A 57,108-nucleotide genomic window follows, 5' to 3' on the forward strand; every position below is an offset into this window, starting at 1 on the left:
TTACAGGGAGGCGCCACTACCGTGCCGGTCACCGAGTGCATGAACACTCAATACCGGTCGGTAAAGGTGGGGGCTGCTCGGGAGGAAATGCTCAAGATCTTCGACCTCAGCTACAACGCAATCCCAGTGGTGGATGCCCAGGGGTTGCTGGTGGACGTGGTCACTCCGGCGTTGCTGGCCGCCAACCAGGAAGTGCCGGTGCTGGCCAGGGCGCGAGCCCCGGTGCGTATGAGCTTCAGTGGTGGCGGCTCGGACCTCACTTACTACTTTGTGGAAAACCCGGCGGCGGTGCTCAGCTGTACGGTGGGTCTTTACTCCCACGCTACCCTGATTCCGCGTACGGATGAGGTCATCCGGATTTTCTCCGAAGATCTGGGTACCGAAGAACAATACGAGTCGGTGGACGCGTTGCAGGCCCATGCCGGCAAGGGGTTGCTGGCAACCATCGTGTCGGTAATCAAGCCCAGTTATGGCTTGGACTTGCATGTGCGTTCCGACTTTCCAGTGGGCTCGGGTCTGGGGGGGTCTTCGGCAGTGGCGACGGCAGTGATCGCTGCCTTCAACGAGCTGCGCCGCGATCGCTGGAGCACCTATGAAGTTGCCGAACTGGCCTTCCAGTCCGAGCGCCTGTGCTTTGGGATCGCCGGTGGCTGGCAGGATCAGTACGCCTCTGCCTTTGGCGGTTTCAACCTGATCGAGTTCAAGGAGGGGCGTAACCTGGTGCACCCGATTCGCCTTGACGATTCGATCTGCAACGAGCTTGAAGAGTGCCTGGTGCTCTGTGATACGCGGATTTCCCACGACTCCGGCAAGCTGCATGTACAGCAGCGTGAAGAAATGGAAAGCAAGCAGGCACAAGCGGAGTTGCTGACCGAGAGCGTATCACTGTGCCGGCAAATGCATCACCACCTGATCCGCGGGGAGTTGCTGGAGTTCGGCCGCAGCCTGCACCAGGGCTGGATGCTCAAGCGACAATTTTCCCGGGCCGTCAGTGATGGCGTCCTGGATCAGATCTATGAATGCGCCCTGAGCGCCGGGGCCTTGGGTGGGAAGCTACTAGGGGCCGGAGGCGGTGGGTTCTTCCTGTTCTATGTACAGCCCCAGCATCGGTATGCGGTGGTCGAAAAGGTCCGCGAGCTGGGCTGTCGCACCACTGATTTCCGATTCGAATCCAACGGTGTCACTTCCTGGCGGACCAAAATTCAATGAATGAGCAAGTTTTCAGCATCGATGGTGTGGTCATCGGTGGCGACCGGACCTTTGTGATTGCCGAAGTTGGCAACAACCACAACGGTTCCCTGGCACTGGCCAGACAACTGGTGGATGCCTCCATCGAGGCCGGCGCCGATTGTGTGAAGTTCCAGTTGCGTAATCGCGAGGCGTTGTACCGGCGCAAGGCCGACGGTTCGAGAGCCGAGGATCTGGGGGTGGAGTACATCCAGGACTTGCTGGATAAGGTCGAGCTGAATGTCGACGAGCATCGGCAGATCCGCGCCTACTGCGCGGAAAAGGGCATCAGTTACATCTGCACCCCATGGGACGAACCCAGTGTCGATGTGTTGGCCGGTTTCGATGTCCCGGCGTTGAAGATCGCTTCCGCCGATCTGTGCAATCCGTACCTGATCGCTAAGGCCGCGACTCTGGGCAAGCCGCTGATCCTCTCCACCGGGATGTCTCTGGAGCATGAGATCGAGCGCGCAATCGTGCAGTTACGTGGCTTGGGCGTGCCCTTCGCCTTGCTGCATTGCAACAGTACCTATCCGGCACCTGAGAGCGATATCCAACTCGGCTACCTGGCGCGTCTGCGCGAGTTGCACGGGTTGATCGGCTATTCCGGCCATGAGCGCGGCACAGCCATCAGCATTGCTGCAGTCGCCTTGGGGGCCAAGCTGATCGAGCGGCACATCACCCTTGATCGTGGCATGGAAGGTCCGGATCATCTGGCCAGTCTGGAACCTCAGGAGTTCCGTCAATTGGTGGAGGGGATCCGGCAACTGGAGAAGGCGTTGCCATGGACCGGTCCAGGCCGCCATGCCAGCCAGGGTGAGTTGCTCAATCGCGAGAACCTCGGCAAGAGCGTGATCGCTGCACGGGCTATCGCCCTCGGGGAAACCTTCACCCAGGACATGTTGCGGGTAGCCAGCCCGGGGCAGGGTCTGGCGCCATATCGGCTGAGCGACCTGCTGGGCAGGCAAGCCGGGCGGGGCATTGCCCAGGGCGACTTTTTGTTCGACAGCGATCTCACCGAGCAGGCCGAAGTGCGCCGGGAGTTCGCCATGCCCATCCTCTGGGGCGTGCCGGTTCGTTATCACGACTTCCTGCAGTATGAGCAGTGGATCAAGCCGGACCTGTTCGAGTTCCACCTGTCCTACCGCGACTTGAGCGTGGCTCCACAGGCGCACTTGCGTCAGGTGGAGTGCTCGCGCCTGGTGGTGCATGCTCCGGAGCTGTTCGAGAATAGTGAACTGCTGGACCTAGTGGCCGATGACTTGGAATACCGTCAGCGCTCGATCGTCAATCTGCAGCGGGTAGTGGATGCCACCTTGCAGATTGCCGAGTACTTCCCCAATGCCGACTCGCTGCTGATCGTTGCCAATATCGGCGGGTTTTCCGCAGACGAGCCGTTTCCCATTGCTCATCGGACCGAACTGTACCGGCGTTTCCAGGAATCCTGTGCTCAGGTGGACTTCGGTCGCACCGAACTGATTCCGCAGAACATGGCGCCGTTCCCTTGGCACTTTGGCGGACAGCGCCACCAGAACATTTTCATGATGCCCGACGAGCTGGCTGAGCAGGCCAAGGCCCTTGGCCTGCGCCTGTGCCTTGACCTGTCGCATTTGCAGATGACCTGCTTCCACTTCGGCCTGGACTTCCAGGCCGCGCTGGCGCTGTTGCTGCCGCATTCGGCGCACCTGCACGTGGCCGATGCCAAAGGGGCCAATGGCGAGGGCGTGATCATGGGCACCGGCGATGTGGACTGGCCGGCGACCTGGGCCCAGATCAAGGGGTATCCAACCGTGAGTTTCATCCCTGAGGTCTGGCAGGGGCATAAGGATCATGGCGCCGGTTTCTGGTCGGCGCTGGAGTTTCTCAACACATTGAATTGAGCCGAGTGCTCCGCGAACGGGATGGAGTTTCAACGATGAGTAACACAATGCGCGTAGCTGATTACATCATGAATCGGCTGGCGGAGTTGGGCATCAAGCAGGTGTTCTTCCTGCCAGGCGGTGGCGCCATGCATTTGAATGACGCGCTGGGGCGTCACCCCGACCTGGAGCCGATCCTTTGCCTTCAGGAGCAGGCGTGCGGAATCGCCGCCGAGGCCGCAGGCAAATTGACCGGTGGCGCGAGTGCCTGCATGACGACCTGCGGCCCGGGCGCGACCAACGCTGTCACGGCCACCCTTGGCGCGTGGCTGGACTCCACCCCGGTGTTCTTCATTTCCGGGCAAGTCAAAACCGCCGACCTGAAGGCCGGCACTGGCTTGCGCATGCTGGGCGTGCAGGAGGCCGATATTGTGTCCATGGTCTCCTCGATTACCAAGCGGGCGGTGACGCTCACCGATCCCGAAGCGGTCGCCGAGGTTTTCGACGAGCTGGAATACGCCGCGTTCAATGGTCGTCGCGGTCCGGTCTGGCTGGATGTTCCCCTTGACGTGCAAGCCGCGCAAGTCGATCCCCAGGCGTTGCGTCGGGCAACACTGCCCGCGCCCGTCGCGGCGCCTGACATCAGCGCGGCAGTCGCCCGTACCCTGGAACTGCTCAAGACCGCCAAGCGTCCAGGCATCATCGCCGGTAGCGGTATTCGCATGGCCGGGGCAATCGACGCCTTCAATGCGCTGGTCGAAAGCGCAGGCGTGCCGATCATGCCGACGTGGCTGGCCATGGATGTGATTGAGGACGAGCACCCGCTCTACGGCGGACGCCCGGGTTCGATCGCGCCGCGCTGGGCCAACTTCACTCTGCAGAATTGCGACTTGCTGATTGTGCTGGGCTCACGCCTGGACATGGCGTTGACCGCATACAACCATGCGCATTTCGCCCCCTTCGCCAAGAAAGTAGTGGTCGACATCGACGCGGCGGAAATCGCCAAGCTGCAGATGCCGATCGAGGTGCCGGTGGTGGCGGACGTCAAGCCGTTCATCGAGGCATTGGTCGCAGGTGTCGCCGCCGAGCCTCTACCGGACTATTCGGCGTGGCTCGCGCAGATCGCCGATTGGCGCCGACGTTCTCCGCTGCTGCAGCCCGAGCATGCCGACGACAGCCAAGGTGTGAGCATGTACTACTTCACCGATCGATTGTCCGAGTTGCTCGGCGAGGGCGATGTGATCGCGCCTTGCAGTTCGGGGTTCGCCGCAGAGCTGTTCCTGCTGAGCCTGCGGATGAAGAAACACCAGCGCTGCTTCCATAACCGCGGGACTGGTTCCATGGGCTTCGGTGTGCCATCGGCCATCGGCGCTTGCCTGGCCTCTGGCCGTCGGCAGACGATCTGCGTGGAAGGCGATGGCGGCCTGCAAATGAACGTGCAGGAGCTGGCGACCCTGGCCGCGCAGCGCCTGCCGGTCAAATGCTTTGTGGTCAACAATCAGGGCTACGCGTCCATTCGCACCTCGCAGAGCGCACATTTCAAGCTGCTGGTGGGGGCCGACGCCGAAAGCGGCCTGCAGTTGCCGAACTTGCGCCAGCTGGCCGAGGCCTATGGCGTGGGTTATGCCTTGATCGAGGGGCACACCGACCTCGACGCTCGCCTGCGCGAAGTGCTCGACCGCGAAGGCCCTGTGGTCTGTGAGGTGATGGTCCAGGTTGAAGAGCCGCGCATCCCGCGGGTGATGACTCGTATCAACGCCCAGGGCAAGCCCGAATCGGGTGCCCTGGAGGATCTGTATCCCTTCCTTTCGCGTGAAGAGTTCGCCCTGAACTGGCCGCTGGACGCGCAAGGAAAATGAACATGAATGTACTCGATAGCTTCCGGCTCAATGGTCAGATCGCCCTAGTGACTGGAGCATCTCGCGGGATCGGTGCGGCCATCGCCAATGGCCTGGGCGAGGCCGGTGCCATCGTCTATGGCATTGGCCGCTCGGCTGAGATGGAGGCGCCTGGTGCCTTCCAGTATCGCCAGTGCGACGCACGCGAGGCCGTCGAAGTGAAGGCTCTGCTGGCCGAAATCGCCGAGAGTCATGGTCGTTTCGACATCCTGGTGAATGCTGCGGGTATCACCTTGCCGGGCAACGACGACGATCCGATGGTCAGCTTCCAGAGCACCCTGGAATTGAACCTGACGGCGGCCTATGCCTGCTGCCTTGCGGCCGTGCCTCATATGCAGCGCAACGGGCGTGGGTCGATTATCAATGTCACCAGCATTGGCGCCGGGCTGGGTTTTCCAGGCAACCCCGGTTATGTCGCGTCCAAGGGCGGGCTGGCGGCAATGACTCGCGCATTGGCGCTGGACCTGGGCGGCCAGGGCATCCGGGTGAACAACATCGTACCGGGCTATGTGCATACGGCGATGACGCACGGTAGCTACAGCGATCCGGAGCTGAACGCGGCCCGCGCCGGTCGCACGATGCTCGGGCGTTGGGGCAGGGTCGAGGAACTGGCAGGCGCGGCGGTGTTTCTCGCTTCGCCCGCCAGTAGCTATGTCACGGGTACCGATCTGCATGTCGACGGCGGCTGGTCGGCCAAGGGGTTGTGATGGAAATCGGCTTTATGCAAGGTCGCCTGTGCGAGCGGGTGGATGGAAAGATCCAGGCGTTTCCCTGGGACGACTGGGCCTCGGAGTTCGAGGTCGCGCAAGGCCTCGGCGTGCGCTTGATGGAGTGGACCTTGGATCAGGAGCGGTTGTACGAAAACCCGCTGATGACGGAGGCCGGGCGTCAGCGCATCAACCAGCTGAGCCAGGCCCATGGGGTGCGCGTCCTTTCGCTGACCGGCGATTGCTTTATGCAGGCCCCTTTCTACAAAGCCCAGGGCGCGGAGCGTGCCAGCCTGTTACAGGACCTGGAGGCGATTCTGGATGCCGCCCAGAGTGTAGGCATCGTCTATGTGCTGATCCCGCTGGTCGATAACGGTTCGCTGACCAGCCCCGAAGAGGAAGCGGCCTTGCTCGAAGGCCTGCTGCCGCTGCGCGAGCGTTTGGTCGAGGGCGGTTTGAAGATCGTGTTCGAGTCCGATTTCTGCGCCGAGCGCCTGGCGCGTTTCATCGCCCGTTTTCCCGCCGATGCCTTCGGTATCAACTACGACATCGGCAACAGCGCCGCCTTGGGCTATTGCGCAACAGAAGAAATCGCCGCTTATGGGGCGCGGATCGACAATGTGCATGTCAAAGATCGGGTTCTGGCTGGCACTACCGTGCCCCTGGGGACCGGCAACGCCGACTTCGCTCAGGTGTTCGCGGCTCTGCACAAGACCGGCTATACCGGCCATTTTATCTTGCAGACCGCGCGTGCCGACGACGGCGACCATGCGGGGGCTATCGCTCGCTACCGCGACATGACCCAGGTTTGGTGGAACGCCCATGAATCTTGAACTTGGCGGCAAGGTGGCTCTGGTCACCGGTTCCTCTTCGGGCATCGGGCTGGCCATTGCCGGCCAACTGGCCGAAGAGGGCTGCCAGGTGGTACTCAATGGCCGTGACCCTGAGCGCCTGCGTGCGGCACAGGCCCAGTTGCCTGGCGCGCAATCAGTGCTTGCCGACGTGAGCGAGCCGGCGGCCTGCCAGGCACTGATTGCCGAAGTCATGGCCGTTCACGGTCGGCTCGACATCCTGGTGTGTAATGTCGGCAGCGGCGCTTCCGTGCCGCCCGGCCAGGAGCACCCGAGCGAATGGCAGCGCGTGCTGGACATCAACCTGCATTCGACGACCAACTCCGTATGGGCGGCCACCGATGCATTGGTGGCCAGCAAGGGTAACGTCATCTGCATCTCTTCCATCTGCGGTATCGAGGCGCTTGGCTGCCCCGTGCCATACGCCGCCGCCAAGGCTGCCCTGGAAAGCTATGTGCGCAATGGCGCGCGGGCATTCGGGCGCCAGGGCGTGCGGATCAACAGCATCGCTCCGGGCAACATTCTGTTCGAGGGGTCGGTCTGGGACCGCAAGCTCAAGCAGGACCGCGGGGCGGTCGAGTCAATGCTGGCCAGGGATGTGGCCCTGGGGTGCCTAGGGACGCCTGGCGACGTTGCACGGTTGGCAGCCTATCTGGCGTCGCCGCTGGCAGCGTTCATTACCGGGGCTACGTACGTGGTCGACGGAGGACAACTCAGATCATGAAAAACGCAACGTCCAACCTGTTCGACCTGAGTGGCCGGGTTGCGGTCATAACCGGTGGCGGCGGCATGCTGGGTTACCAGCATGCCGCAACGGTCGCCGATCTTGGCGGCATTCCGGTGCTGTTGGATATCAACCCCGAGGCCCTGGCGAACAATCGTGCGCGGTTGCACGACGAACTAGGCTTCGAGGCGCTGTGCCTGACGGTCGACATCACCGATGCCGACAGTGTGGGCGCCGCCTGCGCCACTGTGCTGAAGCAGCATGGCCGGGTCGACATCCTGATCAACAATGCCGCGCGCAACCCCAAGGTCGAAGGCAACGATGGCAAGGAGTTCTCGCGGTTGGAGCATTTCCCCTGGGAGCAGTGGCGCCAGGATCTCGACGTCGGCCTTGGCGGTGCCTTCAATTGCGCCAAGGTCTTCGGTGCGCACATGGCCGAGCAGGGCGTTGGCGTAATCATCAATATCGCCTCGGACCTGGGTGTCATCGCCCCCGATCAGCGGCTGTACCGGGTCGAGGGCAAGGCCGCAGACGAGCAGCCAGTCAAGCCGGTGACTTATTCGGTGGTCAAGCATGGCCTGATCGGGCTGACCAAATACCTGGCCACATACTGGTGCGATCAGGGCGTGCGCTGCAACGCCTTGTCGCCGGGCGGGGTATACGCCGGGCAGAACGATGTTTTCCTGGGCAAGCTGAGCCAGCTGATTCCCATGGGGCGTATGGCCCAAGTCGATGAGTACCGCGGTGCGCTGGCGTTCCTCTGTTCCGATGCATCAAGTTACATGAATGGTGCCAACCTTATTGTCGACGGTGGGCGCAGCACCTGGTGACGCCCCCACTCTCATGCTGGAGACGCTGATGAATTTTGAATTGCAATCGACAAGCCAATGGGTGGCCGGCCGCACCCAGACGGTGCTGCTGTCCTCTGGGGTGTCGGTCCCCGTGCGCCTGAGTCAGGCGCCCCTGTCGGAGGCCGTCGACGCGGTTTTGCTGCGTGGGCTGGAAGACCTGGCGGTGCTGGAGCGGTTGCCGGAGTTTCCCGCGCTGCATCGACTGCTGGAAGGCCATGACGAGGTGGCCCGCCTGGCCGAGCACAAGCGCGGCCTACTGGCCGCGATGAGCAAGGGTATCCATGTATTCGGCGCCCACCGGATCGGCCAGTCGATCGTCAACGACGCGCGACGCGTGGGGATTACTGTGGCTGGCTTGCTGGACAACGATCCGGCGAAGGCTGGGCAACGCCTGGACGGCATCGAAGTGTTCCACCCGATGTCCATCGACCTGTCCGACGCGGTGGTGGTGGTCGCCAGCGGCCGTTACAGCAATGAGATCATTCGGCAAATCAAGGATCGTTGCGCTCGAGTTGTGAACTTCCATGAGTTTCTGTACGCGACGGACTCGGCGCATGGCCCGGAGCCTACGTTCGCCAACCTGCCCCATGACACCCTAGCTGGCCCCTTGCGCTACCTGTCGGCCTTCCTGCGCCTGGGCGATGAGCAATCCAGGCAGGCATTCAATGGGCTGATCGAGATGCGTATGTCGCTGTCGATCGAGCCGGCCGATGCCCACAAGTCTCCTTTCGCCGACGAGTACTTCGACAGCGCTTTTGTCAGTGCCGAGCAAGCGCGGCACTTTGTCGACGCCGGTGCCTTCAATGGCGACACCCTGGCGTCGCTGGAGCGTCATTTCGGTCCGGTTGAACGCGCTTACCTGTTCGAGCCGGAGATGGCTCCCTACTACGCGGCCCTGAGGCGTTTTTCGGATCGGCCTCACGTGCTGCTGTTCAACATGGGCCTGGACAGTGACTACAGCCGTTTCGAGTACGATCCGGTGCTGTCGTGCAACCTGGCGGGCGAAGTGACCGGGCCGATTCCCGGCAACATAACGTCTTATATCCAGGGCGTGCCGCTGGAGCAGTTGGTGCCAGGCAAGGTCGGGCTGTTCAAGCTGGACATCGAGGGGATGGAAGAGAGGGCGCTGTTTGGCGCGACGGCGGTTATTCGGCGTGAAAAGCCGGTACTGGCCGTCTGTGCTTATCACCGGGCAGATGACTTCTGGAAGTTGATCGATACGGTTACGGCGATTAGGCCGGATTATCGCGTAGGGATTCGGCACTACGCAGACATTCTTCACGACATTACCCTGTACTTCTATTGATGTAGTGGAACGCCCGGATCCGTTTGGGCGTTGCGTTTTTTGAAGACCGTTTTTTCGCAATATCCAGCATTGGGTGTGTCCATGATTCGTTCGTTATATGCTCCACGGCCAAATCCCTATTATCTTCTTGCGCCAGACTACCGACGAAATTCCGCGGGTATCCGGGTCATGCACATGCTCTGCGATGTGTTGAATCGCTCCGGGTATGAAGCGTTTATTGGGGCGAACGTTCTGAATCCGGAGTTGATGACACCGCCGCTGACGAATCAAGTGATTGCCTTGCATAAACAGCAGGGTCTTGAGCCGATTGTCGTTTACCCGGAAGTCACCAGTGGCAATCCGCTGGGCGGTGACGTCGTGGTCCGGTATCTATTGAATACGCCCGGGTTCCTCGCTGGAGGCAAGGACTACGGCGAAGACGACATCATGTTTGCCTTCACCAAGGGGCTGTTATTACCCGGCATGCCTGAAGAGCACGTAATGTTTCTTCAGCCTATCGACCTGAGTGTCTTCAAGTTGCCCGAGGATCCGACCCGACGCATACCGGGCAAGATCTGCTACTACCAGGGGCGCACGGGGTCGGGGATTGATAAGGACAGCCTGCCTGCCGACGCGGTGGAAATAACCGGTAGTTACCCTGATACCTGGGAAGGGTTGGTGGAGATCTTCCAGACCAGCGAGTTCTTTTACTCCTCGGCGACGACGGCCCTTTCGGCGGAGGCTGCACTCTGTGGGTGTATAGGCGTGGTCATTCCGGGTAAAGGTGCACCGTTGAATTTCTCCTCCGAAGAGACTGGAAATTATGGGGTGGCCTGGGGAACCTCGCCCCAGGAAATCGAGCGGGCCCGGCAAACGTTGCCCTTATTGAGGGAAAGCCTGGAGAGGCAGGAAGTCACTTTCTGGCAGGCGCTCGATCTGTTTATCGAGACGACGCAGAACGCCGCTTCGACCTCCAGAAAGGCCAAGCTTGAACGAGGCGTTGCCAAGCGACTCGAGGCGCGAGACCAGATGGCCCGGCAACTGCAGGCGGCCCCCGTTATTGCGCAAGGTCATGTCCCGAACATCGGTGTGGTCGTTCTTGATCTTCAGGGCCGTAACGATTTGCTAGCCCGAACGCTGAACAGTCTGGCGGCCTGCGCGGGCGGCGGGGTTTCGACCGTTCCGCTGATCGTGTCCAGCGCCAGCCCAGGGCGTTCGGGCGCTCATGGCCTCAATCCAGGCGACAATTGCGTAGAGGCGATTAACCAGATCGTCCGCGAAAGCGCGTGCGATTGGTTGGTCGTGGTTCGCGCGGGGGAGGAGTTCACTGCTGCCGGCTTGTTGATGACCTCGTTGCAGTTGGCGCAAATGGGCGAATACCGCGCTGTTTACGCGGATGAAGTCGTCCGGGTCGGCCACAACAGCTTCGAAGCGGCACTTCGACCTGATTTCAACCTGGATCTCTTGCTCAGCTACCCCGCAGGTTTTTCCCGGCATTGGCTGCTGCGGCGTGATACGTGGCAAGAGATGGGCGGTTTTGCCGATGATTGTCAGGAAGCCTTCGAGCTTCAGTTCATTTTGCGCTTGATCGAATCCGGCGGTGTCGAGGGGCTTGGGCATATCAGTGAGCCGTTGCTGATCAGCGACGCTGTGCCTCTCCAGGATCTGGCCGAGGAGCGCGGGGTCATCGTGCAACACCTGCAGCAGCGTGGCTATGACCATCCTCAAGTGAACGCCCCTCAGCCTGGCCATTACCAGATTGATTACGGCCATGCGCAAACGCCGCGCGTCAGCATTGTGATTCTGGTCGACGGCCAGCTCCCGCAGGCGCAACTGTGCATGGACAGCTTGTTGGAAAATACGACGTACAGTCATTTCGAAGTCTTGCTGCTGGACCGCGGCAACCAAGACTCGGCGATGGTGGACTGGCTGTCCGGGATCGAGCAGTTGGGCGTTGCCCAGTTGCAGGTATTGAGGTACGAGGCTGACGCGTCGCCGATTGTGATTCGTAATCATGCGTGCAACCAAGCCAGTGGCGATTATCTGTTGTTCCTCGACTCCACCATCGGTGTGGTCGGCAAGGACTGGCTGCAGCAATTGCTCAATCACGCCATGCGTCCTGAAGTTGGGTGCGTGGGGGCCAAGCTGCTTGGCGGCGATGGCAGGATCCGTCATGCCGGTTTGTTGCTGGGGTTGGGTGCGGCGGTGGGCGATCCCTTCCTGAATGGGCCCGATGAGCCTGGTTACATGCAGCGTTTGCAGGTCGATCAAGATTGTTCCGTCGTGGCTGAGCAGTGCTTGATGGTGCGTCGAGAACTATTCATTGCGGCGGGCGGCTTCGATGAGGCGATGTCGTCCTGGGCGTCCGCGGACCTTTGCCTGAAGCTTTCTCAAGCCGGCTACATGAACGTTTGGACGCCGAGGGTCAGGCTGTTTATCGGCGATACGCAGGTGTCCCCGAGCAGTGCCGACCAAGACGACCTGATGTACCAGCGCTGGCTGGCGGTCCTGGCTCACGATCCGGCCTACAACAAGAACCTATCCCTGGCCGCCGGCAGCGCTTTCAAGCTCGCTGATAGCGCATGGGCGTTGCCGCTCTCGATCGCTGGAGTATCTGTACCAAAAATTCTGGCGCATTCTGCGAAAAGCGCCGTCGATGGGCAGTCGAGGCTCATTCAACCGTTCACGGCCTTGCGTAACGAGGGGTTGATCGACGGCGCTGTTGTTCGTGACTTGATGTCGGTAGCTGAGTTGGCACGGTTCGCCCCGGACAGCGTTGTGCTTCAACGGCCCGTTGATGGCATGCAGATAGAGGCCATGCGCCGGATGAAGGTTTTCTCCCAGGCTTTCAAGGTTTATGAGCTGGATCGCTATCTGCCCGATACGCCTATGCCCGGGTTCAATAAGGAAAACCATGGCCCGCAGGTACTGGATGCCTTGCGACAGGGCCTGGGTTTCATGGATCGCCTGGTGGTTTCCTCCGACATGCTTGCCGAGGTTTTCGACGGCTTCAATCCCGATGTGCAGATCCTCAAGACTCGTCTCGATCCACACCCCTGGATTGGCTTGAGCAGCAAACGCCAGGCTGGCGACAAGCCTCGTGTAGGTCTGTCGGCACGCGGGGGGCGGCCAGATGACCTTGAGCTGATTGCCGATGTCATAAAAACCTTGGCCAATGACGTTCATTGGGTGCTGATCGGTCATTGTCCGACTCACCTGCGTGCTTTTGTCCATGAGGTCCATACGGACGTTGACGTGGGATATGCGGCGAGGCTGGCTTCGCTGAATCTCGATTTTGCCCTGGCTCCCTTGCAAAACACCTTGTTGAACCGTTGCCGCAGTCACGAGCGGTTGTTGGAGTTCGGTGCGTTAGGCATCCCGGTGATCGGCAGCGACCTCGAGCCTCATCGCGGTGATTTGCCGGTGACTCTAGTCAAGGATGGGGCGGTTCCCTGGATGGACGCGATTCGCTCCCATATGGCGGATCTGGATGCAGCGCAACGTCTGGGCGACACGCTGCAACAGTGCGTTCGCAGCCGATGGATGCTTGACGGTGTGCACCTGAAAGCCTGGCGCGATATCTGGCTGCCGGCTTGATTCGCGCCCTCTCCGTGAACCCATTGCAGGCTGTTGTGGCATAACAGCCTGGCGGATCGATCTTCTTTAATATGATGCCCGCCTTCAGGCCGGCAGGGGTGTACAAAGCATGAAGCTAACGTTGGATTCCCAGGTGGTGCTGCGCGATCTGCAACGTATCAGCAAGCACCTGGATGCCAGCCGAGAGTTGCGCGGTAAGCATTTGCTGATTACCGGGAGCACGGGTTTTTTTGGTAAATGGCTGCTGGCGCTGATTGCCTTTTTGAACAGGGAAGGCGCGGCCATCGAGGTCACCGCGGTGTCCCGGTCGCCTGAGCGGTTTCTCGGCGAGCATCCGCAATACCGTCAGTGTGGCTGGATAACCTGGTTGCAAGGTGATGTTCAGGCGCTGCCTCGGGTGCCAGAACTTCGACCGATCGACATGGTCATTCATGCTGCCACCGATACCTTGGCGGGGGCTCACGCCGACCCGTTGCGTATCTTCGATACGATTTTGCAGGGGGCGCGCAACGTACTTGATCTGGCCGTGAGGACGGGGGCCAAGCGTGTTCTGTTCACCGGAACTGGAGCACAGTACGGCGCGATCAGCTCTTCGCAGCCTGTTCCAGAAACCCATATGTCTGCATGCAACAGCCTTCTGGGCAGCAGCGCTTATGCCGAAGCCAAGCGAGCCCAGGAAACGTTGGCGGCGCTTTATGCGGATCGGCATGGGTTGGAATGCATCCTGACACGCTGCTTTGCCTTCTCGGGGCCAGGGCTTCCTTTGAACGCACATTTTGCAATCGGTAACTTCATCAGGGATGCCATCGGTCAGGAAGCGCTGGTGATGCAGTCGACCGGCCTGTCTGTGCGCAGCTATCTGCACGGTGCCGATCTGGCGGCATGGCTGTTGACGCTGCTGATACGAGGGCAGAGCGGACATGCCTACAATGTGGGGTCTGACCAGGGGCTCAGCATCGCCGAACTGGCCCACAGAGTTGTGGCTCGGGTAGCGCCGCAAACACCCATTATCATGCCGAAGGCAGGGGAGGGTAGTTCTGTGGCTTCTTACTACGTGCCCGATATCCAGAAGGCACGAGCATTGGGCCTGGATGTCTGGACTTCGTTGGATGAGTCTATTGATAGCATGGTGGACTGGAACCTCGACCGCCCGCTGAGCTGCTGAGCTGTATCGATCACCCGGTCACGACAACAGATCAGGAGGGGGCTTCCACAAGCGGCTGTGCCCTGCAAGATCAAATCCGGCGCGACCGAATCTTGACTGATTCAGGCTTTTTGGAAAGGGTGCGCTATCCGGTTGCCAGACTGAGTCGGAGGCGCTACCTCTATGAAAAATCGTATTCGTGGGCTTAACGGCGTGACGCATAGGTCATAAAGTGCATCTTCACTGTATTGTGTTCTTGAGTACGGGCGCTAAGTCCGCACCGGAAATCAACTATTTTGATGCGCCCTGAGCTTTCGGGGTGAACCTAGTCGCAGTTTATGATCGGGAAGCCATGATGATTGGCATAAAAAGCATAGCGAGTTACGTGCCGACTGCCGGTGTGGATAACTACGCTCAGGGTGCCAAATTCGCCAAGGATGAAGAGTTCATCCTGGGCAAGATCGGTTCGGCATTCCTGCCGCGCAAAGAGGCTGCGCAGGAAACTTCTGACCTTTGTGTGGAAGCGGTGAATGCCTTGTTCGCCAATAATCCGCAGCTCAAGCGCGACTCCATCGACGCACTGATTGTCGTGACCCAGAACGGTGATGAAGAAGGCTTGCCCCACACTGCCGCAATTGTTCAGGACAAGCTGGGCCTGCCGACCCATGTGGCCGCTTTCGATATTTCCCTGGGCTGTTCCGGGTACGTTTACGGCCTGTACGCCATGAAAGGCTTCATGGAGGCTGCGGGCCTGAAAAACGGCCTGTTGGTGACCGCCGACCCTTACTCTAAGATTGTCGATCCCGAAGACCGCAATACCACGATGCTGTTCGGCGATGCAGCCACCGTCACCTGGATGGCCGACGACGCGCCCTGGCAATTGGGTAAGGCCAAGTTCGGCACCGACGGTTCCGGGGCGCCGCACCTGAAGGTCAGCGACGGGGTGTTCTTCATGAACGGCCGGCAGGTCTTCAATTTCGCCTTGCTGAAGGTGCCGGCGCACCTGCATGAGCTGCTCGAAGAGTCGGGGTTGGAGGAAAGCCAGATCGACGCGTTCTGCATCCACCAAGGCAGCGCGGCGATTGTCGACGCGGTGGCCCGGCGCTTCGAGGGCGAGCCGGAGAAGTTCATCAAGGACATGGTCGAGACTGGCAATACCGTTTCTTCTAGCATTCCGCTGCTGCTGGAGCGGCATGTCCTGCCTTCCACCTGGAAGCGTGTGGCCCTTAGCGGCTTTGGTGTTGGTTTGTCCTGGGGCTCGGCGATCATCCATCGCGACTGACGCTTCGGGCTTATGTAGAAGCGCTGCCGGTCATGCCGGCGGCGTTTTTTTTGTCCCTTTTTTTGGGTGGCGGATTTTCTGGCGCCATTTTTATCGCTTTTTGTTGTTTAAACCCTTGTTTTATTAGGGGTGGCCGTCTGCTAGTAAATTTTTTTAAAAAAAGCCTCAAGCAACCTGCTACGGCGACGATAACTATTACGAAGGTTCTCTAGGCCACACCCGGCGGTTGCCAGGGCCGGAAGCCGCAGTACCCAACCAACGAGGAATTCGTCATGGCTTTAACCGTAAATACTAACGTCACATCGTTGAGCGTTCAGAAAAACCTGAACAAGGCTTCCGACGCACTGTCGACTTCGATGACTCGTCTGTCCTCCGGCCTGAAAATCAACAGCGCCAAAGACGATGCCGCCGGCCTGCAAATTGCTACTCGTATGACTTCGCAGATCCGTGGTCAGACTATGGCGATCAAAAACGCCAACGACGGTATCTCCATCGCCCAGACTGCTGAAGGCGCGATGCAGGAACAAACCAACATTCTGCAGCGTATGCGTGAACTGGCCGTTCAGTCGCGAAACGACAGCAACAGCTCCGACGATCGTGATGCTCTGAACAAAGAGTTCTCGCAGATGAGTGCTGAACTGACCCGTATTTCGGGCAGCACCAACCTGAACGGCAAGAACCTGCTCGACGGTACCGCCAGCACCATGACCTTCCAGGTCGGCTCCAACACTGGCAGCACCAACCAGATCACTCTGACTCTGAGCGCCAGCTTCGACGCCAACACTTTGGGGGTTGGTTCGGCAATCACCATCGCCGGTTCCGACAGCGCGGTTGCTGAAACCAACTTCTCGGCCGCTGTTACTGCAATCGACGGCGCTCTGAAGACTATCAACGCCAGTCGTGCTGACCTCGGTGCTGCACAAAACCGTCTGACCAGCACCATCTCCAACCTGCAGAACATCAACGAAAACGCCAGTGCCGCACTGGGTCGTGTACAAGATACCGACTTCGCTTCTGAAACTGCTCAGTTGACCAAGCAACAGACTCTGCAACAAGCTTCCACCGCAGTTCTGGCTCAGGCCAACCAACTGCCATCCGCTGTGCTGAAGCTGCTTCAGTAATAGCTGGTGAGTTTTTGGCGGGGGGGTGCGCTTGGCGTGCTCTCTCGCTTTTTCCATTCAAGAGGTGATGGACATGGATATGAGCGTTAAGCTGAACTTGTCTTATCCAGCTGCCAAGCCGCCAGCGCCAGTCGCTGAGCCTGCAGCGGAGAAGCCTCGAACCGATGCTGGGTTGAAAGTAGCGGCAGCGGACAAGGATGAACAAGCTAAAGACGCGACCAGCGAGCAGGACAAGCTGAAGATGGCCGTTCAGGAAATTGAAAAGTTTGTGCAGTCGGTCAAGCGTAACCTGGAGTTCTCGATTGATGAACCCTCAGGCAAAGTAGTCGTCAAAGTCATTGCCAGTGACTCCGGTGAGGTGATCCGTCAGATCCCCAACGAAGAAGTCCTCAAGCTGGCCAATAGTTTGAATGATGCAAGCAGTCTGCTGTTCAGCGCTAAAGTCTGACAGCTGGCACGAATTTTGTTGCTATGTTCTTTTGGGCGTTGTAGTGGTCAAAAGACCGGCGAGACACTAAAGGGAGTTCTACATGGCGAGTCCAATTTTACCGGGTACAGGCCTGGGGTCCGGCCTGGACACCGGCGCTATCGTCAAGGCATTGGTCAACGCTGATAAAGCGGCCAAGCAGGGGCAGATTGATCGTGGGACCACGGCTAACACCGCGTCGATCTCTGCTATCGGCTCCCTGAAATCACTGCTGGCGACCTTTCAGTCGACCATGAAGACGCTGGCTGATCCGGATCAGCCGCAGTTCACCGGCTTTTCTGCCACTACCTCCGACCCCAAGACCTTGACTGTTGCGGCCAATAACTCGGCGGTCAACGGCGTTTATAATATCGAAGTTACTCAAATCGCGACTGGTTCCAAGGTTGCCACTTCAGCGTTTGCTGGTGGTTCCTCGGCAGCTGTGCCTGCAGGGGTGTTGAATATTGCCCAGGGAACCAAGAGTTACAATCTTGATGTGCCTGCCGGTTCGACTCTGGATTCTGTAGCCAAGGCCCTGAACAACAAGTATCAGTTCAGCGGCTTTAGTGCCAACGTGGTAACCGATAGCTTTGGTTCCCGTCTGGTGGTTAGTTCCTCCAACACCGGTGCTGGCTCAGATATCACCCTTAGCGGTATTTCGGGGCTGGAGGCTGATGGTACGAAACTGATGCCCAAGGGCACGGCAGGTGATCCAATCACCGCAAGTTCTTCCGGAGTTGTAGGTGGTTTTGCTCAAGACGCGAAGTTCACTGTTGATGGTATGGCAATCACCAGTTCTACCAATAAGTTGGATAAGACCGTCTCTGGCCTGTCAATGGTCTTGGTTGCGCCAGGTAAGTCGCAGGTTGTAGTGGCTCCGAACAATGATGGCTTGAAGGCGTCTATCCAGAAATTCGTGGATGCTTACAATGCTGTCTCCACAGCCATTACTTCATACACCAAGCCTTCTCTGGACGATAATGGCAAGCCAACTGTTGCTGCTGCTCTGACTGGTGATGCCATGCCGCGTTCGATTTTGGCGGCTATGCGTGGCCCATTGGCTGAGAGCGGTAATGGAGACCGTCTGACCGTTCTGTCGCAGTTGGGCATCACTACGGATCAGAAGACCGGTAACTTGAACTTCAACTCCGTCAAGTTCGATCAGGCGATGAATGACAAGAAGCTGGGTGGTGAGGTTCAGAATCTCTTCACGGGTGATAACGGCCTTCTGGAGCGGATGACCAAGGCGATCACTCCTTATACCCAGACAGGGGGAATACTTGATACTCGTAACGATGCCTTGGCGCGGACCAAGACCAAGCTGAGCAATGATCAGTTAGCGTTGGATCGTCGGGTGGAATCTCTGACTGCTGTGCTCACCAAGAAATATAACGACATGGATACTTTGGTGGGTAAATTGAAGGCTACCGCGAGTAACATCACCTCGATGTTCGATGCGTTGAACGCACAGAAAAAAGGCTAATATCCGGCCTGTGCCAAAAGCCCGGCAGCGTTTTTAAGCGCTCCGGGCTTTTGCATTTGACCTAAAGTTTTTTGACGTTACGTCGATACATTACATATACGAACCCTTGAGTTTTGAAGAGGTATCACATGAATCCGATGTTAGCCCTTCGGCAGTATCAGAAAGTCGGCGCGCAGGCGCAGACCTCCGAAGCCAGTCCACATCGTCTGGTGCAGATGTTGATGGAGGGCGGCCTGGATCGTATCGCGCAGGCCAAGGGTGCGATGGAGCGCAAGGATACTGCCAACAAGGGCCTGTTCATCAGCAAAGCCATCGGCATCATCGGCGGCTTGCGCGAAGGCCTGGATTTGGAAAACTCCATGGACACTCTGGGGGATCTGGACAGTCTTTATGCTTACATGATGAAGCGTCTGGCTGAAGCCAATATCAAGACTGATCCGAAGATCCTTGATGAGGTTACCGGTCTGCTGCGTACGGTCAAGGATGGTTGGGATGCCATCGCTGCACCGGGTCCGCAGTTCTGAGGAGGAACACCATGAGCGCTGTCCTGCAACGTATCGAGGAAACTCGCGAGGCTTTGGTTGATGCCCTTGCTGAGCGCAATTGGCAAGCCATTGGTGAGTTGGATCTGGCTTGTCGTTCGTGCATGGAGGACGTGCTCGGCGAGGCTCAGGTCGATGAGGTCGCTTTGCGTGACAATTTGGAAGAGTTGTTGGGGGTTTACCGACAGCTGCTTGAGGTGGCAACCGGCGAGCGTCAGGCGATAGTCGACGAGATGTCGCAGATCACCCAAGCACAAAACGCGGCAAAGGTTTACCATTTGTTCGGTTAATGTTGAGTTAGTCCGAACGTTGCGCGCCATAAATTTGACTGTGCACGCATTTTTGACTTAACTAGTGGCTGTTTTCAGATTTCAGGCGTCTACAAGGCAGAAAATGCCTACGAGCGCGTCTAGCTTGCCCCCTTATTCTGGGCATTGAGTTGACTAGGGAAGTTGCTATTGCATGTGGCGTGAAACCAAAATTCTGCTGATCGATGACGATAGCGTGCGCCGCCGCGACTTGGCGGTGATTTTAAATTTTCTCGGCGAAGAAAATTTACCCTGCGGTAGCCATGACTGGCAGCAGGCTGTCGGCTCTTTGTCGTCAAGTCGTGAAGTGATTTGCGTCCTCATCGGGACCGTAAATGCTCCTGGTGCGCTTCTGGGCCTGTTAAAGACACTCTCGACCTGGGATGAGTTCCTTCCGGTTTTGTTAATGGGCGAAAATTCTTCCATCGACTTGCCAGAAGACCAGCGTCGTCGAGTGCTTTCCACTCTGGAAATGCCCCCCAGCTACAGCAAGTTGCTTGATTCCCTGCACCGCGCCCAGGTCTATCGTGAGATGTACGATCAGGCCCGCGAGCGCGGCCGTCACCGCGAGCCCAACCTGTTTCGCAGCCTGGTAGGCACCAGTCGCGCTATCCAGCATGTGCGGCAGATGATGCAGCAGGTCGCGGATACTGACGCCAGTGTGTTGATCCTCGGAGAGTCGGGAACCGGCAAGGAAGTGGTAGCGCGCAATCTGCACTATCACTCCAAGCGCCGGGATGCGCCTTTTGTTCCGGTCAATTGCGGAGCTATCCCTGCCGAGCTGCTGGAAAGCGAGCTGTTTGGTCACGAGAAGGGTGCGTTCACAGGGGCGATTACCAGTCGTGCCGGTCGCTTCGAGCTGGCCAATGGCGGCACTCTGTTCCTGGATGAAATTGGCGATATGCCGTTGCCGATGCAGGTCAAGCTGCTACGGGTGCTGCAGGAGCGGACCTTCGAGCGTGTGGGGAGCAACAAGACCCAGGGTGTCGATGTGCGAATCATTGCCGCCACCCACAAAAACCTGGAAAGCATGATCGAGGTCGGAACCTTCCGTGAGGATCTGTACTACCGCCTTAATGTGTTTCCCATCGAGATGGCGCCGTTGCGTGAGCGAGTGGAAGATATTCCGCTGCTGATGAATGAATTGATTTCGCGCATGGAGCATGAAAAGCGCGGTTCGATTCGTTTCAATTCCGCCGCCATCATGTCGCTGTGCAGGCATGGCTGGCCGGGCAACGTCCGGGAGTTGGCCAACCTGGTGGAGCGCATGGCGATCATGCATCCATACGGGGTGATTGGTGTGGTCGAGCTGCCCAAGAAATTCCGCTACGTCGATGATGAAGACGAGCAATTGGTGGACAGCTTGCGTAGCGATCTGGAAGAGCGAGTGGCGATCAATGGTCATGCGCCGGACTTCGCCGCCACTGCCATGCTGCCGCCGGAAGGCCTGGATCTGAAGGATTACCTCGGTAGTCTGGAGCAGGGGTTGATCCAGCAAGCCCTGGATGATGCCAATGGCATCGTGGCGCGAGCCGCCGAGCGCCTGCGCATCCGTCGTACGACCCTGGTGGAGAAGATGCGCAAGTACGGCATGAGCCGTCGTGAAGGTGATGAACAGGCGGATGATTGACGCCTGTTTTTCAAGTCGTTGAAAACTGGGTGGTTTTTTTTAGGCACGGGTATTGCTAAGTCTCTTGCAACGTTCCGTTTAACTGACGGTCAGCCAAGCGAGAGAGCACGATGCCCCAAGCCGCCCAGATGTCTCCTGTCCCCGATGCACCGGGGACATCGTCGTCCGTAGAGCAGGCGAGCCGGCTGGGTCTTGAGCAGGCCTTCGCCTTGTTCAACCAGATGTCGAGCCAACTTACTGACTCCTACAGCATGCTCGAGGCCAGGGTGACCGAGCTCAAGGGCGAGCTGGCCGTGGTCAGCGCCCAGCGCATGCAGGAACTGGCGGAAAAAGAGCGTCTGGCCAACCGTCTGCAGAATCTTCTCGACCTGTTGCCGGGTGGCGTCATCGTCATCGATGGCCAGGGTATCGTCAGCGAGGCCAACCCGGCGGCCTGTGATCTTTTGGGCTTGCCCCTGGAAGGCGAGCTGTGGCGCAACATCATCGCCCGCAGCTTTGCACCCCGCGAGGACGATGGTCATGAAATTTCCCTGCGCGACGGTCGGCGCCTGTCGATTGCTACCCGTTCGCTGGATGCCGAGCCAGGGCAACTGGTGTTGCTCAACGACTTGACTGAAACCCGTCATCTGCAGGATCAACTGGCTCGTCACGAGCGCCTGTCCTCCCTGGGCAAGATGGTCGCCTCCCTGGCGCATCAGATTCGCACCCCTCTTTCGGCGGCCTTGCTGTATGCCAGCCACCTCACCGAGCAGGAGCTGCCACTGGCCACCCATCAGCGTTTCGCCGGGCGGCTCAAGGAGCGCTTGCATGAGCTGGAGCATCAGGTGCGCGACATGCTGGTATTCGCCCGTGGCGAATTGCCCCTGACCGATCGACTGTCCCCCAAATCGCTGCTGCAGTCGTTGCAGGCTGCCGCCCTGACGCATGTCCAGGACGTTGCCGTGCGCTGGCAGTGCGACAGTCATCAAGGGGAGTTGCTGTGCAATCGCGACACCCTGGTTGGTGCCTTGCTCAATCTGATCGAAAACGCCGTGCAGGCCAGTGCGGGTGCGGCGCGACTCAAAGTGCACCTGTATACCCGGGGTGACACCCTCAGGTTGTGCATCAGTGACAGTGGCAGCGGAATTGACGCTGCGGTTCTGGAGCGCTTGGGCGAGCCGTTTTTCACCACCAAGGCCAATGGCACCGGGCTTGGTCTGACCGTGGTCAAGGCGGTGGCCCGTGCTCATCAGGGAGAATTGTCCCTGCGTTCGCGTCCTGGGCGCGGTACTTGTGCGCTGGTGACGCTGCCGCTGTTCTCCAGTGCTCATGGAGTGGAGTGAAATCAATGGCAATCAAGGTTCTACTGGTCGAAGACGATCGTGCTTTGCGCGAAGCCCTGGCGGATACCCTGCTGCTGGCCGGTCATGACTACCAGGCGGTTGGCAGCGCGGAAGAGGCGCTGGAGGCGGTAGCCGTCGAGTCCTTCAGTCTGGTGGTCAGTGATGTGAACATGCCGGGTATGGACGGCCACCAGTTGCTGGGGCTGCTGCGTGCCCGTCAGCCGCAACTGCCGGTGTTGCTGATGACCGCTCATGGCGCCGTCGAGCGTGCCGTGGAAGCCATGCGCCAGGGAGCTGCCGATTATCTGGTCAAGCCCTTCGAGCCCAAGGCGTTGCTGGAGCTGGTGGCTCGTCATGCCTTGGGTTGCCTGGGGGCAAGTGACGGTGAGGGGCCGGTGGCTTTCGAGCCGGCCAGTGCCCAGTTGCTGGAGTTGGCCGCGCGCGTGGCTCGCAGTGATTCCACGGTGCTGATCTCTGGCGAGTCCGGCACCGGCAAGGAAGTGCTGGCGCGCTATATCCATCAGCATTCCCATCGGGCCAGCCAGCCTTTCATTGCCATCAACTGCGCAGCGATTCCCGACAACATGCTTGAAGCCACCCTGTTCGGGCATGAGAAAGGATCCTTTACCGGTGCCATTGCGGCCCAGCCTGGCAAGTTCGAGCAGGCCGATGGCGGCACCATCCTTCTGGATGAAATCTCCGAAATGCCCCTGGGGCTGCAGGCCAAGTTACTGCGGGTCTTGCAGGAGCGCGAGGTGGAGCGGGTTGGTGCCCGCAAGCCGATCACCCTGGATATCCGAGTAGTGGCCACCACCAACCGCGATCTGGCGGGGGAGGTGGCGGCCGGGCGCTTCCGTGAAGACCTGTACTATCGCCTGTCGGTATTTCCCCTGGCATGGCGCCCGTTGCGCGAGCGGACCGCCGATATCCTGCCGCTGGCCGAGCGATTGTTGGCCAAGCACGTCAATAAAATGAAGCATGCGGCTGCCAGACTCTCTGCCGAGGCTCAGGCCTGCCTGCTGGCTTATCCTTGGCCGGGCAATGTTCGCGAGCTGGACAATGCCTTGCAGCGAGCCCTGATCCTGCAGCAAGGGGGGCTGATCCAGCCGGAGGACTTCTGCCTGGCCGGGCCGGTCGCCTGTGCGCCGCTGCCGGCTTTGTCGGTGGCCGGTCAGTCGGCGCCGCGCGGCGTGGTCAATGCCGTTGAGGGTGCGCCTCAGGAGTCGGGCGGCCTGGGCGACGATCTGCGGCGCCGGGAATTCCAGATGATCATCGATACCTTGCGTTCCGAGCGCGGGCGTCGCAAGGAAGCGGCGGAGCGATTGGGGATCAGTCCGCGCACCCTGCGTTACAAGTTGGCGCAGATGCGTGACGCCGGAATGGATGTCGAAGCCTATCTGTTTGCTACTTGATCGTTCATCGGCGAAGCCTCGGACGGGCTTTTGTCGCGCAAGGCCATGGAGCTGGCACCCTTGTTGCTAAGACCTCACTAACCGCACAGTGAGTGTCAAAAAATTGCGGGTCGTCAGAGAGAGTAGACCATGAGCCAAGGTGTTGAATTTAATCGGTTGATGCTGGATATGCGGGCCATGCAGATGGACGCGATGTCGCAGCCTAAATCCGCCGCAGTGGCAGAAGTCGGCGGCAGTAGCTTCGCGGACATGCTTGGTCAGGCCGTGAACAAGGTCAATGACACTCAGCAGGCTTCCAATCAGCTGGCCAGCGCTTTTGAAATTGGCAAAAGCGGTGTCGACCTGACTGACGTGATGATTTCCTCGCAGAAGGCCAGTGTGTCTTTTCAAGCTTTGACCCAGGTGCGCAACAAACTGGTTCAAGCCTATCAAGACATCATGCAGATGCCGGTTTAAGGACGAGATTGAGTCATGGCAGAAGCAGTCGCCGATAACGTACCGGCCAAGGCCACCCCGATAGACGGTAAACCGCCGCTGTTCGGTCTGTCCTTCCTGGAAAACCTGTCCCAGATGACCATGCTGCGTCAGGTTGGCCTGTTGGTAGGCCTGGCCGCCAGCGTGGCGATCGGTTTTGCCGTGGTGCTGTGGTCGCAGCAGCCCGATTACCGGCCGCTGTACGGCAGCCTGGCCGGTATGGATGCCAAGCAAGTCATGGATACCCTGGCTTCTGCCGACATCCCTTACACCGTCGAGCCCAATTCCGGTGCCTTGCTGGTCAAGGCCGATGATTTGTCCCGAGCTCGCATGAAGCTGGCTGCCGCTGGCGTGGCGCCGGGAGACGGTAACGTCGGCTTCGAGATCCTCGATAAGGACCAGGGCCTGGGTACCAGCCAGTTCATGGAGGCGACCCGCTATCGTCGCGGTCTGGAAGGCGAACTGGCCCGGACCATCTCCAGCCTGAACAACGTCAAGGGCGCCCGCGTGCACCTGGCGATTCCGAAAAGCTCGGTGTTCGTGCGTGACGAGCGCAAGCCCAGCGCATCGGTGTTGGTGGAGCTGTACTCCGGTCGCTCTCTGGAGCCGGGTCAGGTCATGGCCATCGTCAACCTGGTGGCCACCAGTGTCCCTGAGCTGAGCAAGTCCCAGGTCACCGTGGTCGACCAGAAGGGCAACCTGCTCTCCGATCAGGCGGAAAACTCCGCATTGACCATGGCCGGCAAGCAGTTCGATTACAGCCGTCGCCTGGAAAGCATGCTGACCCAGCGGGTGCACAACATTCTGCAGCCGGTGCTGGGCAACGATCGCTACAAGGCTGAAGTCTCGGCGGATATCGACTTCAGCGCGGTGGAATCCACTTCCGAGCAGTTCAACCCCGATCAGCCGGCGCTGCGCAGCGAGCAGTCGGTCAACGAGCAGCGCTCCAGCAGCAATGGTCCGCAAGGTGTGCCGGGCGCTCTGAGCAACCAGCCGCCATCATCGGCGTCGGCGCCGCAAACCACCGGGGGCGCCACTGCCTCCGCGGGCATGGTGCAACCGGGCCAGCCGCTGCTGGATGCCAATGGTCAACAGGTCATGGATCCGGCCACCGGTCAGCCGATGCTGGCACCGTACCCGGCGGACAAGCGTCAACAATCCACCAAGAACTTCGAGCTCGATCGCTCCATCAGCCACACCAAGCAGCAGCAGGGACGGGTCAATCGCCTGTCGGTAGCGGTGGTGGTAGACGATCAGGTCAAGGTCAACCCGGCCAATGGCGAAACCACCCGTGCTCCCTGGAGCGCCGACGAATTGGCGCGGTTCACCCGATTGGTGCAGGACGCGGTAGGTTTCGATGCCAGCCGTGGCGACAGCGTCAGTGTGATCAACGTGCCGTTCTCCGCCGAGCGTGGAGAGGTGGTCGCCGATATTCCGTTCTATTCGCAACCTTGGTTCTGGGACATCGTCAAGCAGGTCCTGGGCGTGCTGTTCATCCTGGTGCTGGTGTTCGGTGTCCTGCGTCCGGTACTCAACAACATCACCGGCGGTGGCAAAGACAAGCAATTGGCAGGTCTTGGCAGTGATGTCGAGCTGGGCGGCATGGGCGGCCTGGATGGCGAGCTGGCCAATGATCGCGTCAGCCTAGGTGGCCCGCAAAGCATTCTGCTGCCGAGCCCGAGCGAGGGCTATGACGCTCAGTTGAACGCAATCAAGAGTCTGGTGGCTGAAGACCCGGGTCGTGTGGCTCAGGTCGTGAAAGAGTGGATTAACGCAGATGAGTGATACCCGAGCCGCTACCGCCAAACTGACCCGGGTCGACAAAGCCGCGATTCTGCTGCTGTCCCTGGGTTCCACCGATGCCGCGCAAGTGCTGCGCCACATGGGGCCCAAAGAGGTCCAGCGTGTGGGTGTGGCCATGGCGCAGATGGGCAACGTGCACCGCGAGCAGGTCGAGCAGGTGATGAGCGAGTTCGTCGACATCGTCGGCGATCAAACCAGCCTGGGCGTGGGCTCCGATGACTACGTGCGCAAAATGCTCACCCAGGCCCTGGGCGAAGACAAGGCCAACGGCCTGATCGACCGCATCCTGCTGGGTGGCAACACCAGCGGCCTGGACAGCCTGAAGTGGATGGAGCCTCGGGCCGTTGCGGACGTGATTCGTTACGAGCACCCGCAGATCCAGGCCATCGTCGTCGCCTATCTGGATCCGGATCAGGCCGGTGAAGTGCTGGGCAACTTCGACCACAAGGCGCGCCTGGATATCATCTTGCGGGTTTCCTCGCTCAATACCGTGCAGCCGGCGGCGCTCAAAGAACTGAACCAGATCCTCGAGAAGCAGTTCTCCGGCAACTCCAACGCTTCCCGTACCACCTTGGGTGGTATCAAACGTGCGGCCGACATCATGAACTTCCTCGACAGTTCGATCGAAGGCCAGTTGATGGATTCGATCCGCGAAGTCGACGAGGACCTGTCTGGTCAGATCGAAGACCTGATGTTCGTGTTCAACAACCTGGCCGATGTCGACGATCGCGGCATTCAGGCGCTGTTGCGCGAAGTGTCTTCCGACGTGCTGGTACTGGCCCTCAAGGGCTCGGACGAAGGGGTCAAGGAAAAGATCTTCAAGAACATGTCCAAGCGTGCGGCGGAGCTGCTGCGCGACGATCTGGAAGCCAAGGGGCCGGTTCGCGTCAGCGACGTGGAAACGGCGCAGAAGGAAATCCTCACCATTGCCCGCCGTATGGCCGAAGCCGGAGAGATCGTTCTCGGCGGGAAGGGCGGCGAAGAAATGATCTAAGGTCGCTTTATGTCGTCCAGCAGTGATGAGTCCCACAGCGAACTGATTCGTGCCCGGGACGTCGAGGGTTTTGACGTCTGGGCGCTGCCCAGTTTCGATCCCGAGCCGCCCGAGCCCGAGCCGGAGCCTGAAGAGATTCCGGAGGAGATCGAGGAAGTGCCGCTGGAGGAAGTCCAGCCGCTGACCCTTGAAGAGCTCGAGAGCATTCGTCAGGAAGCCTACAACGAAGGTTTCGCCACCGGCGAGAAAGAAGGCTTTCACAGCACGACGCTCAAGGTCCGGCAGGAAGCCGAAGTCGCTCTGGCTGCCAAGTTGCAGGCCCTTGAGCAACTGATGGTCAACCTGTTCGAGCCTATTGCCGAGCAGGACACGCAGATCGAGAAAACCCTGGTGGAACTGGTCAAGCACGTCACCCGTGAGGTGATCCAGCGTGAATTGGCGATGGATTCCAGCCAGATCGAGCACGTCATGCGCGAAGCCCTCAAGCTGCTGCCCCTGGGTGTCGGCAATGTGCGTCTCTATGTCAATCCGCGGGACTTCGAGCAGGTCAAGAGTCTGCGCGAGCGGCACGAGGAGAGCTGGCGCATCGTCGAGGATGAGGCACTGCTGCCTGGCGGCTGCCGGGTTGAAACCGAGCACAGTCGCATCGATGCCAGCGTCGAAACTCGTATCACCCAGGCCATGGATCAATTGTTCGATCGGATGCACGAGCAATCGCTGCACCCGGGTGCTGCGGACCTGAGCCTGGATCTGGGTTCGCGGACGCCGTCGGTGGTGGATATCGATCCCGAGCAGTCTTTCGCTACCGAGCACCCCGAGCCTGCGGAAGCTGCTGATGCGCCTTGAACGCACCAGTTTCGGCAAGCGCCTGGGGGGCTACGCCGAGGCCGTCAAGCTGCCAGGGCAGCCCATCCTGGAAGGGCGTCTGCTGCGCATGGTCGGCCTGACCCTGGAAGCGGAAGGATTGCGCGCCGCCATGGGCACTCGTTGCCTGGTGATCAACGATGACAGCTATCATCCGGTCCAGGTCGAGGCCGAAGTCATGGGGTTCTCCGGGGGCAAGGTGTTCCTGATGCCGGTGGGCAGCGTCGCCGGGATTGCGCCGGGTGCCCGCGTGGTGCCTCAGGCCGACACCGGGCGCCTGCCCATGGGCATGAGCATGCTCGGGCGCGTGCTGGATGGCGCCGGTCGGGCACTGGACGGCAAGGGTTCCATGCGCGCCGAAGACTGGGTGCCGATGGATGGTCCGACCATCAACCCCCTCAAGCGCGATCCCATCAGTCAGCCGCTGGATGTGGGGATTCGCAGCATCAACGGTTTATTGACAGTGGGTCGAGGCCAGCGTCTTGGCCTGTTCGCCGGTACCGGTGTGGGCAAGAGTGTGCTGCTGGGCATGATGACCCGCTTCACCGAGGCCGACATCATCGTGGTCGGGCTGATCGGTGAGCGGGGGCGTGAGGTCAAGGAGTTCATCGAGCACATCCTGGGCGAAGAAGGCCTCAAGCGTTCGGTGGTGGTGGCTTCGCCGGCGGACGACGCGCCGCTGATGCGGCTGCGGGCGGCAATGTACTGCACGCGGATCGCCGAATATTTTCGCGACAAGGGCAAGAATGTCCTGTTGCTGATGGATTCCCTGACTCGTTTCGCCCAGGCCCAGCGGGAAATCGCCCTGGCCATTGGTGAGCCGCCCGCCACCAAGGGTTATCCGCCCTCGGTGTTCGCCAAGCTGCCCAAGCTGGTGGAGCGGGCCGGTAACGCCGAGGCCGGCGGTGGTTCGATCACGGCCTTCTACACCGTGCTGTCCGAGGGTGATGACCAGCAGGACCCTATCGCCGACTCGGCCCGAGGCGTGCTCGACGGGCATATCGTGCTGTCCCGGCGCCTGGCGGAGGAGGGGCATTATCCCGCCATCGACATCGAAGCCTCCATCAGCCGGGTCATGCCGGCGGTGATCAGCCCCGACAACATGGCGCGGGCCCAGTACTTCAAACAGCTATGGTCGCGTTATCAGCAGGCGCGGGATCTGATCAGCGTCGGCGCTTATGTGGCAGGCGGTGATCGCGATACCGACACGGCGATTTCCCTGCAGCCGGCCATGGTTGCCTACCTGCGCCAGGGGTTGAACGACAACGTCAGCCTGGGCCACAGCCAAACCCATCTGGAGATGCTGTTCGCTCCGGCGACGGGCGGTTAACCGGCCATGGCCGATAGCCGTGCGGCGCGTCTGGCGCCGGTGGTGGACATGGCTGAAAGCGCCGAGCGTACCGCTGCCCAGCGCCTGGAATACTTCCATGGGCAGGTGCGCGTGGCCGAGAGCAAGCTGGGGGACCTGGAGCGCTTTCGCGGTGATTACCAGGAGCAGTGGGTCGAGCGTGGCAAGCTGGGCGTCAGCGGTCACTGGCTGATGAACTACCAGTACTTTCTCAGTCAGTTGGACACCGCGGTGGCCCAGCAGCGGCAAAGCCTGGCCTGGCATCAGAACAACCTCGATCGCGCGCGGGAGGCCTGGCAGCAGGCTTATGCCCGGGTGGAAGGGTTGCGCAAGCTGGTGCAGCGCTATATCGACGAGGCTCGGGCGCTTGAGGACAAGCGCGAACAGAAGCTGCTGGATGAACTTTCCCAGCGTCTGCCCCGTCAGAATCCCTACTGATAGCGCTCATTTTTCGTCTGCAGGTTGTTCGTCTGCCCGGTGGGTGCTAAACCTTCTAAACGTCGTCAATGACAAGGAAGCAGTCACATGTCGGTCGTTACAGAAATATCCCCGGACGGTCAGAAACTCACGATCTCCATCCGTGGGCGCTTCGATTTCGGGCGTCATCAGGAGTTTCGCGAATCCTACGAGCGGCTCAATCGGACGCCGGAGTCCATCGTGGTGGACCTCAAGGAGGCTACCTACCTCGACAGCTCTGCCCTGGGCATGCTGCTACTGTTGCGTGACCATGCCGGCGGCGACAATGCCGATGTCCGGGTGATCAACAGCAACTCGGATGTGCGCAAGATTCTCGCCATCTCCAATTTCGACAAGCTTTTCGACATCAGTTGAGTGGGCTGCGCTCGATGGCCGAGCCCCTGTGCGTGCTGATTGCCGAAGATGGCGCGGCGGACCGTTTGCTGCTGTCCAGCATTATTCGGCGCCAGGGGCATCAGGTGCTGGCGGCCAGCAATGGTGCCGAGGCCCTGGCGCTGTTCGAGCAGCGGCGACCACAGATCGTGTTGATGGATGCGCTGATGCCGGTGATGGACGGTTTCGAGGCGGCGCGGCGGATCAAGGCCCTGGCGGGCGAGACTCTGGTGCCGATCATCTTTCTGACCTCACTGAGCGAGAGCGAGGCGCTTGCCCGTTGCCTGGAGGCCGGTGGCGACGACTTTCTGGCCAAGCCGTACAACCCGGTGATCCTTGGCGCCAAGATCAATGCCATGGACCGATTGCGTCGCCTGCAGGAAACCGTGCTGGCGCAGCGCGATCAGATTACCCGCCACCACGATTACCTGCTCAACGAGCAGCGCGTGGCCAAGGCGGTGTTCGACAAGGTGGCCCATTCTGGCTGCCTGGATGCGCCGAACATCCGCTACCTGCAATCGCCCTATGCGCTGTTCAATGGCGATCTGTTGCTGGCGGCCTATACCCCGGCGGGGGACATGCATGTGCTGCTGGGGGATTTCACCGGGCACGGTTTGCCCGCGGCCGTGGGGGCGATGCCTCTGGCCGAGGTGTTCTATGGCATGACCGCCAAGGGCTACGGTTTGTCGGAAACCCTGCGGGAGATGAACGCCAAGCTCAAGCGCATCCTGCCGGTGGACATGTTCTGTTGCGCGACCCTGTTGTGCCTGAGTTACCAGCGACGGTCAGTGGAGGTGTGGAACGGCGGCATGCCTGAGGGCTATCTGTATCGCCATGCCAGTGACGCGCGCACGCCCCTTGTGGCGCAGCATCTGCCCCTTGGAATATTGAGTGCCGAGGCGTTCGAGGATCGTACCGAGGTGTTCTCCATGGTGCCCGGGGACCGGGTGTTCCTGTTGTCAGACGGGGTGATCGACACCTGCAATGCCGAGGATGAGCTGTTTGGCGTGGATCGACTGCATCGGGTGTTTGCCGCCAACCGCCAGCCGGAGCGACTGTTCGAGGAGGTCCAGCAGGCCTTGGAGAGCTTTGGTGGCAATGCCCGGGATGATGTGAGCATGGTCGAGGTCGGGTTGCCGGAGTTCCCCAGGTTGACGCCGCCGGCTCCGGTGTACTCCGACAGCGGCCAGTCCTGTCCACTGGACTGGTCGTTGAGTTTCGAGTTTCGCGCCGCCACCCTCAAGCGCTTCAATCCGCTGCCATACCTGTTGCAGCTGCTGCTTGAAGTACACGGTCTGCGCTCTCAGAGCGGGGCTCTTTACAGTGTTCTGGCCGAGCTCTATTCCAATGCTCTGGAGCATGGAGTGCTCAAGCTCGATTCCCGGCTCAAGCGCGATGCCGAGGGTTTTACCCGCTACTACCGTGAGCGCGCGACGAGGCTGGAGCAATTGCAGGAAGGTTTTGTCCGGGTGCACCTGCAGGTACAGCCGCAGGGGGCGGGAGGGCGGCTGGTGGTGCGGGTCGAGGACAGCGGCGAGGGCTTTGATGTGGCGGCCGTTCTGGCTCGTCCCAACGATGCCGGACGGCTTTCGGGGCGCGGGGTCAGCCTGATCCGACAGATGAGCCGCGAGGCTTTGTGGTCGGACGATGGGCGCAGTGTCTGCGTGGAGTTTTCCTGGGACGCTCTGGCATAATCCCGAGGGTTCTTGATCAAGGAGTGAACAAGTGGCTGAGATACATCTGGACCACACGGTACTCGATGCATTGCAGGAAGTCATGGAGGATGAATACCCCATCCTGCTGGATACTTTCGTCTGCGATTCAGAGGAGCGAGTGCGGCTGCTGCAGCAGTCCGAGGACGCGCTGCAACTGGTGGCCACCGCTCACAGCCTCAAGGGCAGCAGCAGCAACATGGGGGCCATCCGCCTGGCGGAACTCTGCCATGAGCTGGAGTTGCGGGCCGGGCAGTCCGCCACTGATGGCATAGCCCGCCTGGTCGGGGAAATTGATGGCGAGTTCGCCATTGTCCGGCGCTTGTGCCAGCAGGAACTGCAGCGCTTTCACTGTTGAGCAATATTTTTTCAGCCGGTTGAGGAAACTGGCTCGACCTTTGCAATAAAGTCTCGTGACTGTACCTACGATCCCCGTGCAGCGGAGACTGTCCCATGGCTGTTACCCCTAATACGCTTCTTCAGGCCACCGCTCAGGCCAGCGCTAAGTCCAAGACTCAAGCGACTCCTGCCAGCCCCCTGGCAAGCGTTGCCGAGCCTGGTGACAAGGCGTCCAGCTTCGCCCAGCTCTATGCCAAGGAGGCCCAGAGCAAGCCGCTAGGCAAGTCGCCGAGCTTTGCCGACAACTCGCCCAAGCCGGTGCGAGACAAGGGCACCGACAATAGTCCAAAGAATGATATCGCCAGCAATCAGTCTGCCGCGTCGCAGCCCGTGGTTGCCGATAGCGGCAAATCCTTGCCTGCCGACAAGTCGACGAACAGCGACAGCAAAACTGCCAGCACTGCCAGTGACGACAGCAAGCCGGCCGACAGCAAGTCGACTGACAGCCAGCCGGTCGATAACACCCAGGCCGATGCCTCGGTAAATCCGGCGCTGCTGGATCCTGGTCTGTTGCCAGCGATCCAGCCGCAACCTCAGGTCGCCGAAGTGCCGCCGCCGGTTGCGCCGCAACCCCAGGTTGAAGTGCCCGTGGTAGTGCCGGCGGTAGTGGCCGCGGCAGTGCCAGCGGTGGCTCCTCCGGCCGAGCCGCCCAAGGCTGTGTTCGATCCTGAGGCCGATCCTCTGGATTCCATGCCGGCAGTGCGTCTGGCCATGGAGCAGGGCGGTCACGTCTCGGCTTCCAGCCAGGCTCAGCCCAAGGCCGCACCCGCAAGCGCCAATACCGAGGGCCAGTTGGCGTCGGTGCAGAACTTTGCCAACGCCATGGTCGGCATGCTGGAGCAGCAGGCCGGCAAAGGCGGTACTGAACAAGGCGGCGAAAAGGCCTTCACCGGTCTGATTGCCGATGGACTGAAAGACCTCAAGGGGGCATCCAGCGATACCCGGGTGGATGATTTCGCCAATCGCCTGGCGGCGCTGACTCAGGCGGCAACGCCCAAGACCGCCAACGCGGTGCCGGTCAACCAGCCCCTGGCCATGCACCAGAGCGGCTGGACCGATGAGGTGGTCAACCGGGTGATGTACCTGTCCAGTGCCAACCTCAAGTCGGCGGACATCCAGTTGCAGCCTGCGGAGCTGGGGCGCCTGGATATTCGCGTGCACATGATCCCGGACCAGCAGACCCAGGTGACCTTCATGAGTGCCCATGCCGGCGTTCGCGAAGCCCTGGAAGGGCAGATGCACCGCATGCGCGACATGTTCAACCAGCAAGGGCTGGGGCAGGTGGACGTCAACGTATCCGATCAGTCCCGCGGCTGGCAGGGGCAGGAGCAGGCCCAGCAGGAGCAGGCTCGCCGCAGTGGCTCCAGCGCCAGTGGCACGCGCCTGGACGGTGGCGACGAAGAGTTGCCCCATGGCGTGGCTGAAGTGACCGCGCCCGTGCAGACGGTCATCGGTACCAGCGCGGTCGACTATTACGCTTGATTGAGTGACAAAGGGGCCATGGCGATCCTCTCGCCATGGCCCTTGCTTCTTCCTCCCCGCAGCTCATCCCCGCATTCCAGACAAATCTGGCATAACACTTGCTCTTGCCTTGCCGTGCGACTGTGAACCCCCGAATAGTGACGGATTATTGGCATGGCGAAGAGCGAAGCAGCAGAGAAACCCACCGCAGGGAAAAGCAAACTCAAGCTTATCCTCTTGATTGTCCTGGCGTTGTTGCTGGCCATCGGCCTGTCGGTCGGCGCCACCTGGTACTTCATGCACAGCTCCCAGAGCAAGCCCGCCCCGGTTGCGGAAACCGCCAGCAACGTCAAGCAGGCGGCGATCTACGAGCCCATGGCTCCGGCCTTTGTCGTCAACTACACGCAGAACGGCCGGCAGCGCTACATGCAGGTGAGCATTACCCTGCTGGCACGTAACCAGGCCGATCTGGATGCCCTGAAAGTGCACATGCCGGTGATCCGCAACAACCTGGTGATGCTCTTCTCCGGACAGAGTTTCGACACTCTGGCGACTCCGGTCGGTCAGGAAATGCTCCGCCAGAAGGCTACGGCCAGCGTCCAGGAAGTGGCGCAGAAAGAGGTGGGCAAAGTGGTGGTCGAGCAGTTGCTCTTTACTAACTTCGTACTGCAGTAGGAACACGACATGGCCGTGCAGGACCTGCTGTCCCAGGATGAGATCGATGCGCTGCTCCATGGCGTCGACGACGGTCTGGTACAGACCGAACACGCTGCCGAACCCGGCAGTGTCAAAAGCTACGACCTGACCAGCCAGGATCGCATCGTCCGCGGACGCATGCCGACCCTGGAAATGATCAACGAGCGTTTCGCCCGCTACACCCGGATCAGCATGTTCAACATGCTGCGGCGCTCCGCCGATGTGGCGGTAGGTGGCGTGCAGGTCATGAAGTTCGGTGAGTACGTGCACTCGCTGTACGTGCCCACCAGCCTCAACCTGGTGAAGATCAAACCGCTGCGTGGCACGGCGTTGTTCATTCTCGACGCCAAACTGGTGTTCAAGCTGGTGGACAACTTCTTCGGTGGCGACGGCCGCCACGCCAAGATCGAAGGGCGTGAATTCACCCCGACCGAGCTGCGGGTGGTGCGCATGGTGCTGGAGCAGGCCTTCGTCGATCTGAAGGAAGCCTGGCAGGCGATCATGCCGGTCAACTTCGAGTACATAAACTCCGAAGTGAACCCGGCCATGGCCAACATCGTCGGTCCCAGCGAAGCCATCGTGGTGTCGACCTTCCATATCGAACTCGATGGCGGCGGCGGCGACCTGCACGTGACCATGCCGTACTCGATGATCGAGCCGATCCGGGAAATGCTCGATGCCGGCTTCCAGTCCGACCTGGACGACCAGGACGAGCGCTGGAGCAAGGCCCTGCGCGAGGACGTGCTGGATGTGGCCGTGCCGCTGAGCGCCACCGTGGCCCGTCGCCAGTTGCGCCTGCGGGACATCCTGCACATGCAGCCGGGCGATGTGATTCCGGTGGAGCTGCCGGAAGACATGATCATGCGTGCCAACGGCGTACCGTCGTTCAAGGTCAAGCTGGGTTCCCACAAGGGCAACCTGGCGCTGCAAGTGATCGAGCCGATCGAGCGCCGTTGAGCGGCGCTCCAACCTGTTTGCTGTTCAATGAATTTTTGCCCGTCGAGGACCCATGATGGCTGACGAAATTAACTCCCAGGACGACCAGGCACTGGCCGACGAATGGGCTGCTGCGCTGGAAGAAACCGGTGATGCCGGTCAAGCGGATATCGATGCTCTGCTGGCGGCGGATGCGGGGACTGCGTCAAGTTCCGGGCGTATGCAGATGGAAGAGTTTGGCAGCGTGCCCAAGAGTCACGAGCCGGTCAGTCTGGACGGCCCTAACCTGGATGTGATTCTCGACATTCCGGTGTCGATCTCCATGGAAGTGGGCAGCACCGATATCAACATCCGCAACCTGTTGCAGCTCAATCAGGGTTCGGTGATCGAGCTTGACCGCCTGGCCGGCGAACCGCTGGACGTGCTGGTCAACGGCACCCTGATCGCTCACGGCGAGGTGGTGGTGGTCAACGAAAAGTTCGGCATCCGCCTGACCGACGTGATCAGCCCCAGCGAACGCATCAAGAAGCTGCGCTAAGTGAACAGGCTGCTTGGCGTTGTGCTCGGTTTGCCTCTGAGCGCCCTGGCTGCGGAGCCGGTGGCGAGTGCCGCGGCTGCGGCGCCCGCGGCAGGCAGCGTCAGTGGCCAGTTGACCCAGCTGGTGCTGGGCCTGCTGCTGGTGATCGGTTTGATCTTCTTTCTCGCCTGGCTGTTGCGCCGGGTGCAGCAGGCCGGCCCTGCGGGCAAGGGCCAGGTGATCGAGCTGATCGGTTCCCGGGCCCTGGGGCCGCGGGATCGCCTGGTGCTGGTGCAGGTGGGCAATGAGCAGATCCTGCTGGGCCTGACCCCGGGCACCATCACCCCACTGCATGTACTCAAAGAGCCGGTGCAGGTGCCCAGTGCCGAGCAGGCGACGCCCGAGTTCGCCCAGCGCCTGATGGAGCTGTTGGGCAAGGATCAGAAGGATAAGAAGTAATGCCGTTGCGCATCATCTTGACGTTGGCACTGATGTTGGCGGCGCCGCTGGCGCTGGCTGCCGACCCGTTGTCGATCCCGGCGATCACCCTGGGCACCAATGCCAGCGGTCAGCAGGAATACTCGGTCAGCCTGCAGATCCTGCTGATCATGACCGCGCTGAGCTTCATCCCCGCGTTCGTCATGCTGATGACCAGCTTCACCCGGATCATCATCGTCTTCTCGATCCTGCGTCAGGCCCTGGGCCTGCAGCAGACCCCGTCGAACCAGATCCTCACCGGCATGGCGCTGTTTCTCACCATGTTCATCATGGCGCCGGTATTCGATCGGGTGAACCAGGATGCCTTGCAGCCTTACCTGGCGGAAAAACTCAGCGCCCAGGATGCGGTGGCCAAGGCACAGGTGCCGATCAAGGACTTCATGCTGGCGCAGACCCGCAGCAGTGATCTGGAGCTGTTCATGCGCCTGTCCAAGCGTACTGATATCGCCAGTCCCGACCAGGCGCCGTTGACCATCCTGGTGCCGGCCTTCGTCACCTCCGAGCTCAAGACCGCGTTCCAGATCGGCTTCATGATCTTCATCCCGTTCCTGATCATCGACCTGGTGGTGGCCAGTGTGCTGATGGCGATGGGCATGATGATGCTCTCGCCGCTGATCATTTCCCTGCCGTTCAAGATCATGCTGTTCGTCCTGGTGGACGGCTGGGCGTTGATCATCGGCACCTTGGCGGGCAGTTTCGGCGGTGTCTAAAACCTTGTTAGCGGGTGCTCGACAATGACTCCAGAAGTCGCGGTAGACCTGTTTCGCGAAGCGCTCTGGCTGACCACCATGATGGTGGCGGTGCTGGTGGTGCCCAGCCTGTTGGTGGGCTTGATGGTGGCCATGTTCCAGGCGGCCACCCAGATCAACGAGCAGACCCTGAGCTTTCTGCCGCGCCTGCTGGTGATGCTGGTGACCCTGATCGTCGCCGGCCCTTGGCTGGTGCAAACCTTCATGGAATACATCCGTCAGTTGTACGGCAGTATTCCTCAACTGATCGGCTGAGCCGATGTCCCTGCTGGCGTTGACCGACACCCAGATCAGTACCTGGGTGGCGAGCTTCATGCTGCCGCTGTTCCGGGTCACTGCGCTGCTGATGGTGATGCCGATCTTCGGTACTACCCTGGTGCCGCGTCGCGTGCGTCTGTACTTCGCCCTGGCGATTACCGTGGTCATTGCCCCGGGCCTGCCGCCCATGCCCGAGGTGCATGCCCTGGACCTGAGCGGCCTGCTGCTGATTGCCGAGCAGATCCTGATCGGCGCGGTGCTGGGTTTCTCGCTGCAGTTGTTCTTCCACTCCTTCGTGGTGGCCGGGCAGATCGTGGCGATCCAGATGGGCATGGGCTTCGCCTCCATGGTCGACCCCACCAACGGCGTGTCGGTGGCGGTGATCGGGCAGTTCTTCACCATGCTGGTGAGCCTGCTGTTTCTGGCCATGAACGGCCATCTGGTGGTGTTCGAGGTGCTGACCGAGAGCTTTACCACGCTGCCTGTCGGTGGCGGCCTGATGGTCAATCACTACTGGGAACTGGCGGGCAAGCTCGGCTGGGTGCTGGGGGCGGCGATGTTGTTGGTATTGCCAGCGATCACGGCCCTGCTGGTGGTGAATATCGCCTTTGGCGTCATGACCCGGGCGGCGCCGCAGTTGAATATCTTCTCCATCGGCTTCCCGCTGACCCTGGTGCTGGGCATGGGCATTGTCTGGATCAGCCTGGCCGACATTCTCAATCAGTATCAGCCGCTGGCCTCCGAGGCCCTGCAGTTTTTACGCGAACTGGCAAAGGCGCGCTGAGCCATGGCCGAGAGCGAAAGCGGTCAGGACAAGACAGAAGACCCCACGGAGAAGCGCAAGAAGGACTCTCGGGAAAAGGGCGAGATCGCCCGTTCCAAGGAGCTCAACACCCTGGCGATCATGCTGGCGGGGGCGGGCGGTCTGCTGGTGTACGGCGGTGGTCTGGCTCAGGACCTGCTGGAAATCATGCGCTTGAATTTCTCCTTGCCCCGGGAGGTGCTGCTCAGCCCCGGGAGTATGGGGCTGTACCTGCTGCACTCGGGCAAGATTGCCATCCTGGCGGTGCAGCCGGTGCTGCTGACCTTGCTGCTGGCGGCCATCATCGGCCCGATTTCCCTGGGGGGCTGGCTGTTCGCCGGCAAGAGCCTGGCGCCCAAGTTCAGTCGGATGAACCCGGCCAACGGCCTGAAACGGATGTTTTCTCCTACGGCGCTGATTGAGCTGCTCAAGGCCCTGGCCAAGTTCGGTCTGGTGCTGTTCGTGGCGCTTTCGGTGTTGTCATCGGACATTGACGACCTGCTGCGGATCGCTCACGAACCCCTTGAGCTGGCGATTATCCACAGTGTCCAGGTGGTGGGCTGGAGCACCTTGTGGATGGCATGCGGGCTGATCCTGATCGCGGCGGTGGATGTGCCGGTGCAGATCTATCAGGCCCACAAGAAGCTGTTGATGACCAAGCAGGAAGTGCGTGACGAGCACAAGGACCAGGAGGGGCGGCCCGAGGTCAAGCAGCGGATTCGCCAGACTCAGCGCGAGATGTCCCAGCGGCGGATGATGGCGGCGATTCCCGAAGCCGACGTGGTCATCACCAACCCGACCCACTACGCCGTGGCTCTCAAGTACGACGCCGAGAAGGGCGGGGCGCCGGTGCTGCTGGCCAAGGGCAGCGATTTCCTGGCCTTGAAGATCCGCGAGATTGCCGTGGCTCACGAAGTGATGCTGCTGGAATCCCCGGCCCTGGCGCGTTCGATCTACTACTCCACCGAGCTTGAGGAAGAGATCCCTGCGGGCCTGTATCTGGCGGTGGCTCAGGTCCTGGCCTACGTCTACCAGATCCGCCAGCATCGCGCGGGCAAGGGCAAGCGCCCCGATCCGCTCAAAGACCTGCCGATTCCGCCGGACTTGCGGCGTGACACGTCCGGCAAGCAGTCCCCCGGCGGCCCCGTCGAGCCTCTCTAGGTCAGGCATCCAGGCGCAGGCTTACCGGCTAACAGGCCCAGCTTTAGTCAGAAAAATGGCTAATTGCCATTATCTGGCCCTGTAACCCTGTAACCCTGGCACCTGTAGCCGAGCTGGCGTCATCCCTTTTGCCGATCAGGGCGGCCTCGCGTTCCTGTCCTTCGATGTCCGGGCTGCTTGAGGTTCGGGGCGCGATTGCACTGCTGCGACAAAGTTGGAAGGCTTCTTGCAGTAGCAGCCTCGTGCCGCTTCAGGCGTCAAAAGTTTGCTTTACGGAACGGGGTAAATCGGTGGATCGCTCTCAGTTAATCAGCACGGCTCGCAGTAACCTGGCTGACCTCGGTCGAGGCAACCTGGGTGTACCGGTGCTGCTGTTGGTCATGCTGGCCATGATGATGCTGCCGGTGCCGGCGTTCCTGCTGGACGTGTTCTTCACCTTCAACATCGCCCTGTCGATCGTGGTCCTGCTGGTCTGCGTGTATGCCCTGCGGCCGCTGGATTTCGCCGTGTTCCCCACCATCCTGCTGGTGGCCACGCTGTTGCGACTGGCGCTCAACGTGGCCTCGACCCGGGTGGTGATGCTCCACGGCCAGGAGGGCCATGCCGCCGCCGGCAAGGTGATCCAGGCTTTCGGTGAGGTGGTGATCGGCGGTAACTACGTGGTCGGTATCGTGGTTTTCGCGATCCTCATGATCATCAACTTCGTGGTCGTGACCAAGGGTGCCGGGCGGATCTCCGAGGTGAGCGCACGCTTCACCCTGGATGCCATGCCCGGTAAGCAGATGGCCATCGACGCCGACCTCAACGCCGGCCTGATCGACCAGAACCAGGCCAAGCTGCGCCGTCTGGAGGTGGCCCAGGAGGCCGAGTTCTACGGCTCCATGGACGGTGCCAGCAAGTTTGTCCGCGGTGACGCCATCGCCGGTCTGCTGATCCTCTTCATCAACCTGATCGGCGGTATGGCGGTCGGTATCTTCCAGCACAACATGAGCTTTGCCGATGCCGGCAAGGTCTATGCCTTGCTGACCATCGGTGACGGTTTGGTGGCGCAGTTGCCATCGCTGTTGCTGTCCACCGCGGCGGCCATCATGGTCACCCGGGCTTCGGGTTCCGAAGAGATGGGCAAGCAGATCAATCGGCAGATGTTCGCTTCGCCCAAGGCGCTGGCGGTGGCTGCGGGCCTGATGGCGGTGATGGGGCTGGTGCCGGGCATGCCACACTTCTCCTTCCTGAGCCTGGCGGCCGTGGCCGGTGGCGCGGCGTACCTGGTCTGGAGAAAGCAGAATCAGGTCAAGGTCAAGGCGCAGGAAGAGATCCAGCGTCAGCAGGACCTGCTGCCGTCTCCGGCCCGGGCCATGGAAACCAAGGAGCTGGGCTGGGACGACGTCACTCCGATCGACATGATCGGCCTGGAAGTGGGTTATCGCCTGATTCCCCTGGTGGATCGCAACCAGGGTGGACAGCTGTTGGCGCGGATCAAGGGGGTGCGCAAGAAGCTGTCCCAGGACCTGGGCTTCCTCATGCCTACCGTGCATATCCGCGACAACCTCGATCTGGCCCCTAGTGCCTATCGCCTGACGCTGATGGGGGTAATCCTGGCCGAGGCCGAGATCTACCCGGATCGCGAGCTGGCGATCAACCCGGGGCAGGTCTACGGCACCCTCAATGGCATTTCGGCCCGGGACCCGGCGTTCGGCCTGGAGGCGGTGTGGATCGAGATCAGTCAGCGGCCCCAGGCGCAGTCCCTGGGCTATACCGTGGTCGACGCCAGTACCGTGGTCGCCACTCACTTGAACCAGATTCTGTACAAGCACTCCAGTGAACTGATCGGCCACGAAGAGGTCCAGCAATTGCTCCAGGTGCTGGCCAAGGGCTCGCCAAAGCTGGCGGAGGAGCTGGTGCCGGGGGTGCTGTCGTTGTCGCAGTTGCTCAAGGTGCTGCAGGCGCTGCTGGCCGAACAGGTGCCGGTGCGGGACATTCGCAGCATTGCCGAGGCCATCGCCAACAATGCCGCCAAGAGTCAAGATACTGCCGCTTTGGTCGCGGCGGTTCGTGTCGGACTGTCCCGCGCAATCGTCCAAAGCATTGTAGGCACTGAGTCTGAGCTGCCTGTGATCACCTTGGAGCCAAGGTTGGAACAAATTTTGCTCAGCAGTTTGCAGAAGGCAGGACAAGGCCAGGAAGAAGGCGTTCTGCTGGAGCCAAGCATGGCTGAGAAGCTGCAACGTTCGCTAATCGAGGCGGCGCAGCGTCAAGAGATGCAAGGTCAACCGGTGATTCTGTTGGTAGCGGGTCCGGTCCGCGCCATGCTTTCGCGGTTCGGGCGTCTCGCCGTTCCAGGTTTGCATGTGCTGGCGTACCAGGAAATTCCCGACAACAAGCAAGTGACCATCGTTGCGACAGTAGGGCCCAACGGCTGAGGTAGTGGGTTATGCAAGTTAAGCGTTTTTTCGCCGCCGATATGCGTCAGGCCATGAAACTGGTTCGTGATGAGTTGGGCGCTGAAGCTGCCATCATCGGCAACCGGCGGATTGCCGGTGGGGTCGAGCTGACGGCTGCGCTGGATTACAAGTTGTCGGCCCTGTCGCCGCGGGTTCCGAACATGGAGCTTGAGGACGAGTTGCGCAAGACTCAGTCGCGGATCGTCACTGCTCAGGCCGAATTGAGCCTGCGGGGCGAGGGCGACACTGCCTCGATCACCAATCGCCAGCTGTTCGCCGGCCTGCCGCTCACCGCTGCCGAACCCCTGATCGAGCCGACCCTGACCGAGCGTCCACGCCCGGCTCCGGCGCCAGCCGCGCCGATTGCTGATTCCCGTGCGCTGGACTCGATGCGTTTCGAGCTCAACGGCCTGCGCGAGCTGCTGGAAGTGCAGCTCGGTTCCCTGGCTTGGAGTCAATTGCAGGGCAGTCGTCCTGAGCAGGCCAACCTCTGGCGCCGTCTGCAGCGCATCGGCCTGTCCGGTCCGCTGGCCCGTGATCTGCTGGCACTGATCACGGATATCGACGAGCCCCGCCAGGCCTGGCGCATGCTGCTGGCGCACCTGGCGCGGATGATCCTGACGCCGGAAGTCGAGCCTCTGGAAGAAGGTGGCGTGATCGCCATGGTCGGCCCCGCCGGCATGGGCAAGACCACCACCCTGGCCAAGCTGGCGGCGCGCTACGTACTCAAGTACGGCGCACAGAACATTGCCCTGGTCAGCATGGACAGCTTCCGTATCGGTGCCCAGGAACAGCTCAAGACGTTGGGGCGTATCCTCAATGTCTCGGTGACCCATGTCGATCCTGGGCAGTCACTGGCTCAGGCTCTGGATCCACTGTTGCGCAAGCGCGTAGTGTTGATCGACACCGCCGGCCTGCAGGCCAGCGATCCGGCATTGCGCATGCAACTGGAAAGCCTGGCCGGTCGTGGAATCCGGGCTAAGAACTATCTGGTGCTGGCGACCACCAGCCAGAAGCAGGTGCTGACCGCCGCCTACCACAGCTACAAGCGCTGTGGCCTGGCCGGCTGCATTCTGACCAAGCTGGATGAGACAGCCAGCCTTGGCGAGGTCTTGAGCCTGGCCATCAGTCATGAATTGCCGGTCGCCTATCTGACCGATGGGCCGCGGATTCCTGACGACCTGCATCTGCCTCGCCGGCATCAGCTGGTGAGCCGTGCAGTGAGCGTGCAGATGCAAGAGGAGCCCAGCGAAGAAGCCATGGCCGACATGTTCGCTGATCTCTACCACAGTCCGGCCAAGCGGGTCGGCTGAGTTAGACATGAAAAGATTGCAGTGTATCTACATCGATGGTCTGCCATGCATTGTTCCAACGGTGAACGCGCAGCCAGTTATGTGGCCCCGTCTAAGTAAGACAAGGTAAAGAAAGAACATGGGCAGCATGCATCCCGTACAGGTGATTGCGGTGACCGGCGGCAAGGGTGGCGTCGGCAAGACTAATGTGTCAGTGAACTTGTCCCTGGCTCTGGCTGAGCTCGGCCGGCGGGTCTTGCTGCTGGATGCCGACTTGGGACTGGCCAACGTCGATGTTCTGCTGGGCCTGACACCCAAGCGCACCCTGGCGGATGTCATCGAAGGGCGCTGTGAGCTGCGTGATGTGCTGCTCCAGGGGCCTGGCGGTATCCGTATCGTCCCGGCCGCCTCCGGCACCCAGAGCATGGTGCACCTGAGTCCGGCCCAGCACGCCGGCCTGATCCAGGCCTTCAGCGACATCGGCGACAACCTCGATGTGCTGGTGATCGACACCGCTGCGGGTATTGGTGACTCGGTAGTCAGTTTCGTCCGCGCGGCCCAGGAAGTGTTGCTGGTGGTCTGCGACGAACCGACTTCGATCACCGATGCCTATGCGCTGATCAAGTTGCTCAACCGCGACTACGGCATGAACCGTTTCCGGGTCCTGGCCAACATGGCCCAAAGCCCTCAGGAAGGGCGCAACCTGTTTGCAAAATTGACCAAGGTCACGGATCGCTTTCTGGACGTGGCCTTACAATACGTCGGCGCAGTTCCCTACGACGAAAGCGTGCGCAAGGCCGTGCAAAAGCAGCGTGCGGTCTATGAAGCCTTTCCTCGTTCGAAATGTGCATTGGCGTTCAAGGCCATCGCGCAAAAAGTCGATACCTGGCCGTTGCCGGCGAACCCACGCGGGCATCTGGAGTTTTTTGTCGAGCGCCTGGTGCATCAAACAGCGGGACCGGTGCTATGACTGCCAGCGGCTACAACCTCTACAAGAAGTCGGCGCGTGACAGCCAATACGAATTGATCGAGCGCTACGCGCCTCTGGTCAAGCGCATTGCCTATCACCTGCTGGCGCGGTTGCCGGCCAGTGTTCAGGTGGAAGACCTGATTCAGGCCGGGATGATCGGTTTGCTCGAAGTGTCGACCAAGTACGACGCGAGCAAGGGGGCGAGTTTCGAAACCTACGCGGGTATCCGTATCCGCGGGGCGATGCTCGACGAGGTTCGCAAAGGCGACTGGGCACCGCGTTCGGTGCACCGTAATACACGCATGGTCAGTGATGCCATTCGTGCAATTGAAGCTAAAACCGGTCGTGACGCTAAAGATCATGAAGTTGCGGCCGAACTTCAATTGAGTCTCGACGATTATTACGGGATTTTGAACGACACCTTGGGCAGCCGCCTGTTCAGTTTCGACGACCTGTTGCAGGACGGCGAACATGAAGGGCTGCATGAGGATGGCGCCAGTGCTCATCTCGAGCCGTCACGGGACCTGGAGGATGAACGCTTCCAGGCCGCCTTGGCGGATGCGATTGCCAATTTGCCGGAGCGCGAGCGACTGGTGTTGGCGCTGTACTACGACGAAGAGCTGAATCTCAAGGAAATCGGTGAGGTCCTGGGGGTCAGCGAATCGCGGGTCAGCCAGTTACACAGCCAGTGCGCGGCCCGTTTACGGGGGCGTTTGGGGGAGTGGCGAGCGCGCTGACAGGCAGTGTGGGGACACTGCGATCGGGACCGGTTAGGCAAGCGCTGCGCCGGTCTTGCGGTGTGTGCTCCATGCAGTCGTTGTGTGTTATGCCGAATTGATTGAATGGCGCGTTCAGGTGCTGGATGCGTTTAAGACTGCTTGGAGGTCGAATTGGACAAGAACATGAAAATCCTCATCGTTGATGACTTTTCAACGATGCGGCGGATCATAAAAAACCTGTTGCGTGATCTGGGTTTCACCAACACGGTCGAGGCCGACGATGGCACTACTGCCATTCCGGTACTCAACAGCGGGAGCATCGACTTTCTGGTAACGGACTGGAACATGCCGGGCATGACCGGTATCGACCTGCTGCGCCACGTGCGTGCCGATGAAAAGCTCAAGCACCTGCCGGTGTTGATGGTGACTGCGGAAGCCAAGCGCGAGCAGATCATCGAAGCCGCCCAGGCCGGCGTAAACGGCTATGTAGTCAAACCATTCACGGCTCAGGCGTTGAAAGAGAAGATCGAAAAGATCTTCGAACGCATCGGTTGATGTACGTAGCCATTCCGCCACGGGGGAGCTATGGAGCATAACGAATCTTCACTGGGCGACTTTGAGTCGACCCTGAAAAAACATGCACTGGAACTGGTCGAGAGCCTGGAAAAGGGCAAGTTCGGCGACGCTGTGCAATTGATCCATGAGCTCAATCAGACCCGTGACCGCGGCCTGTATCAGGAAGTGGGCAAGCTCACCCGCGAGCTGCATAGCGCGATCGTCAATTTCCAGATTGACCCGCACATGCCGCAAGCCGAGGAAGTTTCACAGATCACGGATGCCACTGAGCGCCTGTCCTATGTGGTCCGGCTCACGGAAGCCGCCGCCAACCGCACCATGGACCTGGTAGAGAGCAGCACCCCGCTGGTCAATGGCCTGAGCACTGAAGCCCAGGTCTTGAGCGCAGATTGGGGGCGCTTCATGCGGCGCGAGGTCGGTGCTGAAGAGTTTCGCGAACTGGCACGCCGGGTCGACAGTTTCCTGACGCGCAGCGAACAGGAAACCCGTACCGTTTCGGGCCATCTCAACGACATTCTGCTGGCGCAGGATTACCAGGACCTGACCGGTCAGGTGATCAAGCGTGTGACCCAGTTGGTCACGGAAGTCGAAAGCAATCTGCTCAAACTTGTCTTGATGGCCAGCCAGGTCGATCGCTTCGCCGGTATCGAACATGACCGTGAATCGATCCTCGCGGAAAAAGATCCGCAAAAACATCTCGCCAAGGGTGAAGGTCCGCAGATTCATGCCGATAAACGTGAAGACGTTATGTCCGGTCAGGACGATGTAGACGATTTGCTTTCCAGCCTTGGATTCTAGGAGCACCCATTAATGAGCTTCGGCGCCGATGAAGAGATCCTTCAGGATTTCCTGGTTGAGGCCGGCGAGATTCTAGAGCAACTGTCCGAACAACTGGTCGAGCTGGAAAGCCGACCGGATGATGCGGACCTGCTCAATGCAATTTTTCGCGGTTTTCACACTGTTAAAGGGGGCGCCGGCTTCCTCCAGCTCAATGAGCTGGTGGAGTGCTGTCACATTGCCGAGAACGTCTTCGACATCCTGCGCAAGGGTGAGCGACGGGTTGATTCGGAACTGATGGACGTGGTGCTTGAGGCGCTGGACGCGGTGAACGGCATGTTCAGCCAGGTCCGTGAGCGCACCGAAATCACTGCGGCGACACCGGAACTGCTGGCCGCGTTGGCGCGGCTGGCCGAGCCTGCCGGGGCCGAACCCGCAGCGCCGGTGGTCGAGGAAGTGGCCGAAGCCGCTGTCGAGCCTGAGCCCGAGGTCGAGGCCGAGGCCCCGTCAGGGGATATCACTGATAACGAATTCGAACTCTTGCTCGACTCGCTGAATGCCGCCAAGGCCGACGCCGAGGCCGCACCTGCTGCCGCGCCGGTGGCCGAGGGCGAGCCCGCCAGCGACGAAATCACCGATGCCGAGTTCGAGTCCCTGCTGGATCAGTTGCATGGCAAGGGGCAGTTCGCTCCCGATGCCGTAGCTCCCGCAGCGCCTGCTGCCGCTGGCGCTGCCGCGGCTGGCGACGAAATCACCGATGACGAATTTGAAGCCCTGCTGGACCAGTTGCATGGCAAGGGCAACTTTGCCGTGGACGCACTGGAGTCCGCGGTGGCCGCGGTGCCTGCCGCGCCGGCGCCAAGCGCTGCGGCGGCCGGTAGCGACCTGATCACCGATCACGAATTCGAATCCCTGCTGGATGAGCTGCACGGCAAGGGCAAGTTCTCTGAAACTCCGGGTGCGGCCAAACCTGCAGCGGCAGTTGCCGCGGCACCGGCTGCGGCAACCAGCGCCGCCGTCGCCAAACCCGTGGCGAAGAAGCCCGAAGCCAAGGCCGAGGCGCCAAAACCGGCAGCGGCTGCAGCGCCGGCACCGGCCCGCGCCGCAGCGGCGCCGCCAGCGGAAAAGCCTGCCAGCGAAGCGGAAACCACGGTGCGGGTCGATACCGCGCGCCTGGACGAAATCATGAACATGGTGGGCGAGCTGGTGCTGGTGCGTAACCGTCTGGTGCGCCTGGGCCTGAACAGCGGCGACGAAGCCATGTCCAAGGCGGTGTCGAACCTGGACGTGGTGACCGCCGACCTGCAGACCGCGGTGATGAAGACCCGCATGCAGCCGATCAAGAAGGTGTTCGGGCGCTTCCCGCGTCTGGTTCGCGACCTGGCCCGGCAGCTCAAGAAAGAGATCAACCTGGAACTGGTGGGGGAGGAAACCGACCTCGACAAGAACCTGGTAGAGGCCCTGGCCGACCCGCTGGTGCACTTGGTGCGCAACGCGGTGGACCACGGCATCGAATCGCCGGAAGAGCGCGAAGCCTCGGGCAAGGCCCGTGGCGGCAAGGTTGTGCTGGCGGCGGAGCAGGAAGGTGACCACATCCTCCTGTCGATTTCCGACGACGGCAAGGGCATGGACCCCAACGTTCTGCGCGCCATCGCCGTCAAGCGCGGCGTGATGGACAAGGACGCCGCCGACCGCCTGAGCGATACCGAGTGCTACAACCTGATCTTCGCCCCGGGCTTCTCCACCAAGACCGAGATCTCCGACGTCTCCGGCCGTGGTGTGGGCATGGACGTGGTGAAGACCAAGATTTCCCAGCTCAATGGCTCGATCAATATCTATTCGACCAAGGGCCAGGGTTCGAAGATCGTCATCAAGGTGCCGTTGACCCTGGCGATCATGCCGACCCTGATGGTGATGCTGGGCAACCAGGCGTTCGCCTTCCCGTTGGTCAACGTCAACGAAATCTTCCACCTCGACCTGTCCCGTACCAATGTGGTGGACGGCCAGGAAGTGGTGATCGTGCGTGACAAGGCATTGCCCCTGTTCTACCTCAAGCGCTGGCTGGTCAGTTCCGCGGCTCATGAAGAGCAGCGTGAAGGCCACGTAGTGATCCTTTCGGTGGGCACCCAGCGGATCGGCTTTGTCGTCGATCAGTTGGTGGGCCAGGAAGAAGTGGTCATCAAGCCCTTGGGCAAAATGCTTCAGGGAACCCCGGGCATGTCCGGCGCCACCATTACCGGTGACGGCCGCATCGCTCTGATTCTCGATGTTCCGAGCATGCTCAAGCGTTACGCCGCACGGCGTATTTGATTCGGCGGGGAGGGGCGGTTGGCCTCGCCCCACCTAACGGAGTGTTTATGGCAGTCAAAGTCCTGGTGGTGGACGATTCGGGTTTTTTCCGCCGCCGCGTCTCGGAAATTCTTTCAGCGGATTCGAGTATCCAGGTCGTCGGTACGGCGACCAACGGTAAAGAGGCGATCGATCAGGCACTGGCGCTCAAGCCGGACGTGATCACCATGGACTACGAGATGCCGATGATGGATGGCATCACCGCAGTGCGGCATATCATGCAGCGCTGCCCGACGCCGGTCCTGATGTTCTCTTCCCTGACCCATGAAGGCGCTCGAGTGACCCTCGATGCGCTGGATGCAGGGGCCGTGGATTTCCTGCCGAAGAATTTCGAAGACATCTCGCGCAATCCCGAGAAGGTCAAGCAACTGCTGTGCGAGAAAGTCCACAGCATCTCGCGCAGCAATCGTCGTTTCAGCAGCTACAGCACCCCGGCGCCGCAACCGACCGCACCGACTGCACCAGCTGCGACCCCGTCGAGCTTCGGCAGCGCACGCCCGGCGCCAGCACCGGCTCCGGTCCGTGCTTCGATAGCGGCTGCAGGTCCGGCATCGCCGGCGCCCAAGCGCAAGGCCTACAAGCTGGTGGCGATCGGTACGTCCACCGGTGGCCCGGTGGCCTTGCAGCGGGTCCTGACCCAGCTGCCGGCCAACTTCCCGGCCCCTATCGTGCTGATCCAGCACATGCCGGCGGCGTTCACCAAGGCCTTTGCCGAGCGTCTGGACAAGCTCTGCCGCATCAGCGTCAAGGAAGCCGAGGATGGCGACATCCTGCGTCCAGGCCTGGCGCTGCTGGCGCCGGGCGGCAAGCAGATGATGATCGACGGTCGTGGCGCGGTGAAGATTCTTCCCGGCGACGAGCGTCTGAACTACAAGCCGTGCGTGGACATCACCTTCGGTTCTGCGGCCAAGTCCTACAGCGACAAAGTTCTGGCGGTGGTACTCACCGGCATGGGCGCTGACGGTCGTGAAGGTGCGCGCCTGCTCAAGCAGGGCGGCAGCGCGGTCTGGGCCCAGGATGAAGCCAGCTGCGTGATCTATGGCATGCCCATGGCCATCGTCAAGGCCAACCTGGCAGACGCGGTGTACAGCCTGGATGACATCGGCCGGCATCTGGTCGAGGCCTGCCTCTGATGGATGTGCTCAGCCTAATCGGGATCATCATGGCGTTTGTCGCCATCATCGGCGGCAACTACCTGGAAGGTGGTCACCTGTCGGCACTGGCCAACGGCCCGGCCGCGCTGATCGTGCTCGGCGGCACCATTGGTGCTGCCTTGTTGCAGTCGCCGTTGAGCGCTTTCAAGCGAGCCATGCAGATCCTGGTGTGGATCCTGTTTCCGCCTCGGGTCGATCTGCCCGGCGGCATCGACCGGGTGGTCAACTGGAGCCTGACCGCGCGCAAGGAGGGCCTGCTGGGCCTGGAGGGCGTGGCGGATGCCGAACCGGACACCTATTCGCGCAAAGGCCTGCAACTGCTGGTGGACGGCGCCGAGCCGGAAGCTATCCGCAGCATCCTCGAGGTGGATTTCTACACTCAGGAAAGCCGTGATATCGAGGCCGCCAAGGTCTTCGAGAGCATGGGCGGCTATGCGCCGACCATCGGCATCATCGGTGCGGTCATGGGGCTGATTCACGTGATGGGCAACCTGGCCGATCCGTCCCAGCTGGGTAGCGGCATTGCCGTGGCCTTCGTCGCCACCATCTATGGTGTGGCCAGTGCCAACCTGGTGCTGTTGCCGATCGCTGCCAAGCTGAAATCCATTGCCCTGCGCCAGTCGCGTTACCGGGAAATGCTGCTCGAAGGCATCCTGTCGATCGCCGAAGGCGAAAACCCCCGCTCCATCGAGCTGAAGCTGCAAGGCTTCATGGACTGATTATGGCCCGTCGTCGCCAGCAAGAAGAACACGTCAACCATGAGCGCTGGTTGGTTTCCTACGCCGACTTCATCACCTTGCTGTTCGCGTTTTTTGTGGTCATGTACTCGATTTCCTCGATCAACGAGGGCAAGTACAAGGTGATTTCCGAAGCCTTGATCGGGGTCTTCACCGACTCCGATCGCAGCCTCAAACCGATTCCCATCGGTGATGAGCGGCCCAAGACCGTGACCCCGGCCAAGCCCCTGGTCAAGGACAGCGAGCAGGTCGACGCCGGGATTGCCGCTGGCAGCGATCCGCTCAAGAGCATCGCCGATGACATCAGCGCGGCCTTTGGCGATCTGATCAGTTCGAACCAGATGACCGTGCGCGGCAACGAGTTGTGGGTGGAGATCGAACTCAACTCCAGCCTGTTGTTCGGCAGTGGCGACGCCATGCCCAGCGACCAGGCGTTCACCATCATCGACAAGGTGGCGAAGATCCTCAAACCCTTCGACAACCCGATCCATGTCGAGGGCTTCACCGACAATCAGCCGATCCAGACCGCGCAATACCCGACCAACTGGGAGTTGTCCTCGGCCCGCTCGGCTAGCATCGTGCGCATGCTGGCGATGCAGGGTGTCAATCCGGCACGGATGGCCTCCGTGGGCTATGGCGAGTTCCAGCCGGTGGCCAACAACGCCACTGCCGAAGGCCGGGCGCGCAATCGGCGGGTGGTGCTGGTGGTGTCGCGCAATCTCGATGTGCGGCGCAGCTTGACCGGTACCGGCACCGCCAATGCAACACCGGATGCGGCACTCAAGCGTGCTGGCACACAAACTGCACCAACCCCGGTTAAAACGCCGGTACAGGGAAGCGCCGTCAATTCTCCGTCACCCGCTTTGTAACTTAGCGCTATGTCTCGCCCTGCTGTGGCCGGGCGGGAGGAACCAACCGAATGAGAGTCTGGGCAGTCGCCAATCAAAAGGGTGGTGTTGGTAAAACCACCAGTTCCATCGCTTTAGCCGGCTTGCTGGCCGAGGCGGGCAAGCGCGTGGTCGTGGTCGATCTCGACCCCCACGGTTCCATGACCAGCTACTTTGGCTACGACCCGGACAGCCTGGAGCACAGCAGCTACGATCTGTTCCTGCACAAGGGCAACGTGCCCCAGGACCTGCCGGGCCAACTGCTGCTGGGCACCAGCCATGAACAGATTTCCCTGTTGCCGTCGAGCACCGCCCTGGCCACCCTTGAACGCCAGTCGCCGGGGCAGAGCGGCCTGGGCCTGGTGATCGCCAAGAGCCTGGCGCAGCTGTGGCAGGATTTCGACTACGCAGTGATCGACAGCCCACCGCTGCTCGGCGTGTTGATGGTCAACGCCCTGGCGGCCAGCCAGCAGCTGGTGATTCCGGTGCAGACCGAACACCTGGCGGTCAAGGGCCTGGAGCGCATGGTCAACACCCTGGCCATGGTCAACCGCTCGCGCAAGCAACCACTGCCGTTCAGCATTGTGCCGACCCTGTTCGATCGACGGACCCAGGCGTCCCTGGGCACGCTGCGGATCCTGCGGGACAAGTTTCCCGAGGAAATCTGGCAAGGCTATATCCCGGTGGATACCCGCCTGCGGGACGCCAGCCGGGCAGGGGTCACCCCTTCCCAGTTCGATGGCAAGAGTCGCGGCGTACTGGCCTACAAGGCCTTGCTCAAGCACTTGCTGGCCCAGCAACTCGTGGCGCAGGTGGCTTGACGTGAAGGCTTATTCAAGTCGCCCGACGGCCTGGCCGATAACCTCCACAGGTCAATGTGTCGGGGTTTTCGCGTGGGTATCCTTATGAACCGTCCTCTGGATATCAAGAGCCGGCCCCAGTTGGCGCTGCAGTCGTACCTGGACGCTTTGCTGCAGGATGCCACCGAAGAAGAACTGGTTCCGGAGCCCGCAGTTGCGGTTGCCGTCGAGGTTGCGCCGCCAGCTTTGCTGGTCACGTCCGAGGCCGGCAGCGAAGTGCTGGACGAATTCCAGGCAGCAGTGCTGGAAGAGCAGGCGCGGGATGCGTTGCTTCAGCAGCAGGCGGCTCCTCTCGCCCGGGCGGCGGAGCCGATGCCGGCGCCAGCCGTTCTGGAAGCGCCGCCGCCGGTGCTGACCTCGATCTCCCCCGTGGTGCCGATGCTTCAAGCGCTGGTGCCGCCGGTGGTCGAAGTGCCCCTGCCCCCCAGCAATACCCCCCCGCCGGTCACCGGCAGCGACCGTCCCAGCTGGGCCGCGGAGCCTTTCGAATGCCTGTTGTTCGATGTCGCCGGCCTGACCCTGGCGGTACCGCTGGTGTGCCTGGGTTCGATCTATTCTCTGGCGGGACAGGAACTCACGCCGCTGTTCGGTCAGCCGGAGTGGTTCCTCGGTATCCTGCCGAGCCAGGCCGGCAACCTGAAAGTGCTGGATACCGCTCGTTGGGTCATGCCGGATCGTTACCGCGATGATTTCCGCCAGGGCCTGCAGTACGTGATCTCGGTCCAGGGCTATGAGTGGGGGTTGGCGGTGCATCAGGTCAGTCGTTCGTTGCGCCTGGACCCCAATGAAATCAAGTGGCGCAGTCATCGTGGCCAACGCCCGTGGCTCGCCGGCACCGTGATCGAACACATGTGCGCCTTGCTCGACGTGGCCGAACTGGCGGAGTTGATCGCCACCGGTGGTGCCAAGCAGCTGGCTATCAGTCAAGCGGCGCACAAGCCGAAGTGAAGCAAACACAGGCGGCGTCCATTGGGCGCAGCCACACAGAACACACGCCGTTTTCAACGGTTTTTTGAGGGGTCAGGGTATGAATAAGTCGTCGTCTGCACAGGGTTCCGAAGATCCGATCCTGCAATGGGTCACCTTCAAGCTGGATAACGAGTCCTACGGCATCAACGTGATGCGCGTCCAGGAAGTGCTGCGCTACACCGAGATCGCTCCGGTCCCGGGTGCCCCGAGCTACGTGCTGGGGATCATCAACCTGCGCGGCAACGTGGTCACGGTAATCGATACCCGCCAGCGTTTCGGCCTGGTGCCTACCGAAGTCAATGACAACACCCGGATCGTCATCATCGAAGCCGACAAGCAAGTGGTCGGGATCATGGTCGACAGCGTGGCGGAAGTGGTTTACCTGCGTCAGTCGGAAGTCGAAACCGCACCGAATGTCGGTAACGAAGAGTCGGCCAAGTTCATTCAGGGTGTCTGCAACAAGAACGGCGAACTGCTGATTCTGGTCGAGCTGGACAAGATGATGAGCGAAGAGGAATGGTCGGAACTGGAGAGTATCTGATTGATCCTCGAGGTAGCGGTGATTGTCCTGGCGATCCTCTGGGTCGCCACTGTGGCGCTGTTTCTGTCGTACACCCGCAATCAGCGGCAGATCGCCGCCCAGCAAGCCGAAGGCGATGCCGTGCGCGATCAGCGGATCAAGGAGCTGGCCAAGCGTGTCGACCATTACCAGAACGGTACGGTGCGCATGGGCGAGGATCTGCATGAACTGCGGGCGGTGGTGGCGCCGTTGCCGGACAAACTGGCCCAGCTGGAGCAGCGTGACCCCTCCAGCCTGTCCTTCGCCCAGGCCGCGCGCCTGGTGGGCATGGGCGCCAGCGTCGACGAACTGACCCAGTCCTGCGGCCTGACCCAGGCCGAGGCGGAACTGGTCAGCAAGCTGCACAAAGGTTGAAGCGCAGCTTCAAGTCGCAAGCTGCAAGCTGCAAGCTGCAAGTTTCCAGCTTGAAGCTTGCGGCTTACAGCTCGTAACCGTCCCCTGTGATGTCTTTCTCCTGTTCCACCTGATGCGGATCATGTCCGGCCGGGAATTTGCCCTTGAGGTTCCAGGCGAAGGCGATGATTTCGGCAATGGTCCGGTACAGCTCTGGCGGAATGCTCTCGCCCAATTCCAGGCGTGCCAGGAGCTTCACCAGTTCGGCGTTCTCATAGATCGGCACTTCATGGTCCCGAGCGATCTTCAGGATGGCTTCGGCCAGTTCATCGTCGCCCTTGGCGGTGAGGGTCGGGGCTTGCTGGCCGTCGTACTTGAGGGCAATGGCCTGGCGTGGTGGCGGAGAGTGTTTCATGCGGTTTCGTCGACCCAGCGTTGTTCCAATCGGGTTTGCGGGCCCCGGGGCGGGACGCCCAGGTGGCAGTCCAGATCGCCGACATCCAGCCCCGCGGCCAGCAGGCGTTCACGCAGGTTGCCCAGGTGGCTCTCGATCAGGCCTGCCGTGTAGGGACGCTCGGCCCACAGCTGGCTGGACAGGCGTCCTTGAATCAGTTGCGCCTGGACCTGCAGCGGCCCCAGCGGGTCGAGGTCGAACGCCAGGTCGACCCGCCACAGCGCCTGTTTGGCCGGGCGCTCGTCACGCTTGTGCGACGGTTCTGGTTCGGGTTCCTGCGGTTCTTCCCGTTGCAGCTTGACCTGCAAGGGCACGATGTCTTGCAGATTGCGCATCGGTATTTCCAATTGCCAGGTGGTCAGTTGCCGGCCATCGTCGGTCAGGCCACTCTGTTCCAGGCTCGCCAATTGGTGGCTTTGCAGGCGTGATACCGCCGCGGCGGCCAGGCGCAGCAAATGTTGCAGGTCGCCTTCGCCTTCCAGGCTTTGCAGCAGTCGCTGTGGCAGTGGGAAGCCGCCGGGCGAGGTCTTGGCGCTGACCTGGCCGAGGGTGCCCAGGGCGCTGCGTACGAAACTCGGCAGCGATTGCGCCAGGGTGTTGGCGGCGATGATCGCGTTGAAGCTGCTGGAGGAGGGCAACCCCGGGGTCAGCTGGGCGATCAGGCGCAGCAGGTCGCCCTTCAGGTCAGGCGCCTGAGCGGGATTGGCTCCGGCCAGCAGCTTGGCTTCCAGGAACAGACCGCTGCCCAGTAGGGCCTGGGCCACTCCGCGCGAGGTGCTCAACTGTTGCTGGTCCGGCAGGCCGGCCAGCAAGCGTTCCACGGCGGCCCGCAGGTCGGCCGATGACGTGGACAGTTCGCTGCCGGTGGGCAGGTTCTGCAGGAGGTTGATCAGCCCGCTCAGGGAGCCCTGGCGGCTTTGCTGGCTGGCCAGTTGTGCGGCGATGGCCAGTTGCTCCTGGCGGTTGCCCAGGGGGACGAAGTTCAGGGTCTGCGCATCCGCTACCAGGGCGCTGAGCAGGCTGCCGATACGCAGCGGCTGCGGGCTGTCGATGCTCAAGGTGGCGCCGCTTTGAGCGGTATTGAGCAGGCTGACCAGCGAGCGATAGATCAGCGGCTGGTTGGTGCCCTGGGGCAGCGGCTGGCTCGTCAGGACCTTGCCCTGGAGCAGGGTGCCCGGGGGCAGTTGACTGGTGTCCAGGCGAGTCAGGGCCGCAACGTTGGAGGCAATGGCCTGCTGCACGGTGATCGCCAGGTTGCCGGCCGAAGGCTGGATCACCGCCAGGCTGGTGCCCTGGGGCAAGGGCTGGCTGCTGGTGGCCTGCACGGTGGTTTGCCGGCCGTTGTCCAGGGTCACCTTGAGCAGCAGCTGGAAGGTCTGGTCGGTCTGCTTGAGCGACAGCACTTCGGCCTTGGCGCTCTGGCCGGCGGCAATCAAGCCCTCCAGGGGCGGCACCAGCTTGAGCAGTTCGCCGCTGATCGGCTGAGGGCGCAAGGGGCCGGGAGCGGGCACCTGGGGCAGTGGCAGGATGTTTATTTCGCCTGTCATTCGGACACAACCTGTGGAAATTAGCCCTCTTTAGAGTAGGGCTTCGCATGTATAATGCCGCCCGTCTTTGGGGGAGTGGGGAAAACATTGCAAATGTTTGACGCAGCTCTCTAGAACAGGCCGCCAATGCATTTATCCTGCATCCCTTTAACGGCCGCTCCACTGCCGACTTGAACCCGTAAAGGTCCACCATCCCTTGACCAGCCCTCTTCTTGAAGCCATAGCACTCTCTTGCGAGCGCGACTGGCGGATGCTGTTTGAACACTTGGAGTTGCGTCTGACCGGCGGAGACATGGTGCAGATCAGCGGCCCCAACGGCAGTGGCAAGACCAGCCTGCTGCGCTTGCTCGCCGGCCTGATGCAACCCACCAGTGGCCAGGTACTGCTCAATGGCCAGCCCTTGCATGGCCAGCGTGCTGAACTGGCGCGCAACCTGTTGTGGATCGGCCACGCCGCCGGAATCAAGGATGTCCTGACTCCCGAGGAAAATCTCAACTGGCTCTGTGCCCTGCACCAGCGGGCCACGCGCGACGCTATCTGGCAGGCCCTGGCGGCTGTCGGCCTGCGCGGTTTCGAGGACGTCGCCTGTCACACCCTGTCCGCCGGCCAGCAGCGCCGCGTGGCCCTGGCCCGGTTGTACCTGGACGGCCCACCGCTGTGGATCCTCGACGAACCCTTCACTGCTCTGGACAAACAGGGCGTGACCCAGCTCGAGGAGCACCTGGCCAATCATTGCGAACGCGGCGGCATGGTGGTCCTGACCACTCACCACACTCTGGCTCGCATGCCGTCGGGCTACCGCGATCTGGACCTGGGACGGTGGGCGGCATGAGCGTATTTGCCCAATTGCTGGCCCGTGAAGCGCGCTTGCTGTTCCGACGTCCGGCGGAGCTGGCCAATCCCCTGGTGTTTTTCGCCATCGTCGTCGCGCTGTTCCCATTGGCCGTGGGACCTGAGACAAATCTGTTGCAAACCTTGTCTCCGGGGCTGGTGTGGGTGGCGGCCCTATTGTCCGTCCTGCTCTCGCTAGACGGGCTTTTTCGCAGTGATTTCGAGGATGGATCCCTTGAACAGTGGGTCCTTTCGTCGCACCCCCTGGCTCTTCTGGTTTTGGCCAAGGTACTGGCACACTGGGCCTTTTCCGGCCTGGCACTGGTATTGCTTGCACCCTTGCTGGCCTTGATGCTCGGCTTGCCTACCGCCTGCCTGCCGGTGTTGCTGCTGTCATTGCTG

Annotated in this window: 55 protein-coding genes (2 of these 55 running past the window's edge); 53 read left to right on the forward strand and 2 right to left on the reverse strand. The window is 61.0% G+C overall.

The window, feature by feature from the left end:
* The 51 genes from DNK59_RS28220 to DNK59_RS28470 form a co-directional block, all read left to right on the forward strand.
* Nucleotides 1–1,209: the 3' portion of a CBS domain-containing protein gene (locus DNK59_RS28220; protein ID WP_110725312.1), read on the forward strand. 159 nt of this gene lie to the left of the window's left edge; only the last 1,209 of its 1,368 coding nucleotides appear in the window; the start codon falls outside the window, past its left edge; its stop codon occupies nt 1,207–1,209.
* The gene (locus DNK59_RS28225) at nt 1,206–3,107 is read left to right on the forward strand and encodes an N-acetylneuraminate synthase family protein (protein WP_110725313.1); all 1,902 of its coding nucleotides are present in this window, start codon (nt 1,206–1,208) and stop codon (nt 3,105–3,107) included. Before DNK59_RS28220 ends, DNK59_RS28225 begins: the two co-directional genes overlap by 4 nt.
* 35 nt (nt 3,108–3,142) lie before the next feature.
* Nucleotides 3,143–4,945: a thiamine pyrophosphate-binding protein gene (locus DNK59_RS28230; RefSeq protein ID WP_256596729.1), complete on the forward strand. Its 1,803-nt coding sequence runs from the start codon at nt 3,143–3,145 to the stop codon at nt 4,943–4,945.
* A 2-nt stretch (nt 4,946–4,947) separates the two neighbouring features.
* Nucleotides 4,948–5,691, forward strand: coding sequence for an SDR family NAD(P)-dependent oxidoreductase (locus DNK59_RS28235; protein WP_110725315.1), 744 nt, complete (start codon nt 4,948–4,950; stop codon nt 5,689–5,691).
* Nucleotides 5,691–6,524: a sugar phosphate isomerase/epimerase gene (locus DNK59_RS28240; protein ID WP_256596730.1), complete on the forward strand. Its 834-nt coding sequence runs from the start codon at nt 5,691–5,693 to the stop codon at nt 6,522–6,524. Before DNK59_RS28235 ends, DNK59_RS28240 begins: the two co-directional genes overlap by 1 nt.
* Nucleotides 6,514–7,266, forward strand: coding sequence for an SDR family NAD(P)-dependent oxidoreductase (locus DNK59_RS28245; protein ID WP_110725316.1), 753 nt, complete (start codon nt 6,514–6,516; stop codon nt 7,264–7,266). Before DNK59_RS28240 ends, DNK59_RS28245 begins: the two co-directional genes overlap by 11 nt.
* Nucleotides 7,263–8,096, forward strand: coding sequence for an SDR family oxidoreductase (locus DNK59_RS28250; protein WP_110725317.1), 834 nt, complete (start codon nt 7,263–7,265; stop codon nt 8,094–8,096). Before DNK59_RS28245 ends, DNK59_RS28250 begins: the two co-directional genes overlap by 4 nt.
* Nucleotides 8,097–8,124: 28 nt before the next feature.
* Nucleotides 8,125–9,423 carry a hypothetical protein gene (locus tag DNK59_RS28255; RefSeq protein WP_110725318.1) on the forward strand — a complete coding sequence of 433 codons (1,299 nt, stop codon included), beginning with the start codon at nt 8,125–8,127 and terminating at the stop codon, nt 9,421–9,423.
* Nucleotides 9,424–9,504: 81 nt separating this feature from the next.
* Nucleotides 9,505–12,999 carry a glycosyltransferase gene (locus DNK59_RS28260; protein ID WP_110725319.1) on the forward strand — a complete coding sequence of 1,165 codons (3,495 nt, stop codon included), beginning with the start codon at nt 9,505–9,507 and terminating at the stop codon, nt 12,997–12,999.
* Nucleotides 13,000–13,108: 109 nt separating this feature from the next.
* Nucleotides 13,109–14,164, forward strand: a complete 1,056-nt coding sequence (locus DNK59_RS28265) for an NAD(P)-dependent oxidoreductase (RefSeq protein WP_110725320.1) — start codon at nt 13,109–13,111, stop codon at nt 14,162–14,164.
* Between the two features lie 334 nt (nt 14,165–14,498).
* Complete coding sequence (locus DNK59_RS28270; RefSeq protein ID WP_110725321.1) at nt 14,499–15,425, forward strand: ketoacyl-ACP synthase III; 927 nt, start codon at nt 14,499–14,501, stop codon at nt 15,423–15,425.
* A gap of 272 nt (nt 15,426–15,697) precedes the next feature.
* Nucleotides 15,698–16,546 (forward strand): flagellin domain-containing protein, encoded by an 849-nt coding sequence (locus DNK59_RS28275; RefSeq protein WP_110725322.1) that lies wholly within the window; start codon nt 15,698–15,700, stop codon nt 16,544–16,546.
* Between the two features lie 73 nt (nt 16,547–16,619).
* Nucleotides 16,620–16,994, forward strand: coding sequence for a flagellar protein FlaG (locus DNK59_RS28280; protein WP_110725377.1), 375 nt, complete (start codon nt 16,620–16,622; stop codon nt 16,992–16,994).
* Nucleotides 16,995–17,076: 82 nt separating this feature from the next.
* Entirely contained in the window at nt 17,077–18,495 is a 1,419-nt protein-coding gene (fliD, locus tag DNK59_RS28285; protein WP_110725323.1) for a flagellar filament capping protein FliD, read from the forward strand.
* A 128-nt stretch (nt 18,496–18,623) separates the two neighbouring features.
* Entirely contained in the window at nt 18,624–19,019 is a 396-nt protein-coding gene (gene fliS / locus DNK59_RS28290; protein WP_110725324.1) for a flagellar export chaperone FliS, read from the forward strand.
* Between the two features lie 11 nt (nt 19,020–19,030).
* Entirely contained in the window at nt 19,031–19,327 is a 297-nt protein-coding gene (locus DNK59_RS28295; protein WP_110725325.1) for a flagellar protein FliT, read from the forward strand.
* Nucleotides 19,328–19,499: 172 nt separating this feature from the next.
* A complete protein-coding gene (locus DNK59_RS28300) occupies nt 19,500–20,975 on the forward strand; it encodes a sigma-54 dependent transcriptional regulator (RefSeq protein ID WP_016963152.1) in 1,476 nt (491 codons plus the stop codon).
* A gap of 128 nt (nt 20,976–21,103) precedes the next feature.
* Entirely contained in the window at nt 21,104–22,297 is a 1,194-nt protein-coding gene (locus tag DNK59_RS28305) for a PAS domain-containing sensor histidine kinase (RefSeq protein WP_167365735.1), read from the forward strand.
* Nucleotides 22,298–22,302: 5 nt separating this feature from the next.
* Nucleotides 22,303–23,709: a sigma-54 dependent transcriptional regulator gene (locus tag DNK59_RS28310; protein ID WP_110725326.1), complete on the forward strand. Its 1,407-nt coding sequence runs from the start codon at nt 22,303–22,305 to the stop codon at nt 23,707–23,709.
* Nucleotides 23,710–23,838: 129 nt separating this feature from the next.
* The gene (gene fliE / locus DNK59_RS28315) at nt 23,839–24,165 is read left to right on the forward strand and encodes a flagellar hook-basal body complex protein FliE (protein ID WP_016963157.1); all 327 of its coding nucleotides are present in this window, start codon (nt 23,839–23,841) and stop codon (nt 24,163–24,165) included.
* 15 nt (nt 24,166–24,180) lie between these two features.
* Entirely contained in the window at nt 24,181–25,968 is a 1,788-nt protein-coding gene (gene fliF / locus DNK59_RS28320; protein ID WP_110725327.1) for a flagellar basal-body MS-ring/collar protein FliF, read from the forward strand.
* Complete coding sequence (gene fliG, locus DNK59_RS28325) at nt 25,961–26,980, forward strand: flagellar motor switch protein FliG (RefSeq protein ID WP_110725328.1); 1,020 nt, start codon at nt 25,961–25,963, stop codon at nt 26,978–26,980. The genes fliF and fliG overlap by 8 nt, the downstream gene beginning before the upstream one ends.
* A gap of 9 nt (nt 26,981–26,989) precedes the next feature.
* Nucleotides 26,990–27,826 (forward strand): flagellar assembly protein FliH, encoded by an 837-nt coding sequence (fliH, locus tag DNK59_RS28330; protein ID WP_256596731.1) that lies wholly within the window; start codon nt 26,990–26,992, stop codon nt 27,824–27,826.
* The gene (gene fliI / locus DNK59_RS28335; RefSeq protein ID WP_092320526.1) at nt 27,816–29,174 is read left to right on the forward strand and encodes a flagellar protein export ATPase FliI; all 1,359 of its coding nucleotides are present in this window, start codon (nt 27,816–27,818) and stop codon (nt 29,172–29,174) included. The genes fliH and fliI overlap by 11 nt, the downstream gene beginning before the upstream one ends.
* 6 nt (nt 29,175–29,180) lie before the next feature.
* Nucleotides 29,181–29,630 carry a flagellar export protein FliJ gene (fliJ, locus tag DNK59_RS28340; protein ID WP_016963162.1) on the forward strand — a complete coding sequence of 150 codons (450 nt, stop codon included), beginning with the start codon at nt 29,181–29,183 and terminating at the stop codon, nt 29,628–29,630.
* 87 nt (nt 29,631–29,717) lie between these two features.
* Nucleotides 29,718–30,023 carry an STAS domain-containing protein gene (locus tag DNK59_RS28345; protein WP_011059979.1) on the forward strand — a complete coding sequence of 102 codons (306 nt, stop codon included), beginning with the start codon at nt 29,718–29,720 and terminating at the stop codon, nt 30,021–30,023.
* Nucleotides 30,024–30,037: 14 nt separating this feature from the next.
* Nucleotides 30,038–31,735, forward strand: coding sequence for a fused response regulator/phosphatase (locus DNK59_RS28350; RefSeq protein ID WP_218281283.1), 1,698 nt, complete (start codon nt 30,038–30,040; stop codon nt 31,733–31,735).
* Between the two features lie 31 nt (nt 31,736–31,766).
* Nucleotides 31,767–32,111, forward strand: a complete 345-nt coding sequence (locus DNK59_RS28355) for an Hpt domain-containing protein (RefSeq protein ID WP_110725329.1) — start codon at nt 31,767–31,769, stop codon at nt 32,109–32,111.
* Between the two features lie 95 nt (nt 32,112–32,206).
* On the forward strand, nt 32,207–33,634 hold the full coding sequence (locus tag DNK59_RS28360) for a flagellar hook-length control protein FliK (RefSeq protein WP_110725330.1): 1,428 nt from the start codon (nt 32,207–32,209) through the stop codon (nt 33,632–33,634).
* Nucleotides 33,635–33,787: 153 nt separating this feature from the next.
* On the forward strand, nt 33,788–34,288 hold the full coding sequence (gene fliL / locus DNK59_RS28365) for a flagellar basal body-associated protein FliL (protein WP_110725331.1): 501 nt from the start codon (nt 33,788–33,790) through the stop codon (nt 34,286–34,288).
* A gap of 9 nt (nt 34,289–34,297) precedes the next feature.
* Nucleotides 34,298–35,266 (forward strand): flagellar motor switch protein FliM, encoded by a 969-nt coding sequence (gene fliM, locus DNK59_RS28370; protein ID WP_011059984.1) that lies wholly within the window; start codon nt 34,298–34,300, stop codon nt 35,264–35,266.
* Between the two features lie 55 nt (nt 35,267–35,321).
* Nucleotides 35,322–35,783, forward strand: a complete 462-nt coding sequence (fliN, locus tag DNK59_RS28375) for a flagellar motor switch protein FliN (protein ID WP_092320608.1) — start codon at nt 35,322–35,324, stop codon at nt 35,781–35,783.
* Nucleotides 35,784–36,221, forward strand: a complete 438-nt coding sequence (gene fliO / locus DNK59_RS28380) for a flagellar biosynthetic protein FliO (protein WP_092320530.1) — start codon at nt 35,784–35,786, stop codon at nt 36,219–36,221.
* Nucleotides 36,221–36,970 (forward strand): flagellar type III secretion system pore protein FliP, encoded by a 750-nt coding sequence (gene fliP / locus DNK59_RS28385; RefSeq protein ID WP_092320531.1) that lies wholly within the window; start codon nt 36,221–36,223, stop codon nt 36,968–36,970. Before fliO ends, fliP begins: the two co-directional genes overlap by 1 nt.
* Before the next feature lie 24 nt (nt 36,971–36,994).
* A complete protein-coding gene (gene fliQ, locus DNK59_RS28390) occupies nt 36,995–37,264 on the forward strand; it encodes a flagellar biosynthesis protein FliQ (protein WP_011059988.1) in 270 nt (89 codons plus the stop codon).
* A gap of 4 nt (nt 37,265–37,268) precedes the next feature.
* Entirely contained in the window at nt 37,269–38,051 is a 783-nt protein-coding gene (gene fliR / locus DNK59_RS28395) for a flagellar biosynthetic protein FliR (RefSeq protein ID WP_110725332.1), read from the forward strand.
* A 3-nt stretch (nt 38,052–38,054) separates the two neighbouring features.
* The gene (gene flhB, locus DNK59_RS28400) at nt 38,055–39,230 is read left to right on the forward strand and encodes a flagellar biosynthesis protein FlhB (RefSeq protein ID WP_110725333.1); all 1,176 of its coding nucleotides are present in this window, start codon (nt 38,055–38,057) and stop codon (nt 39,228–39,230) included.
* 290 nt (nt 39,231–39,520) lie between these two features.
* The gene (flhA, locus tag DNK59_RS28405; protein ID WP_092320534.1) at nt 39,521–41,650 is read left to right on the forward strand and encodes a flagellar biosynthesis protein FlhA; all 2,130 of its coding nucleotides are present in this window, start codon (nt 39,521–39,523) and stop codon (nt 41,648–41,650) included.
* A gap of 11 nt (nt 41,651–41,661) precedes the next feature.
* Nucleotides 41,662–42,984, forward strand: a complete 1,323-nt coding sequence (gene flhF, locus DNK59_RS28410; protein ID WP_110725334.1) for a flagellar biosynthesis protein FlhF — start codon at nt 41,662–41,664, stop codon at nt 42,982–42,984.
* A gap of 118 nt (nt 42,985–43,102) precedes the next feature.
* Nucleotides 43,103–43,933 (forward strand): flagellar synthesis regulator FleN, encoded by an 831-nt coding sequence (gene fleN / locus DNK59_RS28415; RefSeq protein ID WP_016963180.1) that lies wholly within the window; start codon nt 43,103–43,105, stop codon nt 43,931–43,933.
* Entirely contained in the window at nt 43,930–44,670 is a 741-nt protein-coding gene (gene fliA, locus DNK59_RS28420; RefSeq protein WP_011060003.1) for an RNA polymerase sigma factor FliA, read from the forward strand. Before fleN ends, fliA begins: the two co-directional genes overlap by 4 nt.
* Nucleotides 44,671–44,835: 165 nt before the next feature.
* Entirely contained in the window at nt 44,836–45,207 is a 372-nt protein-coding gene (locus tag DNK59_RS28425; RefSeq protein ID WP_003183998.1) for a chemotaxis response regulator CheY, read from the forward strand.
* Between the two features lie 30 nt (nt 45,208–45,237).
* Complete coding sequence (locus tag DNK59_RS28430) at nt 45,238–46,026, forward strand: protein phosphatase CheZ (RefSeq protein ID WP_110725335.1); 789 nt, start codon at nt 45,238–45,240, stop codon at nt 46,024–46,026.
* A 12-nt stretch (nt 46,027–46,038) separates the two neighbouring features.
* Nucleotides 46,039–48,315, forward strand: coding sequence for a chemotaxis protein CheA (locus tag DNK59_RS28435; protein WP_110725336.1), 2,277 nt, complete (start codon nt 46,039–46,041; stop codon nt 48,313–48,315).
* A gap of 47 nt (nt 48,316–48,362) precedes the next feature.
* The gene (locus DNK59_RS28440) at nt 48,363–49,487 is read left to right on the forward strand and encodes a chemotaxis response regulator protein-glutamate methylesterase (protein ID WP_110725337.1); all 1,125 of its coding nucleotides are present in this window, start codon (nt 48,363–48,365) and stop codon (nt 49,485–49,487) included.
* Entirely contained in the window at nt 49,487–50,227 is a 741-nt protein-coding gene (locus DNK59_RS28445) for a flagellar motor protein (protein ID WP_016963185.1), read from the forward strand. The genes DNK59_RS28440 and DNK59_RS28445 overlap by 1 nt, the downstream gene beginning before the upstream one ends.
* A gap of 2 nt (nt 50,228–50,229) precedes the next feature.
* Nucleotides 50,230–51,114 (forward strand): flagellar motor protein MotD, encoded by an 885-nt coding sequence (motD, locus tag DNK59_RS28450; protein WP_110725338.1) that lies wholly within the window; start codon nt 50,230–50,232, stop codon nt 51,112–51,114.
* 50 nt (nt 51,115–51,164) lie between these two features.
* A complete protein-coding gene (locus tag DNK59_RS28455; RefSeq protein WP_092320540.1) occupies nt 51,165–51,953 on the forward strand; it encodes a ParA family protein in 789 nt (262 codons plus the stop codon).
* Nucleotides 51,954–52,037: 84 nt separating this feature from the next.
* Nucleotides 52,038–52,940, forward strand: a complete 903-nt coding sequence (locus tag DNK59_RS28460) for a CheW domain-containing protein (RefSeq protein WP_110725339.1) — start codon at nt 52,038–52,040, stop codon at nt 52,938–52,940.
* A 79-nt stretch (nt 52,941–53,019) separates the two neighbouring features.
* Nucleotides 53,020–53,502 carry a chemotaxis protein CheW gene (locus DNK59_RS28465; RefSeq protein ID WP_011060011.1) on the forward strand — a complete coding sequence of 161 codons (483 nt, stop codon included), beginning with the start codon at nt 53,020–53,022 and terminating at the stop codon, nt 53,500–53,502.
* A complete protein-coding gene (locus DNK59_RS28470; RefSeq protein WP_016965424.1) occupies nt 53,503–53,895 on the forward strand; it encodes a DUF2802 domain-containing protein in 393 nt (130 codons plus the stop codon).
* A 64-nt stretch (nt 53,896–53,959) separates the two neighbouring features.
* Here the strand turns inward: DNK59_RS28470 and DNK59_RS28475 are convergent, their stop codons facing one another.
* Together DNK59_RS28475 and DNK59_RS28480 are read right to left on the reverse strand one after the other, a co-directional pair.
* Nucleotides 53,960–54,289, reverse strand: coding sequence for an EscU/YscU/HrcU family type III secretion system export apparatus switch protein (locus tag DNK59_RS28475; RefSeq protein ID WP_110725340.1), 330 nt, complete (start codon nt 54,287–54,289; stop codon nt 53,960–53,962).
* The gene (locus DNK59_RS28480) at nt 54,286–55,875 is read right to left on the reverse strand and encodes a flagellar hook-length control protein FliK (protein WP_110725341.1); all 1,590 of its coding nucleotides are present in this window, start codon (nt 55,873–55,875) and stop codon (nt 54,286–54,288) included. Before DNK59_RS28480 ends, DNK59_RS28475 begins: the two co-directional genes overlap by 4 nt.
* A gap of 196 nt (nt 55,876–56,071) precedes the next feature.
* Between DNK59_RS28480 and ccmA the strand changes: the two genes are divergently transcribed.
* Nucleotides 56,072–56,707, forward strand: a complete 636-nt coding sequence (gene ccmA, locus DNK59_RS28485; RefSeq protein WP_110725342.1) for a cytochrome c biogenesis heme-transporting ATPase CcmA — start codon at nt 56,072–56,074, stop codon at nt 56,705–56,707.
* Nucleotides 56,704–57,108 carry the 5' portion of a heme exporter protein CcmB gene (gene ccmB, locus DNK59_RS28490; protein ID WP_042941197.1) on the forward strand. 264 nt of this gene lie beyond the right edge of the window, so only the first 405 of its 669 coding nucleotides appear in the window; the start codon lies at nt 56,704–56,706; the stop codon falls past the right edge of the window. The genes ccmA and ccmB overlap by 4 nt, the downstream gene beginning before the upstream one ends.

The organism is Pseudomonas sp. TKO26, from assembly GCF_003225665.1.
Taxonomy (GTDB): domain Bacteria; phylum Pseudomonadota; class Gammaproteobacteria; order Pseudomonadales; family Pseudomonadaceae; genus Aquipseudomonas; species Aquipseudomonas saponiphila.

Coding starts and splice junctions, on each gene's coding strand:
- DNK59_RS28225 (WP_110725313.1), top strand. CDS start 1,206: ATGAATGAGCAAGTTTTCAGCATCGATGGTGTGGTCATCGGTGGCGAC.
- DNK59_RS28230 (WP_256596729.1), top strand. CDS start 3,143: ATGAGTAACACAATGCGCGTAGCTGATTACATCATGAATCGGCTGGCG.
- DNK59_RS28235 (WP_110725315.1), top strand. CDS start 4,948: ATGAATGTACTCGATAGCTTCCGGCTCAATGGTCAGATCGCCCTAGTG.
- DNK59_RS28240 (WP_256596730.1), top strand. CDS start 5,691: ATGGAAATCGGCTTTATGCAAGGTCGCCTGTGCGAGCGGGTGGATGGA.
- DNK59_RS28245 (WP_110725316.1), top strand. CDS start 6,514: ATGAATCTTGAACTTGGCGGCAAGGTGGCTCTGGTCACCGGTTCCTCT.
- DNK59_RS28250 (WP_110725317.1), top strand. CDS start 7,263: ATGAAAAACGCAACGTCCAACCTGTTCGACCTGAGTGGCCGGGTTGCG.
- DNK59_RS28255 (WP_110725318.1), top strand. CDS start 8,125: ATGAATTTTGAATTGCAATCGACAAGCCAATGGGTGGCCGGCCGCACC.
- DNK59_RS28260 (WP_110725319.1), top strand. CDS start 9,505: ATGATTCGTTCGTTATATGCTCCACGGCCAAATCCCTATTATCTTCTT.
- DNK59_RS28265 (WP_110725320.1), top strand. CDS start 13,109: ATGAAGCTAACGTTGGATTCCCAGGTGGTGCTGCGCGATCTGCAACGT.
- DNK59_RS28270 (WP_110725321.1), top strand. CDS start 14,499: ATGATTGGCATAAAAAGCATAGCGAGTTACGTGCCGACTGCCGGTGTG.
- DNK59_RS28275 (WP_110725322.1), top strand. CDS start 15,698: ATGGCTTTAACCGTAAATACTAACGTCACATCGTTGAGCGTTCAGAAA.
- DNK59_RS28280 (WP_110725377.1), top strand. CDS start 16,620: ATGGATATGAGCGTTAAGCTGAACTTGTCTTATCCAGCTGCCAAGCCG.
- fliD (WP_110725323.1), top strand. CDS start 17,077: ATGGCGAGTCCAATTTTACCGGGTACAGGCCTGGGGTCCGGCCTGGAC.
- fliS (WP_110725324.1), top strand. CDS start 18,624: ATGAATCCGATGTTAGCCCTTCGGCAGTATCAGAAAGTCGGCGCGCAG.
- DNK59_RS28295 (WP_110725325.1), top strand. CDS start 19,031: ATGAGCGCTGTCCTGCAACGTATCGAGGAAACTCGCGAGGCTTTGGTT.
- DNK59_RS28300 (WP_016963152.1), top strand. CDS start 19,500: ATGTGGCGTGAAACCAAAATTCTGCTGATCGATGACGATAGCGTGCGC.
- DNK59_RS28305 (WP_167365735.1), top strand. CDS start 21,104: ATGTCTCCTGTCCCCGATGCACCGGGGACATCGTCGTCCGTAGAGCAG.
- DNK59_RS28310 (WP_110725326.1), top strand. CDS start 22,303: ATGGCAATCAAGGTTCTACTGGTCGAAGACGATCGTGCTTTGCGCGAA.
- fliE (WP_016963157.1), top strand. CDS start 23,839: ATGAGCCAAGGTGTTGAATTTAATCGGTTGATGCTGGATATGCGGGCC.
- fliF (WP_110725327.1), top strand. CDS start 24,181: ATGGCAGAAGCAGTCGCCGATAACGTACCGGCCAAGGCCACCCCGATA.
- fliG (WP_110725328.1), top strand. CDS start 25,961: ATGAGTGATACCCGAGCCGCTACCGCCAAACTGACCCGGGTCGACAAA.
- fliH (WP_256596731.1), top strand. CDS start 26,990: ATGTCGTCCAGCAGTGATGAGTCCCACAGCGAACTGATTCGTGCCCGG.
- fliI (WP_092320526.1), top strand. CDS start 27,816: ATGCGCCTTGAACGCACCAGTTTCGGCAAGCGCCTGGGGGGCTACGCC.
- fliJ (WP_016963162.1), top strand. CDS start 29,181: ATGGCCGATAGCCGTGCGGCGCGTCTGGCGCCGGTGGTGGACATGGCT.
- DNK59_RS28345 (WP_011059979.1), top strand. CDS start 29,718: ATGTCGGTCGTTACAGAAATATCCCCGGACGGTCAGAAACTCACGATC.
- DNK59_RS28350 (WP_218281283.1), top strand. CDS start 30,038: ATGGCCGAGCCCCTGTGCGTGCTGATTGCCGAAGATGGCGCGGCGGAC.
- DNK59_RS28360 (WP_110725330.1), top strand. CDS start 32,207: ATGGCTGTTACCCCTAATACGCTTCTTCAGGCCACCGCTCAGGCCAGC.
- fliL (WP_110725331.1), top strand. CDS start 33,788: ATGGCGAAGAGCGAAGCAGCAGAGAAACCCACCGCAGGGAAAAGCAAA.
- fliM (WP_011059984.1), top strand. CDS start 34,298: ATGGCCGTGCAGGACCTGCTGTCCCAGGATGAGATCGATGCGCTGCTC.
- fliN (WP_092320608.1), top strand. CDS start 35,322: ATGGCTGACGAAATTAACTCCCAGGACGACCAGGCACTGGCCGACGAA.
- fliP (WP_092320531.1), top strand. CDS start 36,221: ATGCCGTTGCGCATCATCTTGACGTTGGCACTGATGTTGGCGGCGCCG.
- fliQ (WP_011059988.1), top strand. CDS start 36,995: ATGACTCCAGAAGTCGCGGTAGACCTGTTTCGCGAAGCGCTCTGGCTG.
- fliR (WP_110725332.1), top strand. CDS start 37,269: ATGTCCCTGCTGGCGTTGACCGACACCCAGATCAGTACCTGGGTGGCG.
- flhB (WP_110725333.1), top strand. CDS start 38,055: ATGGCCGAGAGCGAAAGCGGTCAGGACAAGACAGAAGACCCCACGGAG.
- flhF (WP_110725334.1), top strand. CDS start 41,662: ATGCAAGTTAAGCGTTTTTTCGCCGCCGATATGCGTCAGGCCATGAAA.
- fleN (WP_016963180.1), top strand. CDS start 43,103: ATGGGCAGCATGCATCCCGTACAGGTGATTGCGGTGACCGGCGGCAAG.
- fliA (WP_011060003.1), top strand. CDS start 43,930: ATGACTGCCAGCGGCTACAACCTCTACAAGAAGTCGGCGCGTGACAGC.
- DNK59_RS28425 (WP_003183998.1), top strand. CDS start 44,836: ATGAAAATCCTCATCGTTGATGACTTTTCAACGATGCGGCGGATCATA.
- DNK59_RS28430 (WP_110725335.1), top strand. CDS start 45,238: ATGGAGCATAACGAATCTTCACTGGGCGACTTTGAGTCGACCCTGAAA.
- DNK59_RS28435 (WP_110725336.1), top strand. CDS start 46,039: ATGAGCTTCGGCGCCGATGAAGAGATCCTTCAGGATTTCCTGGTTGAG.
- DNK59_RS28440 (WP_110725337.1), top strand. CDS start 48,363: ATGGCAGTCAAAGTCCTGGTGGTGGACGATTCGGGTTTTTTCCGCCGC.
- DNK59_RS28445 (WP_016963185.1), top strand. CDS start 49,487: ATGGATGTGCTCAGCCTAATCGGGATCATCATGGCGTTTGTCGCCATC.
- motD (WP_110725338.1), top strand. CDS start 50,230: ATGGCCCGTCGTCGCCAGCAAGAAGAACACGTCAACCATGAGCGCTGG.
- DNK59_RS28455 (WP_092320540.1), top strand. CDS start 51,165: ATGAGAGTCTGGGCAGTCGCCAATCAAAAGGGTGGTGTTGGTAAAACC.
- DNK59_RS28460 (WP_110725339.1), top strand. CDS start 52,038: ATGAACCGTCCTCTGGATATCAAGAGCCGGCCCCAGTTGGCGCTGCAG.
- DNK59_RS28465 (WP_011060011.1), top strand. CDS start 53,020: ATGAATAAGTCGTCGTCTGCACAGGGTTCCGAAGATCCGATCCTGCAA.
- DNK59_RS28475 (WP_110725340.1), bottom strand. CDS start 54,289: ATGAAACACTCTCCGCCACCACGCCAGGCCATTGCCCTCAAGTACGAC.
- DNK59_RS28480 (WP_110725341.1), bottom strand. CDS start 55,875: ATGACAGGCGAAATAAACATCCTGCCACTGCCCCAGGTGCCCGCTCCC.